61 protein-coding genes, 7 tRNA genes and 2 pseudogenes are annotated in these 56,233 nt (G+C 47.8%); 52 read left to right on the top strand and 18 right to left on the bottom strand.

What is annotated here, in order from left to right; translation table 11 throughout:
* The first annotated feature begins 173 nt into the window (after positions 1-173).
* The 9 genes from ACFFLE_RS08405 to rsmI are packed head-to-tail and all read left to right on the top strand — an operon-like array spanning position 174 to position 6,261.
* Positions 174-1,418: an Orn/Lys/Arg family decarboxylase gene (locus ACFFLE_RS08405; RefSeq protein WP_380570661.1), complete on the top strand. Its 1,245-nt coding sequence runs from the start codon at positions 174-176 to the stop codon at positions 1,416-1,418.
* On the top strand, positions 1,415-2,047 hold the full coding sequence (gene tmk, locus ACFFLE_RS08410) for a dTMP kinase (protein ID WP_380570662.1): 633 nt from the start codon (positions 1,415-1,417) through the stop codon (positions 2,045-2,047). The genes ACFFLE_RS08405 and tmk overlap by 4 nt, the downstream gene beginning before the upstream one ends.
* Complete coding sequence (gene darA, locus ACFFLE_RS08415) at positions 2,044-2,373, top strand: cyclic di-AMP receptor DarA (RefSeq protein WP_344703751.1); 330 nt, start codon at positions 2,044-2,046, stop codon at positions 2,371-2,373. Before tmk ends, darA begins: the two co-directional genes overlap by 4 nt.
* An 11-nt stretch (positions 2,374-2,384) precedes the next feature.
* The gene (locus tag ACFFLE_RS08420) at positions 2,385-3,299 is read left to right on the top strand and encodes a DNA polymerase III delta subunit-related protein (RefSeq protein WP_380570663.1); all 915 of its coding nucleotides are present in this window, start codon (positions 2,385-2,387) and stop codon (positions 3,297-3,299) included.
* A gap of 6 nt (positions 3,300-3,305) precedes the next feature.
* Positions 3,306-4,115 carry a PSP1 domain-containing protein gene (locus ACFFLE_RS08425; RefSeq protein ID WP_380570664.1) on the top strand — a complete coding sequence of 270 codons (810 nt, stop codon included), beginning with the start codon at positions 3,306-3,308 and terminating at the stop codon, positions 4,113-4,115.
* A complete protein-coding gene (locus tag ACFFLE_RS08430; RefSeq protein WP_344703745.1) occupies positions 4,115-4,429 on the top strand; it encodes an initiation-control protein YabA in 315 nt (104 codons plus the stop codon). The genes ACFFLE_RS08425 and ACFFLE_RS08430 overlap by 1 nt, the downstream gene beginning before the upstream one ends.
* 36 nt (positions 4,430-4,465) lie before the next feature.
* Positions 4,466-5,194 (top strand): tRNA1(Val) (adenine(37)-N6)-methyltransferase, encoded by a 729-nt coding sequence (locus tag ACFFLE_RS08435; protein WP_380570666.1) that lies wholly within the window; start codon positions 4,466-4,468, stop codon positions 5,192-5,194.
* Positions 5,187-5,435 (top strand): GIY-YIG nuclease family protein, encoded by a 249-nt coding sequence (locus ACFFLE_RS08440; protein WP_380570668.1) that lies wholly within the window; start codon positions 5,187-5,189, stop codon positions 5,433-5,435. Before ACFFLE_RS08435 ends, ACFFLE_RS08440 begins: the two co-directional genes overlap by 8 nt.
* A 1-nt stretch (position 5,436) precedes the next feature.
* Complete coding sequence (rsmI, locus tag ACFFLE_RS08445; RefSeq protein ID WP_380570669.1) at positions 5,437-6,261, top strand: 16S rRNA (cytidine(1402)-2'-O)-methyltransferase; 825 nt, start codon at positions 5,437-5,439, stop codon at positions 6,259-6,261.
* Positions 6,262-6,284: 23 nt separating this feature from the next.
* Here the strand turns inward: rsmI and abrB are convergent, their stop codons facing one another.
* A complete protein-coding gene (gene abrB / locus ACFFLE_RS08450; RefSeq protein WP_380570670.1) occupies positions 6,285-6,560 on the bottom strand; it encodes a transition state genes transcriptional regulator AbrB in 276 nt (91 codons plus the stop codon).
* A gap of 314 nt (positions 6,561-6,874) precedes the next feature.
* On the opposite strand from abrB, the gene metG reads away from it, so the two are divergent.
* From metG to ACFFLE_RS08475, 5 genes are all read left to right on the top strand, one after another.
* A complete protein-coding gene (gene metG, locus ACFFLE_RS08455) occupies positions 6,875-8,839 on the top strand; it encodes a methionine--tRNA ligase (RefSeq protein WP_380570672.1) in 1,965 nt (654 codons plus the stop codon).
* 15 nt (positions 8,840-8,854) lie between these two features.
* Complete coding sequence (locus tag ACFFLE_RS08460) at positions 8,855-9,619, top strand: TatD family hydrolase (protein ID WP_380570673.1); 765 nt, start codon at positions 8,855-8,857, stop codon at positions 9,617-9,619.
* A gap of 72 nt (positions 9,620-9,691) precedes the next feature.
* Positions 9,692-10,246 (top strand): ribonuclease M5, encoded by a 555-nt coding sequence (gene rnmV / locus ACFFLE_RS08465; protein ID WP_380570674.1) that lies wholly within the window; start codon positions 9,692-9,694, stop codon positions 10,244-10,246.
* A gap of 1 nt (position 10,247) precedes the next feature.
* A complete protein-coding gene (gene rsmA, locus ACFFLE_RS08470; RefSeq protein ID WP_380570675.1) occupies positions 10,248-11,144 on the top strand; it encodes a 16S rRNA (adenine(1518)-N(6)/adenine(1519)-N(6))-dimethyltransferase RsmA in 897 nt (298 codons plus the stop codon).
* Positions 11,145-11,218: 74 nt separating this feature from the next.
* The gene (locus tag ACFFLE_RS08475) at positions 11,219-11,482 is read left to right on the top strand and encodes a Veg family protein (RefSeq protein WP_344703728.1); all 264 of its coding nucleotides are present in this window, start codon (positions 11,219-11,221) and stop codon (positions 11,480-11,482) included.
* Between the two features lie 85 nt (positions 11,483-11,567).
* Here ACFFLE_RS08475 and ACFFLE_RS08480 read toward each other — a convergent pair whose 3' ends face one another.
* Positions 11,568-12,131, bottom strand: a complete 564-nt coding sequence (locus tag ACFFLE_RS08480) for an NADPH-dependent FMN reductase (protein ID WP_380570676.1) — start codon at positions 12,129-12,131, stop codon at positions 11,568-11,570.
* A 211-nt stretch (positions 12,132-12,342) separates the two neighbouring features.
* Between ACFFLE_RS08480 and ispE the strand changes: the two genes are divergently transcribed.
* The 30 genes and pseudogenes from ispE (at position 12,343) to ACFFLE_RS08630 (ending at position 35,629) form a co-directional block, all read left to right on the top strand.
* A complete protein-coding gene (ispE, locus tag ACFFLE_RS08485) occupies positions 12,343-13,188 on the top strand; it encodes a 4-(cytidine 5'-diphospho)-2-C-methyl-D-erythritol kinase (RefSeq protein WP_380570677.1) in 846 nt (281 codons plus the stop codon).
* 62 nt (positions 13,189-13,250) lie between these two features.
* Positions 13,251-14,099 carry a pur operon repressor gene (gene purR / locus ACFFLE_RS08490; RefSeq protein WP_380570678.1) on the top strand — a complete coding sequence of 283 codons (849 nt, stop codon included), beginning with the start codon at positions 13,251-13,253 and terminating at the stop codon, positions 14,097-14,099.
* Positions 14,100-14,122: 23 nt separating this feature from the next.
* The gene (locus ACFFLE_RS08495) at positions 14,123-14,500 is read left to right on the top strand and encodes a RidA family protein (RefSeq protein ID WP_380570679.1); all 378 of its coding nucleotides are present in this window, start codon (positions 14,123-14,125) and stop codon (positions 14,498-14,500) included.
* A 65-nt stretch (positions 14,501-14,565) separates the two neighbouring features.
* Positions 14,566-14,862, top strand: a pseudogene (spoVG, locus tag ACFFLE_RS08500) (septation regulator SpoVG); the annotation flags it as partial.
* Positions 14,863-15,082: 220 nt separating this feature from the next.
* On the top strand, positions 15,083-16,444 hold the full coding sequence (glmU, locus tag ACFFLE_RS08505) for a bifunctional UDP-N-acetylglucosamine diphosphorylase/glucosamine-1-phosphate N-acetyltransferase GlmU (RefSeq protein ID WP_380570680.1): 1,362 nt from the start codon (positions 15,083-15,085) through the stop codon (positions 16,442-16,444).
* A 13-nt stretch (positions 16,445-16,457) separates the two neighbouring features.
* Positions 16,458-17,432 carry a ribose-phosphate diphosphokinase gene (locus ACFFLE_RS08510; RefSeq protein WP_380570681.1) on the top strand — a complete coding sequence of 325 codons (975 nt, stop codon included), beginning with the start codon at positions 16,458-16,460 and terminating at the stop codon, positions 17,430-17,432.
* Positions 17,433-17,550: 118 nt separating this feature from the next.
* Positions 17,551-18,180: a 50S ribosomal protein L25/general stress protein Ctc gene (locus ACFFLE_RS08515; protein WP_380570683.1), complete on the top strand. Its 630-nt coding sequence runs from the start codon at positions 17,551-17,553 to the stop codon at positions 18,178-18,180.
* A 64-nt stretch (positions 18,181-18,244) separates the two neighbouring features.
* The gene (pth, locus tag ACFFLE_RS08520; protein WP_380570684.1) at positions 18,245-18,817 is read left to right on the top strand and encodes an aminoacyl-tRNA hydrolase; all 573 of its coding nucleotides are present in this window, start codon (positions 18,245-18,247) and stop codon (positions 18,815-18,817) included.
* Positions 18,810-22,280 carry a transcription-repair coupling factor gene (mfd, locus tag ACFFLE_RS08525; protein ID WP_380570685.1) on the top strand — a complete coding sequence of 1,157 codons (3,471 nt, stop codon included), beginning with the start codon at positions 18,810-18,812 and terminating at the stop codon, positions 22,278-22,280. The genes pth and mfd overlap by 8 nt, the downstream gene beginning before the upstream one ends.
* Positions 22,277-23,455, top strand: a complete 1,179-nt coding sequence (locus tag ACFFLE_RS08530; protein ID WP_380570686.1) for a MazG nucleotide pyrophosphohydrolase domain-containing protein — start codon at positions 22,277-22,279, stop codon at positions 23,453-23,455. The genes mfd and ACFFLE_RS08530 overlap by 4 nt, the downstream gene beginning before the upstream one ends.
* Entirely contained in the window at positions 23,445-23,720 is a 276-nt protein-coding gene (locus tag ACFFLE_RS08535) for an RNA-binding S4 domain-containing protein (RefSeq protein ID WP_380570687.1), read from the top strand. Before ACFFLE_RS08530 ends, ACFFLE_RS08535 begins: the two co-directional genes overlap by 11 nt.
* Before the next feature lie 62 nt (positions 23,721-23,782).
* On the top strand, positions 23,783-24,193 hold the full coding sequence (locus ACFFLE_RS08540) for an FtsB family cell division protein (RefSeq protein ID WP_380570688.1): 411 nt from the start codon (positions 23,783-23,785) through the stop codon (positions 24,191-24,193).
* Positions 24,194-24,278: 85 nt separating this feature from the next.
* Positions 24,279-24,653 (top strand): S1 domain-containing RNA-binding protein, encoded by a 375-nt coding sequence (locus ACFFLE_RS08545; protein WP_344703700.1) that lies wholly within the window; start codon positions 24,279-24,281, stop codon positions 24,651-24,653.
* 57 nt (positions 24,654-24,710) lie between these two features.
* The gene (gene tilS, locus ACFFLE_RS08550) at positions 24,711-25,964 is read left to right on the top strand and encodes a tRNA lysidine(34) synthetase TilS (RefSeq protein WP_380570689.1); all 1,254 of its coding nucleotides are present in this window, start codon (positions 24,711-24,713) and stop codon (positions 25,962-25,964) included.
* A complete protein-coding gene (gene hpt, locus ACFFLE_RS08555; protein ID WP_344703696.1) occupies positions 25,948-26,496 on the top strand; it encodes a hypoxanthine phosphoribosyltransferase in 549 nt (182 codons plus the stop codon). The genes tilS and hpt overlap by 17 nt, the downstream gene beginning before the upstream one ends.
* 74 nt (positions 26,497-26,570) lie before the next feature.
* Positions 26,571-28,634, top strand: a complete 2,064-nt coding sequence (ftsH, locus tag ACFFLE_RS08560) for an ATP-dependent zinc metalloprotease FtsH (protein WP_380570690.1) — start codon at positions 26,571-26,573, stop codon at positions 28,632-28,634.
* A 75-nt stretch (positions 28,635-28,709) separates the two neighbouring features.
* Entirely contained in the window at positions 28,710-29,579 is an 870-nt protein-coding gene (hslO, locus tag ACFFLE_RS08565) for an Hsp33 family molecular chaperone HslO (protein WP_380570691.1), read from the top strand.
* A 68-nt stretch (positions 29,580-29,647) separates the two neighbouring features.
* A complete protein-coding gene (gene cysK / locus ACFFLE_RS08570; protein WP_380570692.1) occupies positions 29,648-30,577 on the top strand; it encodes a cysteine synthase A in 930 nt (309 codons plus the stop codon).
* A 122-nt stretch (positions 30,578-30,699) separates the two neighbouring features.
* Positions 30,700-31,488 (top strand): dihydropteroate synthase, encoded by a 789-nt coding sequence (gene folP, locus ACFFLE_RS08575; RefSeq protein WP_380570693.1) that lies wholly within the window; start codon positions 30,700-30,702, stop codon positions 31,486-31,488.
* Positions 31,481-31,846, top strand: coding sequence for a dihydroneopterin aldolase (gene folB, locus ACFFLE_RS08580; protein WP_380570694.1), 366 nt, complete (start codon positions 31,481-31,483; stop codon positions 31,844-31,846). The genes folP and folB overlap by 8 nt, the downstream gene beginning before the upstream one ends.
* Positions 31,846-32,322: a 2-amino-4-hydroxy-6-hydroxymethyldihydropteridine diphosphokinase gene (gene folK, locus ACFFLE_RS08585; protein WP_344703685.1), complete on the top strand. Its 477-nt coding sequence runs from the start codon at positions 31,846-31,848 to the stop codon at positions 32,320-32,322. Before folB ends, folK begins: the two co-directional genes overlap by 1 nt.
* The gene (gene dusB / locus ACFFLE_RS08590) at positions 32,315-33,310 is read left to right on the top strand and encodes a tRNA dihydrouridine synthase DusB (RefSeq protein ID WP_380570695.1); all 996 of its coding nucleotides are present in this window, start codon (positions 32,315-32,317) and stop codon (positions 33,308-33,310) included. The genes folK and dusB overlap by 8 nt, the downstream gene beginning before the upstream one ends.
* Positions 33,311-33,322: 12 nt before the next feature.
* Positions 33,323-34,810, top strand: a complete 1,488-nt coding sequence (lysS, locus tag ACFFLE_RS08595) for a lysine--tRNA ligase (RefSeq protein WP_380570696.1) — start codon at positions 33,323-33,325, stop codon at positions 34,808-34,810.
* 123 nt (positions 34,811-34,933) lie between these two features.
* Positions 34,934-35,009 (top strand) — tRNA-Val (locus ACFFLE_RS08600).
* 16 nt (positions 35,010-35,025) lie between these two features.
* A tRNA-Thr gene (locus tag ACFFLE_RS08605) sits at positions 35,026-35,101 on the top strand.
* Positions 35,102-35,158: 57 nt separating this feature from the next.
* Positions 35,159-35,233, top strand: a tRNA-Gly gene (locus ACFFLE_RS08610).
* Positions 35,234-35,275: 42 nt separating this feature from the next.
* Positions 35,276-35,349 (top strand) — tRNA-Arg (locus ACFFLE_RS08615).
* Positions 35,350-35,360: 11 nt separating this feature from the next.
* Positions 35,361-35,434, top strand: a tRNA-Pro gene (locus ACFFLE_RS08620).
* 24 nt (positions 35,435-35,458) lie between these two features.
* Positions 35,459-35,531: transfer RNA gene (locus ACFFLE_RS08625), tRNA-Ala, on the top strand.
* A 24-nt stretch (positions 35,532-35,555) separates the two neighbouring features.
* Positions 35,556-35,629: transfer RNA gene (locus ACFFLE_RS08630), tRNA-Ile, on the top strand.
* A gap of 70 nt (positions 35,630-35,699) precedes the next feature.
* Here ACFFLE_RS08630 and pdxR read toward each other — a convergent pair.
* On the bottom strand, positions 35,700-37,034 hold the full coding sequence (pdxR, locus tag ACFFLE_RS08635; protein ID WP_380570697.1) for a MocR-like pyridoxine biosynthesis transcription factor PdxR: 1,335 nt from the start codon (positions 37,032-37,034) through the stop codon (positions 35,700-35,702).
* A 99-nt stretch (positions 37,035-37,133) separates the two neighbouring features.
* Between pdxR and pdxS the strand changes: the two genes are divergently transcribed.
* From pdxS to ACFFLE_RS08655, 4 genes and pseudogenes are all read left to right on the top strand, one after another.
* A complete protein-coding gene (pdxS, locus tag ACFFLE_RS08640; protein ID WP_380570698.1) occupies positions 37,134-38,018 on the top strand; it encodes a pyridoxal 5'-phosphate synthase lyase subunit PdxS in 885 nt (294 codons plus the stop codon).
* The gene (gene pdxT, locus ACFFLE_RS08645) at positions 38,018-38,599 is read left to right on the top strand and encodes a pyridoxal 5'-phosphate synthase glutaminase subunit PdxT (protein ID WP_380570699.1); all 582 of its coding nucleotides are present in this window, start codon (positions 38,018-38,020) and stop codon (positions 38,597-38,599) included. Before pdxS ends, pdxT begins: the two co-directional genes overlap by 1 nt.
* 284 nt (positions 38,600-38,883) lie before the next feature.
* Positions 38,884-39,081 (top strand): annotated as a pseudogene (locus ACFFLE_RS08650) (branched-chain amino acid transport system II carrier protein); the annotation flags it as partial.
* Positions 39,076-39,219, top strand: coding sequence for an IS3 family transposase (locus ACFFLE_RS08655; protein WP_380570840.1), 144 nt, complete (start codon positions 39,076-39,078; stop codon positions 39,217-39,219). The pseudogene ACFFLE_RS08650 and the gene ACFFLE_RS08655, both read left to right, overlap by 6 nt.
* A gap of 64 nt (positions 39,220-39,283) precedes the next feature.
* Here the strand turns inward: ACFFLE_RS08655 and ACFFLE_RS08660 are convergent, their stop codons facing one another.
* From ACFFLE_RS08660 to ACFFLE_RS08715, 12 genes are all read right to left on the bottom strand, one after another.
* Positions 39,284-40,291, bottom strand: coding sequence for an ABC transporter substrate-binding protein (locus ACFFLE_RS08660; protein ID WP_380570700.1), 1,008 nt, complete (start codon positions 40,289-40,291; stop codon positions 39,284-39,286).
* Positions 40,292-40,315: 24 nt separating this feature from the next.
* Positions 40,316-41,095, bottom strand: a complete 780-nt coding sequence (locus tag ACFFLE_RS08665) for an ABC transporter permease (RefSeq protein ID WP_380570701.1) — start codon at positions 41,093-41,095, stop codon at positions 40,316-40,318.
* A complete protein-coding gene (locus tag ACFFLE_RS08670) occupies positions 41,028-41,870 on the bottom strand; it encodes an ABC transporter ATP-binding protein (protein ID WP_380570703.1) in 843 nt (280 codons plus the stop codon). Before ACFFLE_RS08670 ends, ACFFLE_RS08665 begins: the two co-directional genes overlap by 68 nt.
* Before the next feature lie 145 nt (positions 41,871-42,015).
* A complete protein-coding gene (gene hisIE / locus ACFFLE_RS08675) occupies positions 42,016-42,639 on the bottom strand; it encodes a bifunctional phosphoribosyl-AMP cyclohydrolase/phosphoribosyl-ATP diphosphatase HisIE (RefSeq protein ID WP_380570704.1) in 624 nt (207 codons plus the stop codon).
* On the bottom strand, positions 42,636-43,400 hold the full coding sequence (hisF, locus tag ACFFLE_RS08680) for an imidazole glycerol phosphate synthase subunit HisF (protein ID WP_380570705.1): 765 nt from the start codon (positions 43,398-43,400) through the stop codon (positions 42,636-42,638). The genes hisIE and hisF overlap by 4 nt, the downstream gene beginning before the upstream one ends.
* Complete coding sequence (gene hisA / locus ACFFLE_RS08685) at positions 43,397-44,098, bottom strand: 1-(5-phosphoribosyl)-5-[(5-phosphoribosylamino)methylideneamino]imidazole-4-carboxamide isomerase (protein WP_380570706.1); 702 nt, start codon at positions 44,096-44,098, stop codon at positions 43,397-43,399. The genes hisF and hisA overlap by 4 nt, the downstream gene beginning before the upstream one ends.
* Positions 44,099-44,674 carry an imidazole glycerol phosphate synthase subunit HisH gene (gene hisH, locus ACFFLE_RS08690; RefSeq protein WP_380570707.1) on the bottom strand — a complete coding sequence of 192 codons (576 nt, stop codon included), beginning with the start codon at positions 44,672-44,674 and terminating at the stop codon, positions 44,099-44,101.
* Positions 44,671-45,249 (bottom strand): imidazoleglycerol-phosphate dehydratase HisB, encoded by a 579-nt coding sequence (hisB, locus tag ACFFLE_RS08695; RefSeq protein WP_344703667.1) that lies wholly within the window; start codon positions 45,247-45,249, stop codon positions 44,671-44,673. Before hisB ends, hisH begins: the two co-directional genes overlap by 4 nt.
* The gene (locus ACFFLE_RS08700) at positions 45,194-46,228 is read right to left on the bottom strand and encodes a pyridoxal phosphate-dependent aminotransferase (RefSeq protein WP_344703665.1); all 1,035 of its coding nucleotides are present in this window, start codon (positions 46,226-46,228) and stop codon (positions 45,194-45,196) included. Before ACFFLE_RS08700 ends, hisB begins: the two co-directional genes overlap by 56 nt.
* A gap of 4 nt (positions 46,229-46,232) precedes the next feature.
* Positions 46,233-47,465, bottom strand: coding sequence for a histidinol dehydrogenase (gene hisD / locus ACFFLE_RS08705; RefSeq protein WP_380570708.1), 1,233 nt, complete (start codon positions 47,463-47,465; stop codon positions 46,233-46,235).
* Entirely contained in the window at positions 47,462-48,067 is a 606-nt protein-coding gene (hisG, locus tag ACFFLE_RS08710; RefSeq protein ID WP_344703661.1) for an ATP phosphoribosyltransferase, read from the bottom strand. The genes hisD and hisG overlap by 4 nt, the downstream gene beginning before the upstream one ends.
* Complete coding sequence (locus ACFFLE_RS08715) at positions 48,064-48,867, bottom strand: ATP phosphoribosyltransferase regulatory subunit (RefSeq protein ID WP_380570709.1); 804 nt, start codon at positions 48,865-48,867, stop codon at positions 48,064-48,066. The genes hisG and ACFFLE_RS08715 overlap by 4 nt, the downstream gene beginning before the upstream one ends.
* 162 nt (positions 48,868-49,029) lie before the next feature.
* Here ACFFLE_RS08715 and ACFFLE_RS08720 point away from each other — a divergent pair, with 162 nt between their 5' ends.
* Positions 49,030-49,317: a YerC/YecD family TrpR-related protein gene (locus ACFFLE_RS08720; protein WP_344703657.1), complete on the top strand. Its 288-nt coding sequence runs from the start codon at positions 49,030-49,032 to the stop codon at positions 49,315-49,317.
* A gap of 92 nt (positions 49,318-49,409) precedes the next feature.
* Here ACFFLE_RS08720 and ACFFLE_RS08725 read toward each other — a convergent pair whose 3' ends face one another.
* Positions 49,410-50,372 carry an arsenic resistance protein gene (locus ACFFLE_RS08725; RefSeq protein ID WP_380570710.1) on the bottom strand — a complete coding sequence of 321 codons (963 nt, stop codon included), beginning with the start codon at positions 50,370-50,372 and terminating at the stop codon, positions 49,410-49,412.
* A gap of 328 nt (positions 50,373-50,700) precedes the next feature.
* Between ACFFLE_RS08725 and ACFFLE_RS08730 the strand changes: the two genes are divergently transcribed.
* Positions 50,701-51,078 (top strand): hypothetical protein, encoded by a 378-nt coding sequence (locus ACFFLE_RS08730; RefSeq protein ID WP_380570711.1) that lies wholly within the window; start codon positions 50,701-50,703, stop codon positions 51,076-51,078.
* Between the two features lie 83 nt (positions 51,079-51,161).
* Here ACFFLE_RS08730 and ACFFLE_RS08735 read toward each other — a convergent pair whose 3' ends face one another.
* Together ACFFLE_RS08735 and ACFFLE_RS08740 are read right to left on the bottom strand one after the other, a co-directional pair.
* Positions 51,162-51,971, bottom strand: a complete 810-nt coding sequence (locus ACFFLE_RS08735; RefSeq protein ID WP_380570712.1) for an ABC transporter permease subunit — start codon at positions 51,969-51,971, stop codon at positions 51,162-51,164.
* Positions 51,968-52,855 carry an ABC transporter ATP-binding protein gene (locus ACFFLE_RS08740; RefSeq protein WP_380570841.1) on the bottom strand — a complete coding sequence of 296 codons (888 nt, stop codon included), beginning with the start codon at positions 52,853-52,855 and terminating at the stop codon, positions 51,968-51,970. The genes ACFFLE_RS08735 and ACFFLE_RS08740 overlap by 4 nt, the downstream gene beginning before the upstream one ends.
* A gap of 192 nt (positions 52,856-53,047) precedes the next feature.
* On the opposite strand from ACFFLE_RS08740, the gene ACFFLE_RS08745 reads away from it, so the two are divergent.
* Both ACFFLE_RS08745 and ACFFLE_RS08750 read left to right on the top strand, forming a co-directional pair.
* Positions 53,048-54,700 (top strand): McrB family protein, encoded by a 1,653-nt coding sequence (locus ACFFLE_RS08745; RefSeq protein WP_380570713.1) that lies wholly within the window; start codon positions 53,048-53,050, stop codon positions 54,698-54,700.
* Between the two features lies 1 nt (position 54,701).
* Entirely contained in the window at positions 54,702-56,042 is a 1,341-nt protein-coding gene (locus ACFFLE_RS08750) for a 5-methylcytosine restriction system specificity protein McrC (protein WP_380570714.1), read from the top strand.
* The last annotated feature ends 191 nt before the right edge of the window (positions 56,043-56,233 follow it).

Below are 56,233 nucleotides of genomic sequence, written 5' to 3' on the forward strand. Positions count from 1 at the left end.
TGCCGAACACAGCAGTTAAGCTCTCCAGCGCCGATGGTAGTTGGACTGACGTCCCGTGAGAGTAGGACGCTGCCGGGCAGTATGTACATAATTACATTATGGATGCGATGAACCGCATTGAGACCTGTATAGGTCTCTTTTTTTTATACCTTTATATTGAAAGGATCGGTTTGATGGTACTGTATCGGACAATTACAAAACTATTAGAAGATGAAGCCATTTCTATGCATGTGCCAGGTCATAAAAACAATACGATTGGTCAGCTTGATGCCTTTGACTTCAGATATGACATGACAGAGATCAATGGACTCGATGATTTGCATGAAGCAGATGGAATCCTCCGTCAGCTTAATGAAAAGATTGGTGGAAAGTATCCAGGCTATATTTCTCAGATGATGGTAAATGGCACGACGAATGGTATTTTATCTGCGATATATGGGCTCAAACACTTAAATAAAAAGCATTTCATTGTGTTGGAAGGCGCCCACAAGTCAGTTCATCATGCACTGGAAATTGCTGAAGTCTCACATGAAGTCGTTTCAGAAGATGCTTTTTTCTCCCATAGCTTTATGGAGCGTGATGTTGCTGTCATCACTTACCCTACATATACCGGAGGATGTTTTGATATAGGCACACTTATAGGTCATGTGCATGCAGGGGATGGTGTGGTCATCACAGACGAGGCACACGGCGCCCATCTGGATATTACGGGAGCCTTTCCATCGTCCTCTATGAAGTATTCCACAGACATCGCAGTACAGTCCTACCATAAGATGCTCCCTGCCTTGACGATGTCATCGGTCATTTTCATGAAACCCGAGTTTTATGAAGCGATCCTTAAATATATAGATTACTTTGAAACGTCCAGCCCTTCCTATATGCTTATGCTTTCGATGGAACATGCCCATGATTTTTATATATCCTACTCAGATGAACAGTTCCACGAGAAGAGAGGACTGCTGATCAATAAGCTTCGCAGAACGAATTTAGAAGTAATGGAGATGGATGACCCTGCGAAACTGCTCATCAATCACATTGACCACTCACCCTATACCATTTACGGTGCCTTCGTCGGCGCTTCCATCTATCCAGAGATGGTCACAGATGAAGGGGTGCTTCTTTGTCTGCCACTCTTCCATGAAGGTGACCGTTATCCATTTGAGTGTCTTCTGACGCGCATCGAATCACTGGTAATCCAGGATGTGAAAAGTGATTCTTCACTGGATCTCTCCTTCTTGAGGGGCAAAGTATGCCAGAGGACCATGATTCCCTATCCCCCCGGCATTCCGATTGTTTTTGAGGGAGAAGTCATTACCAGTGGGCATCTAAAATCGATTACACATGCTTTAATGAATCATGTTAGAATAGAAGGTATAAAACAAAATATAGCGTACTATACGGGTAAGGAGAAGCAATGAGTCATTTCATTACGTTTGAAGGTCCGGAAGGCTCCGGTAAGACAACGTTGATTTCAGCAATCCATGCTCATTTGTCGAAGACGCATGAAGTGGTTACGACGCGTGAACCCGGGGGTATCGGCATCAGTGAAATGATCCGGGAAATACTTCTCTCCAAAGGCAATGATATGGATGAACGAACAGAAGCATTATTGTTTGCAGCTTCAAGGCGGCAACATCTTGTTGAAAAGATACTGCCGGCACTCGAAGATGGTAATATCGTATTATGTGATCGTTTCATCGACAGTTCAATCGCCTACCAAGGAGTTGCGCGTAATATAGGCTCTGATGCTGTTATGGAAATCAACCGTTTTGCGATAGAAGATCACATGCCTGATTTGACACTGTACCTCAAACTGGATCCCAAATCCGGTCTTGAGCGCATTAAACGCAACAAGCGTGACGACAACAGACTTGATGGCGAAGAATTGGATTTCCATGAAGCAGTGGTCATGGGGTATAATCAATTGAGAGAAGAATATCCCGAAAGAATCCGAATGATCGATGCAGCACAAAGCCCTGAAAAGGTTTTTGCAGACGCAATGGACATAATTGAACAATATCTGAATCAAGAGGTGAACCAATCATGAAAATGGTAATTGCAATCGTACAAGATCATGACAGCCAAAGGTTGGCTGATCGTCTAACTAAAAATGATTTTAGGAACACCAAGCTTGCGACTACAGGCGGCTTCCTGAGAGCTGGAAATACAACTTTCCTATGTGGTGTTGAAGATCAGCGCGTCGATGAATTGCTTCAGCTTATCGATAACACATGTGGAAACAGGGAGCAGACGGTCGCGCCCGTCACCCCTATGGGTGGAAATGCAGATTCCTATATTCCATACCCTGTAGAAGTGGAAGTCGGCGGTGCGACAGTATTCGTATTGCCTATTGAACAATTCGAAAGATTTTAAGTGAAGCAGTAATGACAGCTGAAAACTATACTGTTGAATACCAATTGGATAAAATCATAGAAAACGACAGACTCAGCCATACCTACATGTTTGAAGGCGATGCCATAGAAACCTTAAAACGTTACAGTGAATATTTTGCCCTCAATATACTCGGTGACACAGCCCGTAATGCCAGATTGATTTCTGAAGGGAATCATCCCGATTATTTTTATCTTGCGACTGCAGAGACAGCCATAAAAAAGGAAGCTGTAGAGGATCTTGTGCGCAGGATGAACCGCAAACCAACCGAGTCGGATTATAAGGTGTATGTGATAGAGGCATTTGAAAAGCTGACGCCGCAGGCTGAGAATAGTGTCCTTAAGTTTTTGGAGGACCCTCCAGCCAGAACTGTGGCCATCCTCCTGACGATAGATAAAAGCAGTATATTGCCGACTATCCATTCAAGGGCCCAGCATATCCATATTCGAGGGGAACGGGCTGACCGGATTGGAATGCTTGAGGATTTGAATGAGGCGGAACTTCAAACAGTGGATGTACTGGCTCTCAATGCCGAACATGTAAAAGAACTGGGGGAAGTGTTCTCCCGTTTACGCCAGACGGCGATGGATTTTTCGAGAAAATGGATTGGGGGGCATCCACTCGTATTGATTGAAATAAAATCAATGCTGGATATCTGCCAAAACAGAAAAGATCATGCGCTGTTGCTGCAGTTGATTGATGGATTCGTACGACAATGCATGCATGAAGTACTGGAGCTTGAAGATTTTAGGCCATACGGCAACAAAACGGGAAACACTGGGGTAGGACAGCGTGTAGAGCGTCTGGCGCGTATGCTGGAAGAGATACAGACTGCAAACCGTATGTTGTCGTCAAACGTGCATCCTATGCTTGTGTTTGAGAGTATGGTCATATGCTCGAAAGGTTGAATGATTATGATAGAACTCATTACTGCCACGCAGTTGGATTATTTTGAAAATATATATTTGGAAGTTAACGGAGAGTCGACGGAGCGCGATGATTATATCGTCGCTGAGACAAAGCGCGGTATGGAAATGTTGCGGGTGGTGAAGCCGAACTATCAAGTTCCTGAAAATGATATTGTGGAACCGGATGGCAAATTCATCCGGGCTGCGACTGATAAGGACATGGAAAAGTTCCATGAGAATCAATCCAGTGCAGAAGAAGCCCTTCAATTCTGTAGAAAAGCCATTTCTGAAGAGGAATTGGATATGCAGCTCGTCAATGCCAAGTATACACTGGAGCGCAAAAAACTCATATTTAATTTCACTTCGGATGAACGTGTGGATTTCCGTAACCTTGTCCGGGTTCTTGCGAACCGTTTCAAGACACGCATCGAACTCCGCCAGATCGGCGTAAGGGATGAAGCGAAGTATCTCGGGGGCATTGGTCCCTGTGGCCGTGCACATTGCTGTTCGACCTTCCTCGGGGATTTTGTGCCGGTCAGCATCCAGATGGCAAAGAACCAGGATCTCTCGCTCAGCCCCACCAAAATATCAGGCGCGTGCGGACGTCTGATGTGCTGCTTGAATTATGAGGATGAATATTATGAGAATGCACGTGAAGCATTACCGGATGTTGGTCAGATGATAGAGACGCCTGACGGTAGAGGTTTGGTGATCGGCATGAATATTCTGGACCTTGTGGTGAAGGTGAAATATAAAGATGACTATATACGTGAATTCCATTGCGACGAACTGGACGCAGTAGGCGGGGTGCAGTAATGGAACGCGAACGCCTTTTTATGCATATAAGCAAGATGGAAGCAGATATGGACCTCATGTATGAAGATCTTCAGACTTTGAAGGAGCTTTCTGTCCGACTCGTTGAGGAAAATGTCAGTCTTCAGATGGAAAAGGAAAATTATGAGCAGTTATTGGCGAAAGAAGCCTCAGAGAAAGGGGCATCCTTCAAGCAGAACACATTGAATAATCTGTATGAGGAAGGGTTCCACGTGTGCAGCGTCCATTTCGGTACGCATCGCCACGGGGAAGATTGCCTGTTTTGTCAGGGGTTTCTCCAACATCGAAACAACTAGGCGGCTTCGGCCGCTTTATTTATTGGAGGTGGACATATGTTGCAGGAAGGCGAAAGGGTGGATGAATTATTCCGGGAATCCATGCAGATCATCCAGAGTAGCGAGGTCTTTTCATTTTCAGTGGACGCGTTACTGCTGGCTGATTTTACGAGGTTTTTGAAACGGGATAAACGTATCATCGACCTGTGCTCAGGGAACGGCATCATACCGCTTCTTTTATCCCATCGCACAGCTTTACCGATAGATGGATTGGAGCTGCAGCCCCAACTCGTAGATATGGCCACAAGAAGCATCACCATGAACGGTAAGGCAGAACAGATCGACATCCGGATTGGTGATCTTAAAGAGGTCAGGTCACTCTACGAACATTCCTCCTATGACGTTATTACTGTGAATCCCCCTTATTTCACAAATGATCAGCCCCTTAAGGAAAAGGGGCCGCACAGCATCGCACGTCATGAGATACATATTGATCTTGAAGGAGTCATAAAAGCAGCGCGTTTCCTCATCAGGAACAAGGGTAGGCTTCATATGGTCCACCGGGCAGAAAGAAGCATGGAAGTCGCGCATGAACTGTCAAAGGCAGGATTTCGTGTGCGGCGTGTCCAATATGTCTATAATGATGGTTCTGCACGAACCGCCCTGTTCGTTCTGATTGAAGCGGTATTTAATAGCCATGCCTATGCAGATATCCTGCCACCTCTTTATATCTATGATGAGCAAGGTCGTTATACCGATGAAATGATGACGGTCTATTATGGCTGAGCATTTCGTTTACATCGTGGAATGTCGTGACGGTACATTGTACACAGGTTATGCAACAGATGTGTCCAGAAGGATCAAAACGCATAATGAAGGCAAGGGAGCCAAATATACACGGAATAGGCGCCCGGTCCATCTGCTCCACAAAGAAGTGTATGAAACGAAGAGTGAGGCCCTGAAACGGGAATATGCCATCAAAAAATTATCAAGAAACGAAAAATTGAAGCTGGTCAGGAGGGAATGACATGCATCTCTATATCACGGGAACACCACTTGGGAACCTTGATGATATGACTTTCCGTGCAGTCGATACGCTTAAGAAAGTCGATGTGATACTGTGCGAAGATACTCGCAACACCCGTAAGTTGACGAACCATTTTGAAATCGGAACACCGCTCAAGGCATATCATGACTTCAATAAAGAGAGTGTTGAGGATCAGATTATTGAAGAGATGAAGGATGGTCGCACTTTTGCCCTTGTCAGTGATGCTGGTATGCCCGTCATCTCGGACCCTGGCTTTGAGCTTATATCAAGAATGCAGGCGGAGGGGTTGGATTACGTCATCGTCCCTTCAGGAACTGCTTTTACGATGGCCCTGGTCGCAAGTGGCATCTCCTCGTATGAATTTACCTATTTTGGTTTCCTGCCGAAGTCGCGGAGTAAAAAGAAAAGCAAAATTCAGGAGATAATGACACGGCAATCGACTTCAGTCCTCTATGAATCACCGCACAAGATCAAAGATACGCTCGTGGAGATGAACGAGATAGACCCTGGGCGTGTAGTCAGCATATCCAGGGAAATCACTAAAAAATTTGAACAGCATGTCCGAGGACCGGTGGGAGTGCTCCTGGATAAGATGGAAAAGGAAATACCGCTGAAGGGAGAATTTGTCATTGTAGTGGAAGGCGCAGCTCCTGCGGAAGAGACCTTTGACATTCCCATAAAAGAACATGTGGAGGTGCTGGTGAAAGAAGGACTGACACCGAAACAGGCGATCAAGAAAGTGGCGGAAGTGAGAAGTTTGAAAAAACAGGATGTATATGATGAGTTTCATGATATAAAAAAATAAGCGGCCCAAGGCCGCTTATTTGATTAATTCATCTTCGATTGGATTTCTTTGATGAGCTGTTTTGCACCTTCTTGACTCAAGATGATGTGGCCGTCAGCCAGGCGCATATTCTGCTCGGAAACGTCTCCTGTTACTGCACATGTCATCTGTGGCTTATACTTCTTCAAGATGATCGTATCGTCATCTGTATATATTTCAAGTGCGTCTTTGACTTCGATATCAAGCACACGTCTGAGTTCTATAGGTATGACGACACGTCCGAGTTCATCTACTTTACGTACAATGCCAGTTGATTTCATAACTTTTTCCTCCATTTTCTCATTTCGCAACCGACTATTCATTCCACCTCATAATTATGAGAAAACATTACGGGGAAGAATTCAGTTGCAGACAACTTTATTTCAAGGAATGCATCTAGTCTATAAGGAATGCATCTAGTCTATTCGATTGCCACAATTCTGATTTAAAGTCAATAAACACATTTATTGGTTTTGTCTAATTCTTGATGATTATAGCATATCGACGCTGTGTAAGCCAATATAAAGTATCCATTTCATTGAAAAGAATCCTTGAATTAGTTATATTTAAAGAATGAACAAATAGGAGGAAGAGCATGGAAAAACCAACTTACTATATCACGACACCGATATATTACCCAAGCGGTAAATTACATATTGGTAATGCCTATACAACAATTGCATGTGATGTCACTGCGAGATATAAACGCATGCGCGGCTACGATGTCTATTATCTTACAGGTGCTGATGAACATGGCCAAAAAATTGAACAGAAAGCCGATGAAATGGGTATCTCGCCGCAGAAATATGTAGACGATATGGCAGATAGTATGAAAGCGCTCTGGTCCCTTCTTGAAATCACCCATGACCAGTTTATCCGTACGACGGACGAAGGTCACAAGATAGCCATCCAGAAGATATTCGATAGGCTGTATGAACAAGGTGACATCTATCTAGGGGAATACGAAGGGTGGTATTCCGTCCAAGATGAGGAGTTCTTTACGGAAACACAGCTGGAGGAAGTATATAAGGATGAAGCGGGCAACATGATCGGTGGCGTTGCGCCAAGCGGTCATGAAGTGGAACTTATAAAAGAGGAAAGCTATTTCTTCAGGATGAGCAAATATGCAGCGCGTCTTGAGAAATATTATGAAGATAATCCAGGCTTCATCCAACCTGAAGCGCGCAGGAATGAGATGCTGAATAACTTCATCCGACCAGGATTGGAAGATCTCGCGGTGTCACGTACGACATTCGACTGGGGTATCCCGGTGAAATCAAATCCTAAGCATGTCGTATACGTATGGATTGACGCGCTGTGCAACTATATCACTGCTTTAGGCTATACTTCTGATGACGAAGGGATGTTTGAAAGGTACTGGCCTGCGGACGTTCATATGATTGGTAAGGAAATCGTAAGATTCCATGCCATCTACTGGCCGATCATGCTGATGGCTCTCGACCTGCCCTTGCCTAAAAAAATTGTAGGGCACGGCTGGCTTGTGATGAAAGATGGCAAAATGTCCAAATCCAAAGGAAACGTCATCTATCCTGAAATGGTGGTCGAGCGCTATGGTCTTGATGCGCTCCGATATTACTTGATGCGTGAAGTTCCATTCGGCTCAGATGGTGTATTTACGCCGGAAGCGTTCGTCAACCGCACCAACTATGACTTGGCCAACGATCTCGGCAACCTGGTCAACCGCACCATTTCCATGATCAATAAATATTTTGATGGTGAATTGCCGGCATACGACGGTCATGGCGGCCCGCTGGACGAAAACCTTGAACAGACGGTGTATGATAACGTCAAGCTTTATGAAGAAGGCATGGAGGAAATGGAATTCAACAAGTCGCTCAGGGCAGTCTGGACCATCATCAGCCGTACAAACAAGTATATAGATGAAACCGCACCTTGGATACTTGCGAAAGACGATTCTGAAAGGGATGCACTCGGCAATGTCATGATCCATCTTGCAGAGAACATACGGATCATCGCCATCCTGCTGAAACCCTATCTGACGCATGGCCCGGAAGAAATCTTCAGGCAGATGAATATAACGGATCCGGAGCAGCAGACTTTCGATTCGATCATGGATTACGGCAGCATAAAAACTGCAGGCAGGATGGTCGAGAAGCCAAAGCCGATCTATCCGCGATTGGGTGTAGAAGAAGAGGTGGCGCATATTAAAGGATTGATGACGCCGAAGGAACCTGAAGAGCCGGCTTCAGAAGCGGCTGAAATTACGATAGATGACTTTGACAAAGTAGAAATGAAAGTCGCTACAGTCATCAACGCCGAAGGGGTCAAAAAAGCGGATAAGCTCCTTAAGATCCAAGTGGATCTTGGAGAAGAGAAGCGTCAGATTATTTCTGGCATAAGGGAATCTTATGAGCCTGAGGAAATCGTCGGCAAGAAAGTGCTCGTCGTGACAAACCTCAAACCGGTTAAGCTGAGGGGAGAACTGTCCGAGGGAATGATCCTGACAGCGGAAAAAGGCAATCACCTTACATTGATCTCTGTACCGAGTGGCATTGAAAACGGCAGCATAGTCAAGTAGACAGGAGGGTTATTTATGCTTATAGATACACACGTTCATCTGAACGCCGACCAATATGATGACGATCTGGAAGAAGTGTTGGAGCGGGCGGAATCTGCTGGCATCGAAAAGATGGTGGTGGTGGGTTTCGACCGCAAGACGATTGAACGGACCATGGAGTTGGTGGAGCGGTACGATAATGTCTATGGTGTGATAGGCTGGCATCCGGTTGACGCGATCGATTGTACTGAAGCGGATCTGGCATGGATCGAAAAGTTATCCGAACACGAGAAGATAGTCGGCATCGGTGAGACGGGCCTTGATTACCATTGGGACAAATCACCTCATGACGTCCAAAAGGAAGTATTCAAAAAACAGATCGCACTCGCAAAACGGGTGGGTCTGCCGATCATCATCCACAACCGCGAAGCCACAGAAGATTGTGTGGAGATCCTCAAATCTGAGGGAGCGCATGAAATCGGAGGCATTATGCATGCTTTCAGTGCCTCACCGGCAGTGGCAGATGAAATCATTGATATGAACTTCTATGTATCCTTAGGCGGACCTGTGACCTTTAAGAATGCACAGGAGCCTAAAGAGATTGCGAAGCATGTCCCGCTGGAGCGTCTATTGGTCGAAACGGACGCACCGTATCTTGCGCCGCATCCATACCGCGGCAAGCGTAATGAGCCTGCACACGTCAAATTGGTTGCGGAAAAGATTGCAGAACTTAGGGAGATTTCCTATGAAGAACTGGCTCAACAGACTACATTGAATGCCGAACGTCTTTTTGGCATATAGATAAAATCACCGCCCGGCGGTGATTTTATTTTTTGCAGTGCAGATATGATATTATGGAAAAGAGGTGCAGACATGGAGAAACCAGTCATAAAGGAAGTCATCATCGTGGAAGGCAAGGATGATACGAGGCGGTTGAATGAAGCTGTTTCCTGTGAAACGATCGAAACGAAAGGTTCGGCCATAGATGAGGTCGTACTGAAGGAAATAGAAGTGGCATTGAATACACGAGGGGCCATCATTTTTACAGACCCCGATTACCCCGGACAGAAAATCAGGAACACCATTCTAGAACGCTTCCCGGACATCAAAGAAGCATTTGTCTCCAGGTCCAAGGCAAAGGGCAGGAATGGTGGCATAGGCATTGAGCACGCTTCAAAAGAAAGCATCATCGAGAGCCTATCGAAGGTCTATACAAGCGTATCTGACTCTACGCCCCACATCACGATCAGTGATATGGTGGGCTGGGGGCTTTCCGGCAGTAAGGAAGCCGCTGTAAAGCGCACTCGCCTATGTGAAGAATTGAATATCGGTTATGCAAATGCTGGTCAGCTGAGGAAGAAATTAAACCGGTATGGCATCAAGCATGAGCAGATCGAAGATATATTAAAAGCAGTTGAAGGGGAATAAGATGAAGGATATCGCAACAGCGGGAAGAACGAAGCAGATACTGGACAAGCATGGATTTAAATTCAAGAAGAGTCTCGGTCAGAATTTCCTTGTGGATTTGAATGTAATCAGGGAAGTGCTCGATAAAGCATACATTTCAGATAAAACAGGAGTCATCGAAGTGGGGCCTGGAATCGGATCACTGACTGAGCAGTTGGCCAAAAGGGCGCAGAAAGTAGTGGCATTTGAAATAGACCAGCGGCTGATACCGGTGCTTGATGATACGCTATCGCCCTATTCCAATGTAAAGGTCATCAATGAAGATATATTGAAAGCGGATATCGAGGCCGTCATCCAAACAGAATTCGACGGGTGTGAAGAAGTCATTGTAGTGGCCAACCTGCCATACTATATTACAACACCGATACTGATGCACTTCCTTGAGCGGAATCTGTCGATTTCACGCTATTATGTCATGATGCAAAAAGAGGTGGGCGAGCGCATCAGTGCCCGTCCGAACAGTAAGGCGTATGGCTCGTTGTCGATCGCCATAGATTATTTCACAGAAGCCAAAGTCATCCGCAATGTGCCGAAGGGGGTCTTCATGCCACCCCCGAATGTCGATTCCATCATCGTAGAGATGACTGCCCGGGTACGTCCGAAAGTGGCCGTCGATGACGAGGGAGTGTTCTTTGCGTTGACACGTGGCGCGTTTGCACAAAGGAGAAAGACGATATTGAACAACTACTCGATGCTGTTTGAAGAGGGGAAAGAGAATAAAGGTAGAATCGAAGCCATGCTAAAACAGGCGGGTGTCGATCCAAAAAGGCGGGGTGAGAGCCTTGCCATCGAGGATTTTGCACGCATATATGAATCTTTGAAATCTTATCCTGAATTGAAATTGGCGCATAAAGCATAAAACTGTCGCAATTACTATGAAATTTTGACAAATTTATGTAAACTTGCTATAATGGGTCTAGTGAGGTGGGCCAAATGCCAAAAACTTTGATCGACATCAAAAAAATTCTTGATTGTCAATTGGGTAATCCAGTTTTACTCCGTGCAAATGGAGGGCGCAAGAAATTGATTGAGCGACGAGGTGTTCTTAGAGAAACGTACCCTTCTGTATTCGTCGTGGAGTTGGACCAGGAGGAGCACAGCTTTGAAACAGTGTCATATACATACACAGATGTATTGACATCCAATGTTGAAGTGACATTCTATAACGAAGAGAAAGAAGCATTTGTAATCCAGTAACTGAACGTAGTTGCCATCCCTGGTGGCAGCTTTATGCATGATGATAAAAATAACGGACAGCCGTCGGCTGTCCGTTATTTTTATTTTATCTGATCGTTTTTAGACCTTTTGACCAGTTTACCGTAGTAGTGATGACATTCTCCACTGTAGCATTATGGACCTCATTCGGTTTGAATGTCTTCATGCCTTCAAAGTCGGTGAACAGGCTGAAGGCCCCAAAAGGTGTTACAGTCGCAACATTAAGGTTGCCGAGTATTTGGCGCAGTGACAGGGAAGCTGCTACGCCAAGCGTCGAGCCATAACCGATGATGCCTGCGGCTTTGTGTCCCCACTCAGGCCCGATGTAGTCAATGGCGTTTTTGAGTGATGAAGTGATGCTCTTATTATATTCTGGAGTGACGAATATGAAGCCATCCAACTCGTCAATCTTTTTTGACCATGCATTGACGGTATCTTTAGAGTAGGATTTGTTCGCCATCGCCGGTGGCAGATCCTCATTGAACATCGGGAAATCATATTCCTTTATATCCACAATCTCGAATTCCGCTTCCAGCTCCATTTTTTCTGCAAAATCTCTGACCCATTCTGCTACCTGCATATTGACCCTGGCAGGACGTGTACTACCAGTTACGATACCTATTTTAACCATTACAATTGCCTCCATAATGAATTGTTATCTTTTTCCACAGTGTACTATTCAAAGATAACTGTCGTTTATAATAATATCTCAAATTCGTATTAATTCAACTTTTTTGTCTGTGCAGGGGAGTGTTGCGGTCTCATATATCATAAAGTCATATTTTATATATGTTTTTTATGATAAACTGATAAAAAAATGACCGTATGATGGAAGTGAAATTATGCATTTTGAAACGGCACCCGCCAAAATCAACTTGACCTTGGATACACTATACAAAAGAAAAGACGGCTACCACGAAGTGAACATGGTCATGACGACAGTCGATCTCAATGATCAGCTCGCGTTCGAGAAGCGTAATGACCGAAAGATCGTCATCCATACGGAACATCGGCACGTGCCGCAGGATAGGAGGAACTTGGCCTATCAGGCTGCTGAACTGATGTTTCGTGAGTATGGTGTTGAAGCAGGCGTTACAATAACAATCGATAAGAATATTCCCATCGCTGCCGGTCTTGCCGGAGGTTCTGCAGATGCTGCGGCAACGCTCAGGGGCATCAACGCCCTTTTTGGGCTTGGCGTAGATATCGACACCCTGGCCCAGTTAGCCAGCAAGCTGGGATCTGATATTCCGTTTTGCGTATACGGAGGGACAGCGTTGGCAACAGGCAGAGGTGAGGAGATAGAGCGCCTGCCGAAGCCACCAAAAGGTTGGGTCGTGCTTGCCAAGCCAAAGATGAAAGTGTCGACAAAAACAATCTACCAAGCATTGGAACCAGGGAAGAACCCACCAGTTTCAGCAGCTATGGCAGAAGCGATCGAAGCAGGGGACCACGAAAAGATGATGCGCCTGATGAAAAACGATCTGCAGGAAGTGACCGTAAAAAATTATCCCGAAGTCAGCAAGCTTATAGATACGATGCTGCGCAATGGTGCTGAAGGTGCCATGATGAGCGGCAGTGGCCCCACCGTTTTCGGACTGGTCCAGAAAGAACGCCAGGCGATCCACCTCTATAATGCGATTAAAGGATGCTGTAACGAAGTTTATAAAGTCAGATTGTTGGGATGATTGCTAAAAACCGAACTTTTATGTTAAAGTCACTATATTAAATACGGTTTAGGAGTCATTTTATGAAATTTAAACGCAGTGAACGGCTGGTCTTCATGACCCAGCATCTCACTTCACATCCGAATCAGTTGATTCCACTGACCTACTTTGTGGATAAGTTCAGTCAGGCTAAATCTTCCATCAGTGAAGACATCAAAATAGTCAAAGATGTCTTTGAAACAGAAGGCATCGGACTGGTTCAAACTACTGCAGGAGCCGGCGGAGGCGTGACATTCCGTCCAAAGATCGATCATGTACGCTCAGCGGAGATCGTTGCCCGCTTCATGGAAGTGCTTAAAACTAAAGATCGCCTCCTGCCTGGAGGATACCTTTACATGTCGGATATAATGGGGGATCCCCATATGATGTCCGACATAGGAAAACTGATCGCCACAATGTATGAAGGGGCGACCATCGATGCCGTCGTCACCGTCGCCACAAAAGGGATATCACTGGCAAACGCTGTGGCAAGGGAACTTAATGTATCGGTGGCGGTCATACGCAAAGACAATAAAGTGACGGAGGGGTCCACTGTTTCCGTCAACTATGTATCGGGATCGACGCGTAAAATAGAAACGATGGTCTTATCAAAGCGGACTTTGAAGGAAGGGGCGAAAGTCCTTGTAGTCGACGATTTCCTGAGGGCAGGCGGGTCTATCACAGGCGTCATCAACCTTATGGAGGAGTTTTCGGCCCAAGTCGTCGGTGTAAGCGTCCTCGTTGAAGCGAAGCAAGTGGAGAACCGCAGATTCAACGATTATACATCATTGCTCAAAGTATCTGAGATTGATGAATTCAACCAATCTTTTGTAGTGGAAGAAGGCAATTGTCTGGAGTATATTGAAAATGGCACCAAGGAACATCAGTCATAACAATAAAAGGAGTTTTGAAGTATATGGAACCAATCAATGCAAAGAAAGCACCGGAAGCACTCGGTCCCTATAGCCACGGCGTCAAAGTAGGCAACATGTTCTACTCATCGGGACAGATCCCGCTCAATTTGGAGGGGGAGGTGGTTTCCGAGGAAGTACAGGCCCAGACCAAGCAGGTTATGGACAATGTTGGGCATGTCCTCGAAGCCGCAGGCCTCGGTTATGATAATGTGGTCAAAGCAACTATTTTCATCAGCGACATGAATGACTTCCCACAAATCAACGAAGTTTACGGGCGCTATTTTACGGGTAAACTACCAGCAAGATCATGTGTAGAGGTCAGTCGTTTACCGAAGGATGTCAAAGTGGAAATAGAAGTCATTGCATCTGATGTGATTTAACAATATGGTTGACTGAAGCAGTACACATAAGATCCAACAATAATTATTATTGGGGGAAGCGGATAATGAAGATAACAGACGTAAGACTGCGTAAAGTAAACAACCAGGACACCCGGATGAAAGCACTTGTATCAATCACGTTTGAAAGTGCCTTTGTCGTCCATGACCTCAGAGTCATAGAAGGCAACAACGGCCTCTTCGTCGCAATGCCGAGCAAGCGTACACCGGATGGAGAGTTCCGTGATATCGCCCACCCGATCAATTCTGAAATGCGGCAGCATGTGCAGGAAGAAGTGATGCGGGTATATGAGGAAACGGAAGACCCTGAGCCTGCAGGGGGAGCATCCGACGAAACGCCAGAATCAATCGTAGACCCTTCTGAACAGGAGGCGATTCGGCGCGAAACGGACCCTGATGAGGTTGGGGAAGACCAGAAAAAAGAAGAAGAATAGCCTTAACCCGCAAAGTAGTCGCTTTGTGGGTTTTTTAGGTTGTGAAAGTATAGGGATGATGGCTGTTAAACCTTGAAACTGGACGGTTACTAAAATATAATTGGATATAGCTATAAAATGGGGGGACATTATGCAGACGAGAGCGATAATCTTGGCAGCTGGAAAAGGTACGCGGATGAAATCAGAGAAATCTAAAGTGCTGCATGAAGTGGGCGGAGTCCCTATGATCCAGCACGTCATCGACAACTTGAGGAAAGCAGGGATAGAAGAGATTCATGCTGTGCTGGGACATGAAGCACAAGCTGTGCGGAATCGTCTTGATGACGATATCAATACTACGATCCAAAAAGAACAGCTTGGAACTGCCCATGCAGTACAGCAGTTGCATGAAGCGCTTGGCGGAACCGACGGACAGACGATGGTCATATGCGGAGATACGCCGTTGATCAGCGAGACGACTATGCAGACATTCATGAAATATCACCTGGATTCAGGTGCAAAGGCGACGATTTTATCAACAAGGACCCAGATACCCTATGGTTATGGCAGAATCATACGGAAGGAGAATGGGTCGGTCAGAAGGATTGTGGAGCAGAAGGATGCAAATCCCGCCGAGCAGGAAATCAAGGAAGTGAGCTCAGGCACCTTCATTTTTGATAACAGACTGCTGTTTGAAGCATTGGAAAAAGTCGATAATGATAATGCACAAAATGAGTACTATCTGCCGGATGCCATAGCGATAATGCGCGACAGGGGTGCCCGTGTGGAAGCATATCTCACACCGGATTTCGAAGAGGTGCTCGGGATCAACGACAAGATGGCGTTGGCGAAGGCGGAAGAGGTGTTGCGCGAGCGGATAAACACGCAGCATATGCAAAACGGTGTCACCTTGATAGATCCGAAAACCACTTATATAGATGCAGAGGTGCAAATCGGCCCTGATACCATCATATACCCCGGGGCAGTGCTCAGGGGGCAGACCAGAGTTGGAAAAAATGTAGTCATTTCTTCAGGCTCTGAAATCAAAGACTCGTTCATCGACGACGAGGTGGAGGTCAAGCATTCAGTCGTGCTTGGTTCTAAAGTCGGTAAAGGCACAACTGTCGGCCCATTCGCCCAACTGCGCCCAGGCTCTGAACTCGGCAAAGCAGTCAAGGTCGGCAATTTTGTCGAAGTGAAAAAATCACGCCTTGCGGATGAGGCGAAAGTGTCGCACCTCAGCTATATAGGAGATGCTGAAATTGGTGCGAGGTCGAACATCGGCTGTGGTACAATTACAGTGAACTATGACGGCAAAAATAAATTCAAGACTGAAATCGGCGCGGACGCCTTCATCGGGTGCAACTCCAATCTGATGGCGCCGGTGAAGATCGGGGACCGCTCCTTCATAGCCGCGGGATCGACGATTACAGACGAAGTGCCGGAAGATAGCTTGGCCATTGCGCGTAACAGACAGACGACAAAAGAAGGATACTTAAAAAAAGACAATTAATTGGAGGATCAACATGTTAGCTTCTAGCAATCAATACAAAAACTCGAATCTGCGCCTCTTCTCCCTGAAGGCCAACGAACCACTTGCAAGAGAAATTGCAGACCATATCGGCATTCCCCTCGGCAAATGTCAGGTCAACAGGTTTTCGGATGAGGAAGTCCAAATTAATATAGAAGAGAGTGTCCGTGGCTGCGACGTCTTCGTAGTACAGTCCACAAGCCAACCGGTCAACGAACATCTGATGGAATTGCTTATCATGATTGATGCACTGAAGCGCGCCTCTGCAGCAACCATAAATATTGTAATGCCCTACTATGGTTACGCCCGTCAGGATAGAAAGAGCAGATCCCGTGAACCGATTACAGCAAAGCTTGTTGCAAACTTGATAGAAACAGCTGGGGCGGACCGCGTCATCTCACTCGACCTGCACGCACCGCAACTCCAAGGTTTCTTCGATATTCCGATAGATCACCTTATGGGTGTCCCGATCCTCAGTGATTATTTTGTAGAGCATAAAGATCTGGACTTTGAGGAAGTGGTTGTGGTCTCCCCAGATCACGGTGGCGTGACCCGCGCCCGCAAGATGGCAGATCGCCTGAAGACACCGATTGCCATCATCGATAAAAGACGGCCGAAACCGAATGTTGCAGAAGTGATGAACATTGTCGGAGAAATCGAAGGCCGGACAGCAATCATCATCGATGATATCATCGATACGGGCGGCACGATGAAATTGGCAGCTCAGGCGTTACTGGATAAAGGCGCCAAGGAAGTCTATGCATGTTGTACACACCCTGTATTGTCAGGCCCGGCGATTTCAAGGATCGAAGACTCTGTCATCAAGGAACTTGTGGTCACCAACTCCATTCAAATGCCTGAAGAGAAAAAGAGCAGCAAGATTGTTGAACTATCAGTCGGCGAGTTGATGGCTCAGGCAATTGTACGTGTCTATGAAGAGGAATCGGTAAGTATCCTGTTTGACAATTAACTGAATATCACAAGATTTTTTACAAACACCATGATAATATGCTATTATTATCCATGGCTATGTGTTAAATTAGGCAATGCTAAAACAACTGTCTGTAAATGAAAGGTGGAAATATACCATGGCAAAATTGGCCTCAAAGCATAGAGAAGGCAAAGCAAAACGTTCAGAAGTTACTGAACTGCGCAGAACGGGACAAATCCCGGCGGTCATCTATGGCTATCAAGTAGAGAATACTCCAGTTGCAGTCGACGAGAACGAATTCATAAAAGTAATACGTGAAGTTGGACGTAACGGTGTCATCGACCTTGATATCGAAGGAAACACAACTAAAGTGATGGTTACTGAATATCAATTCGATTCCCTGAAGAACCAGATCACGCACATCGACTTCATCGCAATCAACATGAAGTCTGAAGTTACGGTTGAAGTAACCGTTGAAATATTGGGTGAAGCAGCTGGAACTAAAGAAGGCGGCATCGTTGAGCAGCCGATATTCGAAGTTTCTGTAACAGCAACTCCGGACAACATTCCAGAATCCATCGAAGTCAATGTCGAAGAAATGGAAATCGGAGATACTCTCTACGTCTCAGATATCCGTGAAAAAGGCAACTTCACCATCGAAAACGAAGATGATGAAGCGCTCGTCACAGTGGTACCTCCTCAAAAAGAAGAGGAATCTGAAGAGGACGAAGAAGCAGCTGAAGGTGAAGAAACAGAAGAAGCTGCAGAAGAGAAAGACGAAGAATAATAATGTGAATGAACATGGCGGTGGATTTCCCATCGCCTTTTTTCACGTTGTATGAGGTGAGTATATGAAATGTGTCATCGGTCTTGGAAACCCCGGGAAAAAATATGATGGTACGCGTCACAACATTGGATTTATGGTCATCGATCATCTGGCGTATGACCTTGGCATAGAACTGTCGAACAAAAAGTTTAAATGCCACTTTGGTGTGGGTTACCATAAAGGTCAGAAAGTGATGCTGGTAAAGCCTCAAACTTTCATGAATCTAAGCGGTGAAGGTGTCAGACCCCTCCTTGACTATTATAATATCGAGACGGAGGATATCCTGGTGCTCTATGATGATCTGGATCTTCCTGTCGGCAGATTACGCCTGAGGCAAAAAGGGAGTGGCGGAGGCCATAATGGCATAAAATCGCTGAACCAACATCTTGGTACCGAAAAGTACAAAAGGATCAGGATTGGCATTGACAGGCCGGCTCCCGGCTCCTCGATTCCGAATTACGTATTGGACAAATTTCCGAAGGCTGAGCACAAACTGCTCGATAAAGTCATTCAGCGGTCTGGAGCGGCTTCAGCTGCATTTGTTACAGATCCCTTCCAGGAAATCATGACAGAATATAATGGTGATGTAGATGAATAAGAATATATCCCGGCGCATCCAGGAAGATGAACGCTTCTTGGAAGTGGCGAATCATCGGGATGCCCTCAACATGATGGTGACGGGCATCAACGATGACTTTAAGCCTGCCCTGTTGTACGAACTCGCGCAAGCCGAAAAGCGTCCGATTGTAATATTCGTTCAGAATAACCATCAGATGGAAAAACTGGCCAATCCCTTGATGGACATGATGGATAATGTCCATACGTTCCCGGTAGGCGATATCATGGTGGAAAACCATGCCAAACAAAGCCCTGAATTCATGAAGTCGCGCATGAGCAGCCTATTTGCTCTGGCCCACAATGAACCGGGCTTATTCGTCGTGCCTGTACACGGGCTCCTCAAGCCGGTCATGCCCAAAGATAAACTCCTCAGCTATGAAAAAACCATCAAAATCGGCAGTGTGATCGATTATGACCAGTTCATAGAAGACCTTGTAAGCCTCGGGTACAGGAGGATGAATCAGGCAGTCCATTTTGGTGAATTTGCGGTGCGCGGAGACATCATAGATGTCTATATGTCAGAGCAACTTGTAAGGATCGAGTTCTTCGACGATGAAGTTGATTCACTCCGCTCCATAGATCCTGAAACGCAGCGCTCCATCGAAAATATCGATGCAATCACGATGGAGCCCCATGCAGAGCATATCATCGAGCGGCAAGAGCGGGAACAGCTGCTCGAAAGGATCGAAAAGCTGTACCAGGAGACACGCGAGCAGCTCGACCAGGCAGGGAAAGAAGCACTTGATGAATATTATGATACCGTCACGCATCCAGATCAGACGTTCAATCATCTGGTCCAGTACAGCCATCTGTTGTTTGAACGGCCGATATCCATCATCGACTATATTACAGAGGATCACCGTGTAATCGTCGACGAAGTGAAGAATATGGCTTCAGCGTACGAGGCGGAATTCACATCGGTAAGCAGCTATTATGAGTCGATGATTGCCGCAGGGCGGATGTTCAAAGGTGGCGGGAACTTCCTTGAAGGCCAGTATGAACGCATGCTGTCGATAAAAGGTGCGACCTACTTCACTCTATTCACTAAAAGCATGCCCGTCGACATCGGACATATCGTGAAGATTTCGGTGCGTCCGACTGAAATCTATTACGGCCAGTATGATATTCTGGCGTCCAACCTGAACCGCATGCTCCAGGATGACTATATGGTAAACATCGTGCTCCGGGACGAAGATGAGATCATGAAGACACGCCAACTTCTTGAAGACTTGAAGATACCGAGCTATATCCGGGAGATTCCCGTGGACTCCGGGATCGTCCTTACGGAAGGGGCACTCCCTAAAGGCTTCATATTGCCGTTCATGAAGGTGGCGGTGCTCGGCTCACAGGAACTGTACAACAAGACCAGCCGAAAGAAGAAGCGCCAAAAGAAGCTTTCCAACGCCGAAAAGATCAAATCGTATCAGGAGTTGAATGTAGGCGATTACGTCGTTCACCTCCACCATGGTGTAGGCCGTTACCTTGGCATTGAAACGATGGAAGTATCCGGCATCCATAACGACTATATGAAACTCCAGTATAAAGGGACCGACCAGCTGTACATTCCGGTCGATCAGATGGATCTTGTCCAAAAATACGTGGCGAGTGACGATGGCCAACCTAAAATGCACAAGCTCGGCGGTACGGAATGGAAGAAGACGAAAGCGAAAGTTGAAGCTAACGTCAACGAGATAGCGGATGAGCTGATCAAGCTCTACCAGGAGCGCAGTCAGGCGAAGGGTTACGCATTTGCCGAGGACAATGATATGCAGATGTCCTTTGAGGAACGCTTTCCATATGAACCGACGCCCGACCAATATGCTTCAGTCAATGAAATCAAAAAAGATATGGAGGCCGAACAGCCGATGGATCGTCTGCTCTGTGGGGATGTCGGCTACGGCAAGACGGAAGTTGCGATCCGGGCCGCCTTTAAAGCCGTCCAGGATGGCAAGCAGGTGGCTTTTCTGGTTCCGACCACGATCCTTGCTGCGCAGCATTTCGAAAGCCTGATAGAGCGTATAGAGGACTTCCCGGTGAACGTGGCGATGATGAGCCGCTTCAGGACGCCGGCCCAGCTGAAAAAGACAAGGGAAGGGCTCAAAGAAGGCACCGTCGATATTGTGGTAGGCACACATAAGATACTGTCGAAAGATGTCCAATTCAAAGATCTTGGCCTGCTTGTCGTAGATGAGGAGCAGCGTTTTGGGGTAAAGCACAAGGAAAAGATCAAACAATTGAAGACGAATGTGGATGTGTTGACGCTGACGGCCACGCCGATTCCCCGCACGCTGCATATGAGTCTGTCGGGTGTCAGGGATCTGTCGGTCATCGAAACGCCTCCGGAGAACCGCTTCCCCGTCCAGACCTACGTCCTCGAGTACCAGGCGGACTTCGTCCGGGAGGCGATAGAACGGGAGATGGCCAGGGATGGCCAGGTCTTCTATCTGTATAACAGGGTCGATACGATCTATCAGAAGAAGGCGCATGTGGAAGCACTCGTACCTGATGCCGAGGTCGGTGTCATGCACGCCAAGATGAATGAGAAAGAGATAGAGGAGACCATGTTCGCCTTCGTCAACGGTGAATATGACGTCCTGGTGACGACGACGATCATTGAAACGGGCGTCGATGTACCGAATGCCAACACATTGATCATCGAAGATGCAGATCGCTTCGGCCTAAGCCAGCTCTACCAGCTGCGGGGCCGTGTCGGACGGAGCAACAGGATCAGCTATGCCTATCTCTTCCATCAGCCGGACAAAGTTCTGACTGAAGTGGCCGAAAAACGGCTGGAAGCGATCAAGGAATATACGGAACTCGGAAGCGGCTTCAAGATTGCCATGCGGGATTTGAATATACGGGGTGCCGGAAATCTGTTGGGTAAACACCAGTCCGGGTTCATAGACTCGGTAGGCTATGAACTCTACTCCGAGATGCTAGAGACGGCGGTCAAGGAAAAACAGGGAATGGAACCTGAATCAGAACCTGTGAACATCCCGATCGATGTGACATTGGATGCCTACATCCCGGCGACCTACATTCCGCATGAACAATCGAAAATAGACATATATAAACGCCTAAGGCGTGCTGAATCGATAGAAACGATCCGTGATGTCGAGGATGAGCTGCTCGATCGCTTCGGTGAATATCCGGTAGAGGTGGAGCGGCTCCTGCAGCTGGTACGCATCAAAGTCTACGCCCTTATGTTCGGCATCTATCAGGTGAAGGAGGACAAACGCCACTTCTATCTATATGTCTCCAAAAAATCGACAGAACAGATTGATGGGGAGAAACTATTTATGGATACCCAGGAATTCGGACGCATCATGAAAGTGGCCGTACAGAACGGTGAAATGAAGATTACGGTCCAAAGCCGGGATGTCGCCCAGCTGGTCAAGATCCTTGAAGTGATACAGGAAAGCAGAATGGAGGAAGTCCTATGAAAAGAATAGAAGTGATCGGTCTGGGCAGTTCGAATCTTGCCCAGATGCCGCTTGGCATCTGGCAGCGGCTGACGCAGGCAGAAAAGATCCATCTGCGCACTAAAGACCACCCGGCAGTGCAGGCACTGGAAGAAGCGGGCATGGTGCTGGTGGATTTTGATGAAGTATATGAACAGCATGACTCCTTTGAGGGGACGTACCGGCATATAGTGGATACGCTGCTTGAAGCGGCGACGGAGGCTGATGTATTGTATGCGGTCCCGGGACATCCGCTCTTTTATGAAACGACTACTGAACTGCTCATGCAGCACGCGGCGGCAAATGAAGTGGAGTTGAAGATAACCGGCGGGCAGAGCTTTATCGATGCAGTTGTCACGGCACTTGAAATACCTGTGAATGAAGGCTTCCAAGTCATAGATGGCATGAACATCACCACCAAGGACTTGAACCACCGGCAGCATACCCTGGTCACACAAGTGTATGACCAGCATAGCCTCGGGGAAGCGAAGCTCTCCCTCCTGGAATATTATCCGGCCGATACAGCAGTGCAGGTTGTAGATGCAGCAGGCAGCCCCGAGCAGAATATATATGACGCGCAACTCCACGAAATAGACCATGGCGGCATAAAAGGTAACCTGTTGTGCCTGTATATCCCGAAAGTGGATGACGAGCGTCTCGACATGCGTGACATCGACTATATGGTCGAGGTTTTTGATGTGCTCGTCGGGGAAGATGGATGTCCGTGGGACAAGGAGCAGACGCACGAGTCGCTCGAACGGCACCTTATAGAGGAAACATATGAAGTGATAGAAGCCATCGAAAACGGGGACGATGAAGCCATCGTGGAAGAATTTGGTGATATCCTGCTTCAGGTGGCCCTGCATAGCGCAATCGGCAGGAAAGACGGCTTCTTCGATTTCTATGATGTGCTGGAGAGCCTGACGGCAAAGATCATCAGACGCCACCCTCATGTCTTCGGGGAAGAAGTTGTGGAGACCCGTGAAGACCTCGACCGTGTCTGGGCTCGGGCGAAGCAGAAGGAAGGCAAGCGCGAAAAGATCAAACACGAGAAAGCATATGGGGGAATTGTCTTGGACTGGATGAAGGAAACGATTCATGAAGGTAAAGCCCTGGATGAGATTCTGAAGGAAGGAGGGTATAAAAATGAGGCTTGATAAATTCCTGAAAGTAGCCAGAGTCATCAAGCGCCGTACATTGGCCAAGGAAATCAGTGATGACGGCAGGGTGAAAGTGAATGACCGGGCGGCAAAAGCGGGGACTGTCCTATCCGTCGGCGACATCGTCGAAATTGAGTTTGGTCGTAAAATTGTAACTTTGAAGATCATGGAGCTCGGCGCTCATGCAAAGAAAGAAGATGCCGAGCGTATGTATGAAATAATAAAAGAACAGAAAATTGAAAGAGATTCTGATTTCCTCTAGCAAACGGCGTCCTTATGGTGTATTTTAAAGGTAGAGTACGGACAAATTAAGGGTGTGTTGCCGTGAGTAAAGTTGTTAAAGTGATCAACAATTACACAAAAAGGCGCGAGAAAGAGAAGAAAGTGGAACGGGCGCAGGACCGCGTCGTCAAAAAACGTACGATGGTCATCGGCAGTCTGCTGCTTCTTGTCGTGGGCGTGATGCTCCTTATCGCCTTCAATCAGAAAAATGAGAATCAACTGCTCCATGAGGAGCGGGTCCAGGCCCAGGTGGTTTTGGAAGAGCGCATTGAAGAATCAAAAGATCTGGAACAGCAGATCAAGCAATTGAATGATGATGATTATATAGCGCGGATCGCAAGAAGTGAGTTCTCCCTATCGGAAGAAGGGGAAATCATCTTCAACCTTCCTGATGTTAACGAACAGAATGGAACAAAAGAAGAGCCGGAAGAAAATAAAGAACATGAAGAATAATCATTGCATATTGTAATGATTATTTTTCTATTTAATGGTATGATGGTAAGAGATTAAATGCTAATTGGGAGGATCATATATCAAGATGTCAGTTGAAGTGGGCAGTAAAGTAAAAGGTAAGGTCACAGGTATCAAGAATTTCGGTGCGTTCGTACAATTACCGGGAGGCAAGACAGGACTTGTGCATATCAGTGAGGTTGCAGATCAGTATGTGGAAGATATCAACGAACACCTTAGTGTGGGCGAAGAAATAGAAGTGAAAGTCCTATCCGTTGGTGACGATGGTAAAATCAGCCTGTCCATCAAAAAGGCAAAAGAACAGAAACCTAAACCCAAGCCGCGCAAGGAATCATCTCCTGAGGATTTCGAGAAGAAGCTCTCAAGCTTCATGAAAGACAGCGAAGATCGCCTCTCGACAATCAAGAAGCAGACGGAGTCACGCCGAGGCGGCAAAAGATAGATATATAATCAGACGATTCCTGTAATCGTCTTATTTTATTTTAAGAAGGATGAGGCTATGGAACTCTTCATACCCTGGCATCAGGATGAAACGGTGGGACTCGCCATATCGGGTGGAGTCGATTCGATGGTGCTCTATCATCTGCTGCATACGCGCTATCTAGACAGGCAGGAGAAGCTTGTGCTTTTTCATGTCAACCATGGTCAGCGTGAGGCATCGTTGTATGAGGCGGAGTACATCCGTGATATGGCCATGCGCGATGGCCATCAATTTGAAATGATTACTCTGGATATTCCGGGATCGTCATTCAATCAAGAGGTGGCCAGGGCCGAACGTTACCGTTTCTTCGACAGAATGATGAAAAAGCACGGTGCTGGGATACTGGCTACTGCACATCATCTTGATGATCAGTATGAAACGGTGCTGCACAGCCTTTTGTCCGGGCGTCATCTTCCGGGTGCGATGGGGATTCCGGATGTCAGGCAGTCGGGCTCATATGAAATCGTCCGGCCGATGATCGGCATTTCCCGCAGAACGATTGAAGCCTATTGCGCCGAGCATGCGATTACATTCTTCGAAGATGAAACAAACAGCGCCAGCGACTATACACGGAACTACATCCGGCACCATATCATACCGCCGATCAAGGCGAGCAACCATCTTGATGCGAAACATCTTCTCCAGATCAAGGAGGACATGGGGGCGATCGACGCCATGCTTTCGGAAATGGCAGAGGATTTCCTTAGAGGGCAGGAGAGAGACCTCGATCGTGCCCGCTTCAATGGCCAGCGTGCCATTCTGAAGTTCTACATCCTGGTGAAATGGTTGAAGCAACATGATGCCACATTAAGAAGGCGCCATGCCGAAGAGATTATTGGGATCGCGGCATCAGATATATCGAACGCTTCGTTCGATATCGGTGATGTACGGCTCGTCATCGCATATGACAGGATGACGGTCACATCCGGAGAAGTGCCCAAAGAAGATACACTGGCGATCGATCGTGATGGCAGATACATGTTCAATGGCTACAGGATAACCGCCGCTCTTCACCCAGATTATTATCCACTTACCGTCAGGACAAGGCAGACAGGAGACCGGATGCACGTGCCGGGTACGGGGACAAAGAAACTATCCCGCATCTTCATCGATAAGAAGGTCCCTGCTGACGACAGGGAGGAGATGCCGGTCATCCTGGATCAGGATGATCAAATCATTGCACTGGGTGAAATTTATAATATAATGGATGACAAGGAAAAAGATAGTCGATTACTTATTGAGAAGGAGTTTACTGATGAGCCTAAGAAATGATATTAGCGAAATTGTATTATCTGAAGAAGAAATACAGGATATAGCAAGACGGCTCGGTAAGAAGATTACTGAAGATTATGAAGGAAAAACCCCGATACTAGTCGGACTGCTGAAAGGTTCGATTATGTTCATGGGTGATTTGGTCAAGTACATAGACACGCATCTCGAAATTGATTTCATGGATGTCTCGAGCTATGTGGGAACTGAATCTTCAGGGGAAGTCAAGATATTGAAGGATCTATCGACCTCTGTGGATGGGCGCCATATACTGGTGGTTGAAGACATCATTGAGACGGGGACGACGTTGAACTCCATAGTCGATCTGATCGAATACCGCAACGCAGCATCACTTGAGATTGTGACCCTGCTTGATAAGCCGGTAAACAGGAAACTTGAAGTGGATGTCAAATATGTGGGCACTGAAATTCCGGACGGCTTCGTTGTGGGATACGGACTTGATTTCGATGAGAAGTACCGCAACCTGCCTTATATCGGTCTTTTGAAACCGGAATTATACAAGTCGGTAAAATAAATCAAAAAAGTGGAAGATTGCTATGAAATTATGGTACTATTCCTTTTAGTTGTATTAGAAATGGAGGTTTACGGATGCCTAAGAATATAGGCCGTAACATCGTGCTGATATTGATTTTATCAGTTATAATGTTTGGTATATTTCAAAGTTTTAATGGTGATTCAGCTCTTGAAGAAGAGCTTCAATATGGAGAATTCCTCGAGGAGCTGGATGCAGGCAACATAGAATCGCTCACGCTCCAGCCCGAGCAGAACGTATATCTCGTCGAGGGGCGTCTGGCAGATCAGAATGAGCAGGAGTCTTTCACTTCGGTCATTCCATATAACAGCACGTCGGACCTCGATCAGATACTGGAAAGTGCAAAAGCGCAGGAAAGCTTGGACTTTACCATTGAACCTGCCGAAGAGCAGAGTCCTTGGACAAGCATGCTGTTCACTTTCATTCCGCTATTGCTTATCCTCTTCCTCTTCCTGTTCCTGATGAGTCAGGCACAAGGTGGCGGCGGTGGCGGCGGTGGCCGTGTGATGAATTTCGGCAAGAGTAAAGCGAAGCTCTATGACGAAAGCAAGAAGAAAGTCCATTTTGATGACGTCGCAGGGGCAGATGAAGAAAAGGCTGAACTTGTGGAAGTCGTCGACTTCTTGAAAGATCCACGCCGCTTTGACCGTATCGGTGCACGTATCCCTAAAGGGGTGCTGCTGGTTGGACCACCAGGTACCGGTAAGACATTGATCGCAAGAGCTGTAGCAGGGGAAGCGGGTGTACCGTTCTTCTCCATCAGTGGTTCCGACTTCGTCGAAATGTTCGTCGGTGTAGGTGCCTCCCGTGTACGTGACCTGTTTGAAAACGCCAAGAAGAACTCCCCATGCATCATCTTCATAGATGAGATCGATGCTGTCGGACGCCAGCGTGGTGCCGGTGTCGGTGGTGGACACGATGAGCGTGAACAGACATTGAACCAGCTGTTGGTGGAAATGGATGGCTTCGGTGAAAACGAAGGTATCATCCTGATTGCTGCAACGAACAGACCGGATATCCTGGACCCTGCACTACTTCGTCCAGGCCGTTTCGACAGACAGATTCCGGTTGGTCGTCCGGATGTCAAAGGCCGTGAAGCAGTACTGAAGGTACATGCTAAAGATAAGCCGCTAGATGAATCCGTCGACCTCGGTGCAATCGCAGCCAGAACGCCTGGATTCTCCGGCGCAGACCTCGAGAACCTTCTGAACGAGGCAGCTCTCGTGGCGGCAAGATCCGATAAACGCAAAATTGATATGCGGGACATCGATGAAGCGACAGATCGCGTCATCGCCGGACCTGCCAAGAAGAGCCGCGTCATCTCCGAGAAGGAACGCAATATAGTCGCCTATCATGAAGCGGGCCACACCGTCATCGGCATGGTGCTTGACGATGCCGATATGGTGCACAAAGTGACGATTGTACCGCGTGGCCAGGCTGGTGGTTATGCAGTGATGCTTCCTAAGGAAGATCGCTACTTCATGACCAAACCTGAACTCGAGGATAAGATTGTAGGGCTGCTCGGTGGCCGCGTATCCGAAGAAATCTCATTCGGTGAAGTATCCACAGGTGCCCATAACGACTTCCAGAGATCCACAGGCATTGCGCGCAGCATGGTTACGGAGTATGGTATGAGTGAAAAGCTCGGACCGCTTCAATTTGGAGATTCGAACGGCCAAGTATTCCTTGGTAAAGATATGCAGTCAGATCCGAACTACTCTGATGATATCGCGTATGAAATCGACCAGGAAATGCAGCGTATCGTCAAGACACAGTACGAGCGCTGCCGTCAGATATTGACGGAACACCAGGAACAGCTCAACCTGATCGCGGAGACGCTCCTTACTGAAGAGACGCTCGACCGTGAACAGATTGAAGGACTCTTCTATCATGGTGAGCTCCCTGTTCGTGTCTATGACGAAGATCAGGAAGATAAAGAAGAAAAACCAGGTTCATCTTATAAAGAGGTGAAGGAGAACTTGCACCACTCGTCAGAAGATGAGGAAGAAGTGGTGGAGCAGGAAGAAACTTCACAATACGATGGGCCAGACGATGACAAAGGTTATCGCAATGGACAAGATGCATCTGTCGATGATCGAAATGATCGTAGACAGAACTAGATGGCAGAATAACTGAAGAAATTGATGCCAAAGTCGCCTGAGGGCGACTTTTGGTGATTTATAGGAGGAAATTGGATGGACCACTTGGTCAGAGGAATTGGAATGAATGATGAAATACGTATTTTTTCAGTGGATACTACAGAAACGGTAAATGAAGCAGTAAGCAGACACGGGGCATTGCCGACGGCAGCTGCCGCTCTTGGACGCTCCATGACTGCAGGATTGATGATGGGATCAATGCTTAAAAATGAAGAGAAGGTCACACTGACGCTGCAAGGTGGCGGGCCGGTCGGCGCCATAGTGGTCGACAGCAATGCCAAAGGAACCGTGCGCGGCTATCTCAGCAATCCTGAAGTGCATTTTCCACTTAATGATAAAGGTAAGCTTGATGTCAGTCGTGCAGTGGGCACAGATGGCTATTTAAGTGTGGCGAAAGATATCGGTTTGAAGGAACACTTTACGGGCTCGACGGAAATCGTATCCGGAGAGATTGGAGAAGATTTTTCCTATTACTTCTACGCAAGTGAGCAGGTGCCTTCCATCGTAGCGCTTGGGGTGTTGGTCAATCCCGACAACTCAATCAAGGCATCGGGCGGATTCATCATTCAGGTGATGCCGGGTGCAAGCGATGAGACCATCCGCTACTTGGATCAGCGTGCGAAAGAGATGACCCCTGTGTCCAAGCTGATTGATGCTGGATTATCCCCTGTAGAAATCATAGATGAAGCGATAGGCGCAGAGAACTGGAGGGTGCTTGACGAATCACCGGTGAAATTTGAATGTAACTGTTCAAAAGAACGTTTCCTCAATGCCATCGCTTCACTTGACCCAAAAGAGATCATCACGATGATACAGGAAGATGGCGGAGCGGAAGCGGATTGTCATTTCTGCCGCAACAAAGTATGGATTGAGAAGGAAGAACTGCAGGCGCTCCTGACCCATTAAAATTGATTGGATACAGATAAAATGTTATATTATCCATAGTCAACAACTAGGAATAGGGGAGTGTTTATATGGGCAGACTTTATAACAATATTTCTGAAGTGATCGGCAATACACCGCTTGTAAAGCTGAATCGACTGACCGATGACGGCATGGCGGACATCTATGTCAAGCTCGAATTCATGAATCCGGGCAGTTCCGTCAAAGACAGAATTGCACTGTCGATGATCGAGCGTGCTGAAGAAGAAGGCGTGCTGACTGAGGACACGCCCATCATTGAACCTACCAGCGGCAACACTGGTATCGGACTTGCGATGGTCGCCGCAAGTAAAGGGTATAAGACGGTTCTCGTCATGCCTGACACAATGAGTAAAGAACGCCGTAACCTCTTGAAGGCATACGGTGCAGAACTCATCCTCACACCAGGCGCTGAAGGCATGAAGGGTGCCATCAAGAAGGCAGAAGAGCTTGCCGATAAGCATAGCTATTTCATGCCGCAACAGTTTGAGAACATGGCCAATCCAGAAATACACGCAAAGACGACAGGCCGCGAACTTGTGGATCAGTCCGAAGGACTTGATGTCGGTGCATTCGTAGCCGGAATCGGAACAGGAGGCACGATATCAGGTGCCGGTAAAGTTCTGAAAGAGAAATATCCGGATATCGGCATCTATGCGGTCGAGCCGGAAGATTCTGCAGTGTTGAGCGGCGGTGACCCTGGCCCGCACAAACTGCAGGGCCTGGGCGCAGGATTCATCCCAGGTACGCTGAATACAGAAATCTATGACGAAGTGCTGCAGATCGGTAACGACGAGGCGATGGATTGGGCGCGCAAGCTTGCCGCTGAAGAAGGCATACTGGGCGGCATCTCGTCAGGTGCAGCCATCAAGGCGAGCCTTGACGTGGCGAAGAAGCTCGGCGAAGGCAAGGCAGTCATCACAGTATTGCCGTCAAACGGGGAGCGTTACCTTTCCACCCCACTATTCAACTTTGAAGATTAGAGGAATTGAAGAAATACCATGTCCGACATAGGATATGGTATTTTATTTTGTCTTTGGGAGGATTATATTTCATGCTTGAGTTATGATATACTACACCTAATATTGTGGAAAAGGGTGAGTGTATGGAGCGCCTTCAAATCATGGGCATATTGAATGTGACGCCGGATTCCTTCAGTGATGGCGGCCAGTATAATTCAGTGGAGGATGCTGTCGCCCGTGCTGAAAAGATGGTTTCAGAAGGTGCCGACATCATCGATGTCGGGGGCTATTCGACCCGTCCCGGGCACAGCACAATCAGTATAGAAGAAGAAATCGAAAGGGTCGTCCCTGTCATTGAAGCGATTCGCGGAATAGGTGCGGATATAGCGGTCGACACATTCAGGAGCGAAGTTGCAAAGAGCGCCCTGGAGGCTGGTGCGACGATGATCAATGACCAGTGGCGGGGCCAATACGATGAAAAGATATTCGATGTCGTGAGCGACTACGACGTCCCGATTTTTCTGATGCACAATAATACCCATGGAACGTACGGAGATGTGGTACGGGATATGATCGGGGAGCTCGAGACTTCCATTAAGATGGCCAAATCCCGTGGCGTCAAGGCGGACAAAATCTGGATTGACCCCGGTATCGGGTTTGCGAAGACGCGTGAAGAGGAGCTTGAAGTCATGCGGCGCCTAGAGGAGCTGGTGGCAACAGGTTATCCTGTACTTTTGGCCACAAGCCGTAAACGCATGATCAAGGAATTGATGACTGAAGAATTGCCGGCTGCCGAACGTGACGAAGCCACTGCCGCAACGACGATCTATGGTATCGATAAAGGAGTCAGGGCGGTGCGCGTCCATAATGTCCGGCTTAATCGGAAGATTGCTGACGCCTACATCAAGCTCAAGGAGGATCTCGATGGATAACATTAAGATAAATGGCATTAAAACATATGCGTATCACGGGGTATTTGATGCGGAGCGTCAGCTGGGACAATTCTTCATCACAGATGTCACCATGCACCTCGATCTGACAGCCGCCTCCACGACGGATGATCTCGATCTGACGGTCAATTACGGCGAAGCCTATAAGTTGATAGAAGATGTGATTGCAGGGGAACCTGTCAACCTTATAGAATATTTGGCGGGAAAGGTGTCGCAGACCTTGTTTGACCGATATGATAAAATAGTAGGAGTAGAAGTGACGATAACTAAAGTGAACCCTCCAATTGAAGGGCACTACGAAAACGTCAGCATCACTCTGAATAGAAAGCGGGAAAATTAATGGCGGTTGTATATTTAGGATTGGGAAGCAATATTGGAAAACGCAGCGATAACCTGGAGATGGCCATCCAAAAACTTGATGAGCAGCCAGAAGTGGAAGTCGTAAAACGTTCTTCGATAATCGAAACCCTGCCATACGGAAAGACGGATCAGCCTGACTTTTTGAATATGTGTCTGATGATCAAAACCCGTGTCTCACCACTTGAGCTTCTGGAGCTGATCCACATCATCGAACATGATATGGGGCGTGTCAGGGAAGAAGTCTGGGGGCCCAGGACAATTGATATCGACATACTGCTCTACGAAGATCTGGAGCTTGAACTGGATGAGTTGACCATTCCGCACGTTGAGTTGCATAAGCGTGACTTTGTCCTTAACCCACTCTCAGAAATCGCCGCAGATGTCGTCCACCCCACTTTCGGCAAGACGATCGGCACCTTGAAGAAAGAGCTTGAAGCAGGTGGGCACAATGTTTAAAATCGGTGATGTTGAGATAAATAACAGGGTCGTCCTTGCCCCTATGGCTGGGGTGTGCAATGTGGCCTTCAGATTGACTGTGAAAGAATTCGGGGCCGGCCTTGTATGTGCGGAAATGATCAGTGATAAGGCTCTTCTGTTCGGCAATGAAAAGACTAAGCGCATGCTGTATATCGATGAAAATGAACATCCGATGTCACTCCAGATATTCGGCGGTGAGAAGGAGACGCTCGTCGAAGCGGCGAAATATGTGGATGAGAACACCTCAGCTGACATCATTGACATCAATATGGGGTGCCCGGTATCCAAAATCATCCGGTGTGAGGCCGGTGCGCGTTGGCTACTGGATCCCGAGAAGATATATGACATGGTCAATGCTGTCGTTCAGAATGTCTCCAAGCCGGTGACCGTCAAAATGAGGATCGGATGGGATAGCGCGCATATTTATGCAGTGGAGAACGCAAGAATGGCCGAAAAAGCAGGCGCCGCTGCGATCACGATGCACGGACGTACCCGCGAGCAGATGTACGAAGGGCAAGCGGATTGGGAAATCATCCGCCAGGTCAAGGCGGCGGTGGACATTCCTGTCATCGGCAACGGCGATGTCACGTCGCCGGAGCTGGCCCAGAAGATGCTCGATGAAACAGGGGTCGACGCAGTCATGATCGGCCGTGAGGCGCTTGGTAACCCGTGGATGATCTACCGCACGGTGCATTACTTGGAAACAGGTGAACTCATCGGGGAGCCCGATCTGAAAGAGAAGATGGATGTACTTAAACTGCATATGGACCGTCTGATCGACCTTAAAGGTGAGAAGGTGGCACTTATGGAGATGCGCAAACATGCTTCTTGGTATATGAAGAATATAAAGGGCAATGGCCGGATAAGGAAAGGGATCAACCAATCTGAAACGAGATCCCAGCTTGTTGAAGTGCTCGATGAATTCGTAGCGGAACATCAAGCAAACAATACAGAATTAATAGTATAGGAGAGAGAAACTGTGAGTGAAGAAATAAACGACCAGATAAATGTCAGAAGAGAAAAAATGCAGCAGCTTATCGATCTTGGCATGGATCCTTTCGGTTCGAAATACGAACGTACAGCATATTCAAGTGATCTGAAGGAAGAATGGGATGCATTCTCTAAAGAAGAGCTTGCTGAAAAGGAAGACCAATCTGAGACGATGATCGCAGGCCGCCTGATGACCAAGCGTGGTAAAGGTAAAGCCGGATTTGCGCATATCCAGGACATCAACGGCCAGATCCAGATCTATGTCAGGAAGGATCAGGTGGGTGAAGCCGATTTTGAAATATGGCAGCAGGCGGACCTTGGAGATATCGTCGGGGTCAAAGGTGTGATGTTCAAGACCAACACGGGAGAACTATCCGTCAAGGCACAGGAGTTTACGCTGCTGACTAAGGCACTGCGCCCATTGCCTGACAAGTACCATGGCCTAAAAGATGTTGAAGAGCGTTACCGCAGACGCTACCTCGATCTGATTACGAGTGAAGACTCAAAAGAGACGTTCATTAAACGCAGTAAAATCATCCAGGAGATGCGCAACTATCTGAACCAGCGCAATTTCCTTGAAGTCGAGACACCGATGATGCATACGATTGCAGGCGGGGCACAGGCACGGCCTTTCGTGACACACCACAATGCCCTTGATATGGAGCTGTTCATGCGTATCGCAATAGAACTGCATCTGAAGCGCCTGATTGTCGGAGGTCTCGAAAAAGTCTACGAAATCGGCCGTGTGTTCAGGAATGAAGGCATTTCAACGCGCCACAACCCGGAATTCACGATGATTGAATTGTATGAAGCATATGCAGATTTCAACGATATCATGGACCTTACGGAAGAGATGGTCGCCCATATCGCCAAAAACATCAATGACACGACAGTCGTCGAATATGGCGGTGAAGAAATCGATCTGACACCAAGGTGGAAACGGGTGCATATGGTCGAGGCGGTCAAAGAGAAGACGGGCGTCGACTTCTACAGCGTAGAATCTGATGAGGAAGCCCACGCACTCGCCAAAGAGCATGGTATCGAAGTACGTGATAATATGCAGTATGGTCACATATTGAACGAGTTCTTTGAACAGAAAGTGGAAGAGACGCTCATTCAGCCGACATTCGTCTATGGCCATCCAGTTGAGATTTCACCACTGGCTAAACAAAACGCCGACGATCCAAGGTTTACAGACCGCTTCGAGCTGTTCATCGTCGGGCGCGAGCACGCCAATGCATTCACGGAACTCAACGACCCGCTCGATCAGAGAAGGCGCTTTGAAGCTCAAGTTGCCGAGAAAGAAGCGGGTAACGACGAAGCGCATGACATGGATGAAGACTTCCTGGAATCGCTTGAATACGGCATGCCGCCTACAGGCGGGCTCGGTATCGGCATAGACCGCCTGGTGATGCTGCTGACCGATTCTGCATCCATCCGGGATGTGCTGCTGTTCCCTTATATGAGGCAGAAATAGTAATGGAATGTACTCCAGAAAATTCTGGAGTGTATTTTTATTCCATTTAAAATGTAAAGAAGGTTGACTTTATGGTGCCAAATGGAGTATGATGGAAAAGGTTGATGGTGAAATGATCATCCAGGAGAATTAGCTCAGCTGGGAGAGCATCTGCCTTACAAGCAGAGGGTCGGCGGTTCGAACCCGTCATTCTCCACCATTTAAGTCCATACTCAGCCGCTCTAGCTCAATTGGCAGAGCAACTGACTTGTAATCAGTAGGTTGGGGGTTCGATTCCTCTGGGCGGCACCATTTTACTCTTGACGTACCAGGAATTAATTGATAAAGTAATATCTGTTAAACTTATTTGCGGAAGTAGTTCAGTGGTAGAACACCACCTTGCCAAGGTGGGGGTCGCGGGTTCGAATCCCGTCTTCCGCTCCATTTTTTATTAAGCGGTTATGCCGTTTTATTTTTTTTGCTTATGCGCCCGTAGCTCAATTGGATAGAGCGCTTGACTACGGATCAAGAGGTTAGGGGTTCGACTCCTCTCGGGCGCGCTCAATAACCACGGGAAGTAGCTCAGCTTGGTAGAGCACTTGGTTTGGGACCAAGGGGTCGCAGGTTCGAATCCTGTCTTCCCGACTCTTATTTTCATATTTACATCATGGGGGCTTAGCTCAGCTGGGAGAGCGCCTGCTTTGCACGCAGGAGGTCAGCGGTTCGATCCCGCTAGTCTCCACTTTCATTTTCAATTACATAACAGGGGCCTATAGCTCAGCTGGTTAGAGCGCACGCCTGATAAGCGTGAGGTCGGTGGTTCGAGTCCACTTAGGCCCACTCAAAAGACATGGAAATATCCATGTCTTTTTATTTTGCACCAATTGGGCTGATTTGCGGTCGTTACGCCTCAAACCCCTGCTTCCTCGAGGAAACGATCCAGTATGTCGATTATCTCCCGGGTGTCCTTTTCCCCGATGCCCACGATGATGGTGTCTCCGAGGTCCCTTTCATAGGAATAGACGTTGCCATGGACCAGTCCATGATTGTCTGCCGCTTCTTCAAGATCCATCCCGGGGATCCTGATGATGAAGTGCATGCCTGTATGTTCCCCGTGTATTTCAACATCATGATGCGCTGCAATCCATGCGGTGATGGACTCCATCTTCTTCCGGTAGACTTTCCGCATCCTGTTGATGTGACGGGTCAGGTAGCCCTGTTCCATGAAGCGGGCGACGATGTGCTGCATCTGCCGGGGGACATTGCACGAGAGCTCCTTCTCATAATAAAGCTCTGCAAGTGAGGCCGGCAGCACCATGCAGGAGAGCCGAAGGGAGGGATAGAGGGATTTCGAAAATGTACTCATGTATATGGTGCGGTCGTTCTGGTCGAGCCCCTGGAGGGAAGGCAAAGGGCGTCCCGTATACCTGAACTCACTGTCGTAGTCGTCTTCGATGATGAAGTGGTCATTGCTGCTCGCATGGTTCAGCAGCTGGATGCGCTTCTGGAGGGACATGACGGCTCCGCTCGGGAACTGATGGGAGGGTGTGACGTGGACCACCGGATGGGCGAGGTCCGCCACCTGATTGATATCTATGCCATCTTCAAGCACCCGGGCCGTGTCCATGCCACTGTCGAGCCGATCGAGCACTTTTCTAATGACCGGGTAGCCGGGATCTTCAATCGTCATCTTGGGATACTTCAGCAGATACAGTACCTGTTCGAGCAGGAATTCCGTCGAAGGACCGATGAAAACCTGGTCTGTGGAACATGTGACCCCCCGGTTGATGTTCAGGTAATGCCTGATCTGCTCCTTCAGCACAGTTTCCCCACTTTCCTCCCCTTTATTCAGCAGTTCGTCATCTGAATAGACTTCCCGGGCGATCTGCTTCAGGACATCGCTCTGGACGAGTGTCGTATCGATGGTGCCAAGGGGGAGGGTGTAGGTTTTCTTTTCGGGTCGTCTGATTTCCGGTGCGGTGGCCGATGCCACCTGCTTCAGCTGTTCAATCGCGGATACATAGAATCCGCTCTTCTCCCTGCTGTAGATCAGGTCTTCATCCAGCAGCAGGTTATAGGCATGTTCGATCGTCGTCTGGCTGATAGAAAGATCCGCCTTCAGCTGCCTTTTGCTTGGAAGCTTCTCATCGTTTGCGAGTTCTCCCTTCAGTATCTGCTCCTTCAGTGCACTGTATAGTTGTTCGAAGAGTGGTGTCTCCGACTGCCTGTCCAAATTGATCAGCATCATCTGACCTCCTAAAATTATTCTGAACTGATACTTCTAAGTATTCAGATTTAATTTTATACTATTCCAATATAATATCAATAGAAGGAGTCGTTATAGATGCAGCAGACAGGTACTGAAAAAGTTAAAAGAGGAATGGCGGAAATGCAGAAGGGCGGCGTCATCATGGATGTCGTCAACGCAGAACAGGCGAAGGTCGCCGAGGCGGCAGGAGCCGTGGCAGTCATGGCACTGGAGCGTGTGCCATCCGATATCCGTGCAGCAGGCGGTGTGGCAAGGGCATGTGACCCGAGGATCGTCGAAGAGGTGATGAACGCCGTCTCCATCCCGGTCATGGCGAAATGCAGGATCGGCCACATCACGGAAGCCCGTGTACTGGAAGCGATGGGCGTCGACTACATCGACGAATCCGAAGTGCTCACGCCAGCAGATGAAGTCTTCCACCTGAAGAAGGATGATTATAAAGTGCCGTTCGTATGCGGCTGCCGGAACATCGGTGAAGCGGCAAGGCGCATAGGAGAAGGTGCAGCCATGCTCAGAACGAAAGGGGAGCCGGGTACAGGCAACATCGTGGAAGCGGTGAGGCATATGCGCATGGTCAACCAGCAGGTCCGCCAGATTACTGTAATGAGCGATGACGAGCTTATGACCGAGGCGAAGAACCACGGTGCACCATATGACATCTTGAAGGAGATAAAGGAACTGGGCAAACTGCCGGTCGTCAATTTTGCAGCCGGAGGCGTGGCGACACCACAGGATGCGGCACTGATGATGGAACTTGGTGCAGACGGCGTATTCGTCGGTTCCGGTGTATTCAAATCAGACAATCCTGAGAAGTTCGCCAAAGCGATCGTGGAAGCAACCACCCACTATCAGGACTACGAACTGATCGGCAAGCTTGCTAAGGAACTCGGTACAGCGATGAAAGGCCTCGACATCAACCAGCTCTCCCTCGAAGACAGGATGCAGGAGCGCGGCTGGTAATGAGGATCGGTGTACTTGCCCTGCAGGGGGCTGTGAGGGAACACCTGCAGATGGTTGAGGCATGTGGCCAGGAAGCGGTCGCCATCAAGCGTGTCGAAGAACTCACGGACATTGACGGCCTCATCCTTCCCGGAGGTGAGTCTACAGCCATACGGCGTCTCATGGACCGCTACGGCTTCACAGAAGCATTGAGGGAAAGCGACTTGCCGATGTTCGGGACCTGTGCCGGTGTCATCCTGCTCGCTGAAAGGATCATCGGTCAGGAGGGCGGACATCTCGGCAAACTCGAAATCACCGTCGAACGCAATTCATTCGGCAGGCAGGTGGACAGCTTCGAGGCCGAACTTGATATTGAAGGCATCGGGGAAAAGGCGCTTGCCGTCTTCATCCGGGCGCCCCATATCGATGCTGTCGGTGAAGGCGTGCAGGTGCTGTCGAAGGTGGGGGAGAAGATCGTCGCAGTGCGTTCCGACCGCCATCTCGGCATCTCTTTCCACCCTGAACTGACGGATTCGCTCGTCTTTCATCGCTACTTCATCGAAATGGTGCAGGAAAATATGACAAAAGAAGTATTGGCATAAAATTAAGGTGCAGAGCTCAAAATGAGTTCTGCACTTTTTTGATTTGAAATTAATCAATTCCCTTTATCCATCATATTGACAATATTTATAAAAGTCATATAATTGGTGAGGTGTTTTCATATCATCTTTATAACAGATGACTCCCGTATGGGGAGGGAGCCTGTAATATTATCCATAGTGAACGGATTTCTAAACTGATGGGGATCAGGGGAATTATCGAGAGGAGTGCCGCGGCATGACTGCCGTCCTTAAAATGGTGCTTTTTTTATTCTAGGAGTGTTCTGATGAATCGTTTAACATTAATTTCCGGCCTGATGCTTTTTTCATTGTTCTTCGGGGCGGGCAAACTGATATTCCCTCCAATGCTAGGACACCAGGCAGGTGTGGACATGTGGCCGGCGATGGCCGGTTTCATCGTCACTGGTGTATTGCTGCCGCTTCTGGCTGTTATTGTCGTGGCCTATTTCGATGAAGGGGTGGACCATAAAGCCTGCCCGTCCTTTGAAGCATTGAAGCATGCGGTTGGAAATTATATCAATAAGTATAATAATGAAAGATACCAATGGGGGTTAAAAAGAATGACCCCGGTACAATACCGAGGTCATCTACTCGCAGCATAACGCTTTTTTTAAACTGTCTAAATTATGGGTTACAGTTCAATGCTCCCCCTTCCTTTTTTGATTTCTATTCTTCTTCCAGGACCGCATCCAGATACTCCCTGTTCACGAGCCCTTCGACATCATCGGATGGAATATAACCGGCTTCCATGCTGATGGTCGCCATCTCCTGGATCACATCTTCGTTGATTTCATAGGCCGGGTTCAGACGATTGCTGGCTTCGAGTGTTTCATCGAAGTCGAGGGCATTACCCGTGATCTCTTCTATGTGGTCGACGAAGATCTGCACCGCCTCTTCATTGTTGTTTTCAATGAAATCGATGGCTTCCAGGTGTGCCCTCAAGTAGTCCTGTGTGAGCTCCGGATTGTTTTCTGTAAACGTGTTGTTTGCTGTAACGACCGTTGTCGTCAAGTCGGTCCCCCATGCAAACTCTTCTTCATCAAGCAGGATGGATGCATCAGCCTGGTTTTCAAGGAATACACCCCAAGGCTCCTGGGTGGCTGCTGCATCGACATCACCCTGAAGGAAGAGTGTGGAAGTGTCGGCGGGTGCCTGTGGCACGAGGCTCACTGTGCCGCCTGCGTCTTCAATGTTCAGACCGACTTCCTGAAGCTCCTTGCGGAGCATGATGTCCTGAGTGGAGCCGATGGTCGGTACTGCGATCCGCTTGCCGTCCAGGTCTTCAACACTTTCGATTCCCGAGTCTTCTGCTGTTGCGAGTACGGCGCCTCCATTGACCGCGCCTGCAATGATTTCATGTCCTGCGTTGCGCTGGAATGTCGTCGTGGCAGGTGTCGGACCGACGGTTCCAATGTCGAATTCTTCGGTCGACAGAGCCTCCATGAAGGCACTGCCATTCGGGAATGTCATCGTATCGATGGTTATGTCCTCTCCGAAGGCTTCTTCAAAGTAACCATTCTCCAATGCGACGATGGTTGCGATATGCGTAAAGTTCGGGAAGTACGCAATGCGGACTTCCTCTGCCGTGTCTTCGGCACTGCTGTTTTCTTCGCCGCCGCATCCTGCGATGATGAGGAGCAGCAAGGCAGTGAGTACAGGTAGAAATTTTTTCATATTGGAATTCCCTCCATGCTGATTTTAGGTACCGATACCCCAGCGTCTTGAGACGGACCGTTCCATTCTCAGGAAGACCTGGTTATCGATGATGGTGCCGATGATGCCGATGACGATCATGATGGACAGTACGAGGTCCATTGCCTGGATTGACCGTCCGAGGTCCAGCAGGTGGCCGAGCCCGCCAGCCGCACCGAGCAGTTCACCGGCCATGATGGCTCGCCATGCGAATGCCCATGCAACACGCAGCCCCGATATGATGTGGGGGATGGAAGCGGGTATGATGACGGTCCGCAGCAGATGGGTGCCTGAGGCCCCGAGCGTTCGTGCAGCATCGATGTAGATGCTCGGGACATTTTTGAATCCGGCGCTCGAATTGACAGTCATCGTCCATGTCGCCCCGATGGCAACGATGAACAGGATGGCGACATTGCCGAGTCCGAACCATACGATGGCGAGTGGAAACCACACGATGCTCGGGATGGACTGGAGTGCCGTTACGAAGAATCCGAGTGTATCATCGACCCATTTGTAGCGCGCGATGAGGAATCCGAATGTAAGTCCGAGTATGACAGCAATGAAGAATCCGATCAGAAGCCTCCCAAGGGTGATGCCGGTGGCTTCTAAAATCTGTCCGGAAAGTATACCCGTGATGAGTGTCTTTATTACAGTCACCCCGCCTGAATCATTGGGGATGATCAGGGGAGGAAACATGAATGTCGGGAAAAGCTGCAGTTTAGATATGACTTCCCATATCGCTATGATCATGATCACGAACGTTATCCGTCTTAAAACGGTAGTCATCGCCGAACTCCTCCTTCAGTACTTTATTCATCTCTTCTTCCAGTTCGGCCATGACACGCTTCTCCATGTCGACGATGACACTGTCTGAAGGGTTGCGTGGCCGGGAGGCCTGTACTGTGAATGATTTCTTGATGGTGCCCGGCCGTGTACTCATCAGGAGGACGCGGTCGGATAATGTCAGGGCTTCCCTGATATTGTGGGTGATGAATAGAATCGTCTTGCCCGTCTTCTGCCAAATGTCCTGGAGTTCCTGATGCAGGACGAGGCGTGTCTGTTCATCCAGTGCCGCGAATGGCTCATCCATCAGCAGGACGTCCGGGTCCATGACGAGCGCCCGTGCAATAGCCACACGCTGCTTCATGCCTCCGGACAGTTCATGCGGATAGGCGCCGGTGAAATTGCCGAGGTGGACCATGCGCAGGCCATCCATCGCCTTCTCCTCAGCCTCTGACTTGCTCATCTTCTTGATCTTCAATCCATATGTGACGTTCTCAAGCACTGTCATCCATGGAAAGAGTCCGCCTTCCTGGAAGACTACGACCCGATCGGTGCCCGGGCCGGTTATCGGTGTATCATTGACCCTCAGCTCCCCTGAAGAAGGGTGGCTCAACCCGGCGATCAGCTTCAGTATCGTCGATTTGCCGCACCCTGAAGGTCCGAGGAGGGAGACGAATTCCCCTGCTTCAATACTGAAATCGATGTCCTGAAGCACAGGGAGAGTTTCATTCTTTCCTTTGGTGAAGGACTTGTTCACGTTCTTCAAATCCACTTTCATTGCATATCAACCCTCTGTATTATTCTGACGTTAATTATATGAATTATATATGAGGAATACTTCAATTACAAGTTCCCAAGTAGGAATTAAATCATCAATTTCTGAAAACATAAAAATCCCCTTGAAAACTTCAAGGGGACGGCAACTACCATTCTTCTATTTCTCCACGGACCTTGTAGGAAAGGTTCTCTCCGTGGCGCGCTTCGAGCCGGGCTTCCACATCTCCAAGGGAGACGCCCTGGTGCTTGAGCAGCACGAGGGTATGGTAGAGGAGGTCGCTCGTTTCATCGATGAGCTCCTCCCGATCACCATTCTTTGCCGCGATGACGACTTCAGTCATCTCCTCGCCGCATTTCTTCAGGATCTTGTCGATGCCTTCATCGGTGAGGTATTTCGTGTAGGAGCCTCCCTCAGGATTCTCCACTTTGTGGTCGACGATCTTTTCAAGCGTCTGCAGATTGAAATGATCGTCGCCGAAGCAGCTCTGTGTGCCGAGGTGGCAAGTCGGGCCCTTCGGTTCGACCTGGATGAGAAGGGCATCCGAATCGCAGTCCAGTGCCATGCTTTTGACGACCTGGATATTGCCGCTCGATTCCCCCTTTTTCCAGAGGCGTTCCTTTGAACGGGAGTAGAACCATACCATTCCTTCCTCGAGAGTCTTCTGGTATGCAGTTTCATCCATAAAGCCATTCATCAGGACCTGTCCGGTACGTATATCCTGCAAAATGGCGGATAGGAGGCCGCCCCCTTTTTCGAAATCCGGTTTCATGTGATCCTCACCTCTATATCGCTAGCTTTCAATTTTTGTTTCAGATCTTCTATTTCAACTTCTTCATTATGGAAGATGGAAGCGGCCAACCCTGCAGAAACATCCGTTTCATTGAAGAGTTCGACGAAATGTTCCGCCTTGCCGGCGCCCCCGCTCGCAATGATCGGAATCTCGACTGATTCATTGGCTTTAGTCAGAAAATCGATGTCGAAACCTTCCTTTACTCCGTCATGGTCGATGCTCGTGATCAGCAGCTCCCCGGCGCCGAGGGATTCACATTGCGCAATCCACTTGAATGCGGGAATCTCAGTCTTTACGGATCCCCCGTGGGTATGGACGAAATAATCCCCGGCTTCAGCATCGTATTTCACATCGACGGCGACACAGATGCACTGGCTGCCGAACATCCGGCTGGCTTCTTCTATCAGCTGTGGATTTTTGATCGCCGCAGAGTTGATGCTGACTTTGTCGGCCCCTGCATTCAGAAGATCGCGTATATCTGAAACGGATGAAATGCCGCCGCCTATAGTAAGGGGGATGAAGAGTGTTTCAGCTGTATTCCTGATGACATCAAGCATCAGATCATGGCCCTTCTGGGTCTTTGAAATATCGAGGAAGACGAGCTCATCAGCCCCGGCTTCATTGTAGCGGGTGGCGAGCTCGACCGGGTCCCCGATATCTCTTAACCCGACGAAGTTTATCCCTTTGACGACCCGCCCCTCTGTCACATCAAGACAGGGTATGATACGTTTTTTGATCATGTGATATCCCTCCAGAAGTCATCATTGTGGCTTGCCTTGCCGACGATGGCGTCATGGATGCCCATCGCTTTAAGCGCATCGAGGTCTTCCTTGTTCCGGATGCCGCCGCTTGCGATGACGGTGTGGTGCGTCAAGTCGTTGATGCGCCCCGTATTTTCAAGATTCGGGCCCTGCCCCATGCCGTCTTTGGCGATATCTGTATAGATGATGCCCGCGAGTGCCAGATCTTCAATTTTTTCTAGGTAATCATCGATCGTGATGCCGCTGTTTTCGGTCCAGCCATTTACATAGATGTCGTTCTGTCTGGCATCGATGCCAACGAAAATCCTGTCCGGGAACTTCTCCACTGCCGACCTGAGCCATTCCATATCCATGATGGCCCGGGTGCCGAGGATGAAATGATCGATGCCGATTGCGTCATAGTGCTCAATCGTGTCAATGCTTCTGAGTCCGCCACCAATCTGGATCGGCAGGTGGGTCTCTCGTTTCAACTTCTGGACGAGCGTCGTTTCCGTGGCGTCCTGCTTCAAAGCACCCATCAGATCGACGATATGGATGCGTGAAACTTGCTTGAAGCCGCTGTAGAATTTAACGGCTTCTTCAGGTGTGCGTGCCATCGCAGACTTTTTGCCGTAATCTCCTTGTGTGAGGCGGACATTCTGTCCATCGATGATGTCGATTGCCGGGATGATGTTCATCTATATGCCTCCTTCAATGGCCTGTTTGAGGATTTCGAGGCCTGCGCGGCCTGACTTTTCCGGATGGAACTGGATGCCGGTGATATGCCCTTTTTTGACGACTGCCGGAATGTCGATGCCGTATTCGGATGTTGCAATGACGGTATCGGTCCGGGTGGCGATATAACTGTGGATGAAATAGAGGTCCTTGCCATCCAAGACTTGGCTGTGGCTTGAGAGCGTATTCCAGCCAAGGTGCGGCACCGGATGCGCTGTCTCCATACGCACGATATCGCCGGGCAACAGGCCCAGCCCCTTGACGTTCCCTTCGGTACTGTGTTCGAAAAGGAGCTGCATGCCGAGGCATATCCCGATCAGTGGCTTATTTTCAGCCAGTTTAAGGAGTGTCGGCTTAAGGCCAGAAGTCTCGATGTGTGTCATGGCATGACCGAAATGGCCGACGCCGGGCAGCAGAATGGTGTCACATTCCTTCAGCACTTCGTAGTCGCTTGAAAAGAGGCTCGGGTAGTCCAACTTATCAAGGGCGTTTTTGACGTTTTGTATATTGCCGAGTGAATAGTCGATGATGCCGATCATTCGATGACACCCTTTGATGAAGGGACGCCCATGCTGCTCGGCTGCAGTGCGGCGGCAAGGCTTCTGGCGAATGCCTTGAAGATGGCCTCGATTTCATGGTGGGTATTGCCGCCCTTCAATAGGTCGATATGGAGTGTCATGCGGCTGTTCATGCTGACGGCATTAAAGAATTCCATCACAAGCTCAGTGTCGAAGTTTCCGACTGTCGACTTTGAAAACTCCGCCTGGAAATTGAGGTGCGGGCGGCCGGAGAGGTCGAGTATCACGCGGGCCAGCGATTCATCCATCGGAATATACGTGGTGCCGTAACGCTGATAGGATGCCTTCGCCGTATACAATTCGCGGATGAGCTGCCCCAATATGATGCCGACATCTTCCACAGTGTGGTGTGCATCAACTTCCAGGTCACCCTGTGCTGAAATCTCCATATGAAGGCCCGAATGGAATGAGAGGAGGGTCAGCATATGGTCGAAGAAGCCGGAGCCTGTTTTGATGGAAGAGGCGCCGGGTGACTTTTCCTCATCGAGTGCTATTGAGATTGCCGTTTCTTTTGTCGTGCGTTCCTTGCTGATCATGTCGATTGCTCCATTCTTTGATTAGTTGGTTGAACCGGTCATAGTCTTCATGCTTTATGATGGAGTATCTGACCGCCTCATCGAGTGGTGCCGTGTCGTACATCCGTGGCTGATAGCCGCGCGTCTTCATGAAATGGCCGAGGTCGCGTGCATGCTCACCGTATGTGAAGATGAAGTTTGTGGAGGACTCGAGCACGGCCACTTCATCGGAAATATTGCCGAGGGCAGCCGCGAGCTGTCTTTTTGACTCCAACTGGTACTCGATGAATGCCTCGAGTGCCTCACGATCTTCGAAAATGCGGCTGGCGATGTTCAAAGACAGCGCGTTGACGGGATACGGGTGGTTGATCCGTGTAATCCTCCTGAATGCTTCCCCTTCGCCGATGGCGATGCCGATGCGCAGTCCGGCCACTCCGAACATTTTGCTCAATGTGCGGATGATCAGTACATGCTGGCCGGTCGGGCGCACATATGGCGAGGCGAATTCATAATAGGCTTCATCAAGTATGAGGTAACCACCATGTGACGCCATCGCGTCCGACAGCCGCTGCAGGTCGTCCGGGCTGAACATCTGCCCGGTCGGATTGTGCGGCACCGATATGAGGAAGAGGGAAGGCCGTTTCGCCTCCACTTCCCCTATGACTGCCGAGAAATCGAAAAGGAAGTCGTCATCGCACGGGATGGTGTGGACAGGTACATCTATTTGACGGGCGTATTCGTGATACATGACAAAATCAGGTTCGAGCGTCATGACGCCGCCTTGGCCAAGTGTCATGATCGCCTTCTGGATCCATTCGTCAGAGCCGTTTGCGACTTCGACGGTATCGCTGCCGATATCATAATAATCGGCGTAGAGGCGCTTGAAGCGGCCTATCTCGACGCTCGGATATTCATTTAAAGCAGTTTCTCCTACAGCTTCCATCAGGGCTTCATGGCTGAGCGGTGGCAGGGGGCTCGTGTTGCGGTCCATATGAATCATATCGTCACTCCATTCGGATATCCAAAGATTGGTGATGGGCGTTGAGGCCTTCGCGCTGTGCTATGATTTTTGCCGGTGGTGCAATTGTTCCGTAAGTGTCTTTTTCGATGGAGATGACAGCATGGCTCGTCAGGAAATCATTGATGTTCAAGCCATGGCTGAAGCGGCCTGTGCCATCCGTCGGAAGTACATGGGAAGGCCCTGCCGCATAGTCGCCGATCGCTTCAGGTGAATAGTAGCCATTGAAGACGGCGCCGGCATACTTGATGTTCGATATGATCATCTCAGCATCTTTATGCTGGATTGAAACGTGCTCTGGGGCCACATCATTGATCAGGCTGATTAGGGACTCGCGTGAATCGACGATGCGGTAGTGGTTGTGGGCGATGGATTGGTGGATGATGCTGCTGCGTGACTGCTGATCCATCAGCGCGTCCATCCGTTCTGCAATCCGATCGATGACCGCCGGGTCCTCACTGAGGAGGAATGTCCGTGCGTTGGCATCGTGCTCCGCCTGGGCGAAAATATCATACACGATGGCATCGATATGCACAGCATCGTCCACATAGATCAGTATTTCACTCGGTCCGGCGATCATGTCGATGCCGACTTGGCCGAACAGCAGGCGTTTGGCGAGTGCGACATAGTAATTGCCGGGTCCTACGATCTTGTCGACTTTTGGAATCGATTCGGTACCGTAGGCGAGTGCTGCAATCGCTTGGGCGCCGCCTGCCGTATAGACATTTTCTACCCCACATGCGTAAAGTGCGGCGAACGTGATGTTGGTCGACTCGAAAGTCGGGGTGACGGCATGGATCTCCTGAACGCCCGCTGCAATCGCGGGCACGACTGTCATCAGTACGCTTGAGGGATAAAGGGCAGTGCCGCCCGGGATGTAGACCCCGACCTTTTCAAGCGGGTGATAGACATACTGGAATTCTCCCTCTGCTTTATCTTCATATTTGATGCTGAGCTGATACTGCTCAATCCGCCGACGGATTGTTTCGAACGCCTCTTTTTCCTCATATGACAATGCATCATAACTTTCCTCGAGCCTTTCTTTAGGCACTTTGAAGGACTCCGGTGATTGTCCGTCGAACTGTTCGGTATAGCTTAGTAGCGCTGCATCCCCTTCTGTACGGACGCGTTCGATGATCTCCATGACCCCTTTGTAGCCTTCGAATCCGGCCGTCTCCTGTTCTTTTTTGAAGTTGGCCTTAAACGCCGCTGCATTCATTCAATCACTCCAATCTCAGTCAGGAAGCCATATATTTCATCTTCCTTTGTATAGAAAGTCCGTTTGTTCGCAATCAGGCGCGCATGGATATCCATGATTTTTTCATATTCGACCAGGCCGTTATCTTTCAAGGTGCTGCCTGTCTGGACGATATCGACGATGCCGTCCGACAAGCCAAGGAGCGGCGCGAGTTCCACCGAGCCATTCAAGTGGATCAGGGAAATATCCTGCTTCTTGTTTTTGAAGTGCTCTTTTGCGATATTCGTATATTTCGTTGCGATCACTCCGAAACTTTCCTGGCCGGGCAGAGCTGCTACAGAGAAATGGCAGTCCCCAAACGGCAGCTGCGACACATTCAATATGTTGAACGGATTCTCGGTGATGATGTCCGAGCCGACGATGCCGAGGTCCGCGACACCGCTCTCTACATAAGTCGGCACATCCGGTCCCTTGGCGAAGATGAATTTGACATTGTTCACTATCGTGTAGAGTGAACGCGTCTCATCTTCGAGTGCAGTGCTGTAGTCGGCGAGGTCATTTTCACTCATATATTTCAGGAAGTCTTTGAAAAGGCGCCCTTTCGTCAGTGCCACAGTTATCATAATAACCCTCCATCGGATAGGTTTACAGCAATGCCGAAAGCACTGCTGTTGTATTCCCCGCCGCTTAGGAGCGGGTGGTCATGATCCAGGAATGCCTGGAAATAGAATCCGTTGTAGTAGGACTGGGGAGAGCGGAACGACAGGTCCAGCATGAATTTCATTCCATACTTCTCCAATGTCTGCCTGAGTCTCGCGATAAAGCGCATGATGTCATGTTCTGCAAACTCTTCAGTGACCAGATCAATCTGATCGCTGACTTTTGCAGACAGGAGTGCATAGAGTGGATGCTCCACTCCAAGACGTTTCCTCAGCTCGGATAGGTTCTTCTCATGCACAAGATGGCGTATGTCTCCGTCCAGTCCATATTTACTGAGGTAGAGGTCGAGCAGCGCATCATCGTTGACCACGATGGATTGGAACGACTGCGCATATCTATCGGTGATGAAGGACAGGTGCATATCGATGCTTTCCAGAATTTCATCATTGGCAGGGCGGTACAGTTCCACTCCTGCCTGATACACTGTCGTGTAATCTCGTACGACCGGACCGAAGTAGCCGAAGAAGCGCTGGTCAAGATGGTAGTTTTCGCTATAGTTCAGCAATGAACGCGTCCAATCGCTCCGTATGGAGAACAGCTGCTCATTGCGTTCGAGGATGATGGCCGAGGGATGATGGTGTTTATCTTCAATGGTGAAAGGCTCGACCATGTTCATATCCACCAGCCTATAATTTTCGGCGTCTAATAATCGGGTGTAATCCAGGGCAAATTCCAATCGTCGTGTGACCAGATCATTTTCCATGCAAAATCTCCTTTAATGCTTTAGCGTAATAAAGAATAATCAATAAGTCTGATAATAACAAAATATATGGATGGTGACAAGAGATTCGGGTACATTTTGTTCATCACTTTAAAATGCTAAAGTGTTTTGATATGATGAACATATTCAAATGGAGGGAAATATATGCAGATAGACAAGTTGAGGGGCCAGGAACTCGATGATCTGTTCGAAGGGATATTAAAGCTTGAAACGGTGGAGGAGTGCCATCAATTTTTTGATGACCTATGCACGACAAACGAAATGATTTCCCTTAAGCAGCGTTTCCAGGTGGCGAAGATGATAAAGGAAGGACAGACATACTCCAAAGTGCAGGATAAGACAGGTGCCTCCAGCGCTACAGTATCACGGGTTAAGCGGTGCCTGGATTACGGCAGTGACGGGTATCATACGATCATCGACCGGATGGATTGAGGCGACAAAGTGTTGAAATGATAAAAAGGCCTTGCTGTACTCAGCAAGGCCTTTTTTATGATGCCATCCCCTAAACGGACACCTCGTCATAATCATACTCTGCCAACACGATTTATGCGTAATAGAAGCAGCACTTTGGAGACAATCATCAGGACGGGCAATTCGATGAGCGGTCCGATGACCAGAGCCAATGCAATCAACGGCTGATCGGGAAAAGCTGTGACGGTAATCGCCAAGGCGACGGGGGAATTCCGTGCGATGATGGTAAGGCTCAAACTTGCCGTATCTTCGTAGGAGAACTTCATGCGTCTCCCCACCACTTGCGCAAGCATGAAATTGATGAAGAAGAAAAGCAGAATCGGGATGAGCAATATGTAGATGATTTCAAGGTTATCGAGCAGATGGTTCCCCTGTGACGCGAACATGGCCATGATCGCCAAAGAGAGGAAGATCATTTGCGCATTTGTAAAAAATGGAATCAGCCTGTCACTAAGCAAGTGTGCTTTCTTCCTCAAGGCATAGCGGGTCAGATGGGCGAGGACGAAGGGCAGGACCAATACCACCACCATACTCTGTCCGATGATCGATAATGGAACAGGCTGGATGGCGCCTGCAAAAATATACAGATAGACGGGCAGAAGCAGCATCTGGAGGATAAGGTTGACCGGCAGGATGGTCGTGGAGAGGGCAGTATTGCCTTTGGCGATGGCAGTGAACATCAGATACCAGTCCGTACATGGCGTGACCATCAGCATGATGAAGCCAATCCATAGGGTAGGATGATCGGCGAGAAACAGTGCACCGAGACCCCATGCCAAAATAGGCGACCATATGAAGTTGATGATGGCACCCGTGCCTAAAAACCTCATATTTTTAAAAGCGTGTTTCAACCGGGCCAAAGGAATCACCAGAAATAACCCGTAAAGCATAAAAAACAGGAAGGGTACAATGAAGTGTCCAGCATACGCTTCAACCACAGTGAATTGCCCGAGCAGCAGTCCGATGACTATGGCGGAGAAGATGGAGATCGTCTGATATTTTTCCAGCATGTTCATGGGAACACCCCTTCACTATCCATCAGATGAGCAAGTAGGCGATGATGGATACAAAAATATCACTAGGAATAGTTTACGCATGATCCTCACCTCATTCAAATGATTATTATATGCTGTGTAGTGTACGCTGAAAGATGCGGTTTGGATCACCAATGCAAGTGGCGCAGCTACACTATCTAGGTGGTTATATATAGCCCACAACGCATGGGTCGAAAATGTGATGAGTCGTAGAATCAGATTACCTGCTTTAGTTTAATATCTGATTATTCAGACATTTAATTGACATATTTTGTATGAATGTTATATTTGAAGTTAAGGAGGTCATTAAATGGGACAAACTTGGATTAAACTGTCCGTAGTCTATCTGGTCATCGGCATTTCAGTCGGGTTATTCATGTCATGGACGCTTCAATTGAATTGGGCTGCAGGACATGCCCACGTCAACGTCGTGGGATGGTTGTCGACCCTTGGGATCGGCGCAGTCCTGTCCATCTATCCACACCTCGCTAAGAACGGTCTCGGTATTGCCACGTTCTGGCTGTATCATATCGGTGTACCGTTATTTCTGTTCAGTACATTTTTTGTCCAGGTGAACCCTGGTGTCGCCCATATCTTTACGTTTACCGGCGGGCCGATGTTCCTGCTGGCCATCATTCTATTCGGAATCAATCTGTTTTTGAACCTGAATGTACCGAAAGAGGAATAAGCGCTTGCATTGAAATCAGTGTCTAATTGGCAGAAGCAGCGGTGCACAAACAGATGCGATAATATCTGCCGCTATATGAAATTCTATAGCGGCAGGTTCCTCTTTTTGAATATAAGGAGTGTCAGGACGCATGCGATTACACCGATTGATCCGAGAATTATCGAGGACATGAGAATATCCGCCTCGTCATTCGCAATCCGGCCAGGTTCATAGAGTGAGAATGGAGTGAAGTTGCGGATCCAATCGATATCCGTCACTATCTTTCCAATCATATCCATGCCGTAGAAGAGGAATGTGATGCCGCCTGCCAACGCAAAGGCATTCCTTTCGTCATTGAATAGCGCTGAAATGAGGAGTGAATAGCCGCCCACCGCAAAGAAAAGCAGGAATCCGACAAAGTTGATGTAGAAGAACTGGTCGAATGCGATGTTGCTTTCTATATCCACCAAAAACTCCGCGGCAATATATCCGCCAGCGAACGTCATCAGATGGATGAGGACGAGTCCACTCACGAAGACCAAAATCTGCGTCGCGATGATCTGGGTGCGGGATACGCGTGTTGATAACAGGTAGGCCATCGAACCGCGGTCGACGAGCCTCGCGATCAGCTGGATGGCGCTCATCACACTGAATATGCCCAAAATAATCAGGTAGAAAAGCCCATAATATTCTGCTGAGATGAACTGGCCATAACTGCTCAACGACTCCAATCCTAGCGCCCGGAGCAGTGGTTCGGGGAAGAGTTCGATCATCTTGTCGAATTCTTCCATATTATCGTTGAGCAAGGGGAACATTAAGGTCATGAGCGTGACATATATGGCGGACCCTAAACCGAAGCCGAGAAACATCTTCAAGTTGATCCTCATCATCTGTGTATAGAAGGACATATTCATGACTGCACCTCTTCCTTGCTGTAGTAATCCATGAAGATCTCTTCCAGACTCTGGTCATCTGCACTGATGTTTTTAACGTGGTATCCCGACAGAGTATTGATGAATACATCATAATTCCCCTGCAATTCTATCTTCACTGTAAGCTCGTCCACTTTTTCGGTCTTCATTTCAGATTCGAGGAGGGACGCCACTTCTTTCTTATCCGTCAACGTCACATTGAACGCCTTCCGCTGCATGGATTGCAGCTCATGTATGTTTTCGGTGGCGACTATCCTGCCATTCCGTATAATGGCCGCCCGATCGCACGTGCGTTCGATCTCAGCGAAGCTGTGTGAAGACATCAGAAATGTTTTACCACGTGCCTTTTCTTCCATGACCAGATCGATGAACAGGTTCTGCATTAAAGGATCCAGTCCTGACGTCGGTTCGTCCAGAATATAGATGTCCGGGTCATGCATGAACGTCGCCACAATCCCGACCTTCTGTTTCGTCCCCTTCGACATTTTACGGATGGACTCCTTCGGATCGAATTGGAGTTTATCAATAAGATCGGCACGGCGCGCCTTATCATGCACACCTTGGAGTCCTGCCATCATATTCAGGAATTGATGCCCCGTCATCCCATCCAAAAAAGCAATTTCACCCGGCAGGTAGCCGAGATGACTGCGTGCTGAGGATTGTTGATGCCATGCATCCAGCCCTTTGATCTTAGCGTAACCTTTTTGCGCCTTCATATATCCCATCAGATGCCGGATTGTCGTGGACTTTCCGCTGCCATTCGGCCCGAGAAAGCCAAAAACCTCACCGTCCTCAACATCGAAAGTCACATCGAAAATACCCTTTCCATTGGAAAACTCCTGAGTCAGATCTTTTATTTCTATCATCATGCTCACCCCTTGATTGATGGAATCGAAAATCATCTGTTGTGTTAATTTTACACCACCGCTTGAGCAGAGTCATTAATTATAGGGGAGGGGTCGATGATCTTGAAATATAGGAGTAATAAACCACATTTATATCTCCTTGAATTTGGAAAGTGATATTATTAAAGAAAAGACTAAGTGAGGAAGATTAATATGTTAAGAGAGGTAGAACTTTCAGAGAAGGACATCCAAGCTTTTATAGAATATGTAGACAGTTTTTTGGAAATATGCAAGAACTCTCTGGGACGGAAATCGAAAGATAAACGCGGCAGAACTCTTGATAATTATGTTGTTGGAGGTACTAAGAAGCCCATAATCGTTTCAAGGGACAAGTATAAAGTTCAACGATCTTTTGCTCATGGCAATAACTCATTGAATGCCTATCCATACGTCAATATATGGTGGCTCAGCCTGTTTTACGATTGGCAGGGTCAACAATGGGGACGGAAAGCCTTCTTCCTTTCCACAAAGCAGGAGTACTCAAAGTTGGATAAGACCTTACCCGAACCTAATGGAAGAGGCCTTCACTCTTACTATAAAAAGTGGTATGTCGCTGAAGACGGTTTGAGACTAGAAAATCAAAAAGATTATGAAGACATGCTTAAAAATATGATTATGCTGTATAACGATTTTACTCAAGAATCTGGTGCTGAGAGTAGTACACGGGAACTAAAGGAGAGATTATTGAGTTCAAAAAATATCATTCTTCATGGACCGCCGGGGACTGGTAAATCTTATATGGCAATGGAATTAGCCAAACAGATAACGGGGGACAATGAAGATCAGGTGGAATTTGTCCAATTCCATCCGAGTTATGATTATACAGACTTTGTGGAAGGCTTAAGGACAAAACATTATGGCAACAATGAGATTGGATTTGAAATAATGCCGGGCACTTTCATGAAGTTCTGTGATAAGGCAAGGTGTAATCAATCAGCGATGGATAACTTTGATGAGGCTTGGGAAATGTTACTCGAGGAAGCGAGAGAGAAAGAAGAACTATCTATACCATCTCTAACAGAAAGAAATATGATTAAGTTCCAATTATCGGCTAAAGATACGCTTCGATTTACGGACATAAAGGCAGGCACTTTAACTAAGCAGAATTTATATAATGTCTATAGAGGAGAGCAGGGACGTCCTTCTAATGCATATGATAATTATATGAGGGCAGTGCTTGAGTATATGAAAGAAAACCACGAGCTTCAAGGTTATGGAGAAGAGAGTGAAAAGAAATATGTTTTTATAATCGATGAAATTAATAGAGGGGAGATATCTAAAATATTTGGGGAACTCTTCTTCTCTCTTGATCCCGGGTACAGAGGAGAAAAAGGAGCCGTTATGACCCAATATCATACATTGCATTCTGGAGCAGAATATCCATTCCATGAAAAGTTCTATGTGCCTGAAAATGTCTATATAATCGGAACCATGAACGATATAGACAGAAGCGTGGAAAGTTTCGACTTTGCTATGCGCAGGCGATTCAGATTTATAGAGATCGAAGCAAAAGATAGTCTGAGCATGCTGAAGCAATTGGATGAGAGCCGGGTCACAGTAGATGATGTAGAAGAGCGACTGACAAGTGTAAATGAGAAGATAGAAGACATTCCAGGGTTGGATAAGGCTTACCATGTAGGGCCAAGTTATTTCTTGAAGCTGAAAGATGTAGATTATGACTTCGAAGTGCTATGGGATGAGTTCATACATCCATTGCTTAAAGAGTATTTGAGAAATCATATGGATGCAGAAGAACATTTGAATCAGCTCAAGGAGGCCTACTACCTCGGTAAAGAGGAGGAGTAGTATGGAGCGCCAACATATAATCTTAAAAGATAACTCCCAAATGAAGCTCAAGGATGAATTTACTGAAAACAGTGTTATTCGATATCTACAGAACAAGACTATGGGGGAGTTAACAAAATCTGGCATGCTTATTTTCCCAAACAATGAAGAACAACATATTGATGACGATCGAAAAGTAATAGAAACAACTCAAGAGAAGTTGAAGTCATCCAATTTGCTGGGGTTCTTTGGTAACAGTGGGGATGCCCTCAGTATCGTCAGTAGATTTGATGATAGTAGGAATAACTATTTTCTGCAGTACATGCTAAGCAAAGTATATGGAATTACACCATTAAATTTTTCGACCGGCATGAAATCGAACACGGGTTTCTTAGATTTCATGGTGCTTCTCTTCCCTTCAATTTTAAATAAAGCATTGGCGAAGGGAATCTATAAAGAGTATCAGGTGAAGCGGCATAATAATTCTGCCTTAAAAGGTAAAATTGAAGTTGCACGTCACATCAAAACTAACGTTCCGTTTACTGGCAACATATCTTACACAAATAGAGAATATAGTTATGATAATCCGGTTATTCAACTTATCCATCACACTATACAGTTTATAAAACACCATAGACGTTACCATCGGATTCTGACAGCGTCACATTCTACATACGAAAATATAAGAATGATTGAAAGTGTCGCAACATCGATTAATGGCTCTATGGAAAAACTGATTGAACTCAACAGGCGTAATGTAGTCAAACATGTCTACTACAAGGAGTATGAACAGTTACAGAAACTATGCATTGCCATCCTCGAAAGTCAGAACATCCTTTTCACAAGTGACAGCAAAGAAAAATTTTATGGGCTCGTATTGGATGGAGCATGGTTATTTGAAGAATATGTGAACACTATATTAGGTGATTTGTTCTATCACCCAAGTAATACAGATGGGACAGGAGCAAATTATCTGTTCTCAGGCGGTGCTGGAAAAATCTATCCTGATTTCATATCACGTGATGAGGGAAGAATTATCGCTGATGCAAAATATAAGCCAAGCCATAACATATCCGGTCCCGACTACCACCAGATTTTATCCTATATGTATCGGTTTGACTCGATTGAGGGTTATTATATCTATCCACACTCAATAATGGAAAATGCCAGGGAGCCGAAGCGGTCTATGGAACTTTTGGAAGGCGTAAACTTTGGAGCCAAAAAGGGGAGTGGGAAGCGAAAGCAAAGTGTGACAGTAACGAAATTGGGGATAAGGGTGCCTATGGAGGTAGAGAGCTACGAAGAGTTCAAAAATATGATGGCAGAAAGTGAACAGAAATTGAGGGGAGATATTAATATATGAGCAGGTCGAGCAAAGTCCCAGAATTCCTATACAGCAAATGAAGTGAAGATTTTTTCATTTCTTGATAAGACTTATTGGGCTCTACGATAAGAAGTCAAAGCGAATTGGATGGAGGGGATGAAGGATTACTATGATTGTGAGGAAATGACTTTCCTTTTCTTGATCCTCATGATGTTGTGTGGTATAATATA

The organism is Salinicoccus siamensis, from assembly GCF_042429615.1.
Lineage (GTDB): Bacteria > Bacillota > Bacilli > Staphylococcales > Salinicoccaceae > Salinicoccus > Salinicoccus siamensis.

Bases quoted from the DNA above. Each gene is read 5' to 3' on its own strand.
- abrB (WP_380570670.1), bottom strand. From the start codon at position 6,560: ATGAAATCAACTGGCATTGTACGTAAAGTAGATGAACTCGGACGTGTC.
- ACFFLE_RS08475 (WP_344703728.1), top strand. From the start codon at position 11,219: ATGCCAAAAACTTTGATCGACATCAAAAAAATTCTTGATTGTCAATTG.
- pth (WP_380570684.1), top strand. From the start codon at position 18,245: ATGAAATGTGTCATCGGTCTTGGAAACCCCGGGAAAAAATATGATGGT.
- ACFFLE_RS08435 (WP_380570666.1), top strand. From the start codon at position 4,466: ATGTTGCAGGAAGGCGAAAGGGTGGATGAATTATTCCGGGAATCCATG.
- ACFFLE_RS08665 (WP_380570701.1), bottom strand. From the start codon at position 41,095: ATGACTACCGTTTTAAGACGGATAACGTTCGTGATCATGATCATAGCG.
- hpt (WP_344703696.1), top strand. From the start codon at position 25,948: ATGAGCCTAAGAAATGATATTAGCGAAATTGTATTATCTGAAGAAGAA.
- ACFFLE_RS08460 (WP_380570673.1), top strand. From the start codon at position 8,855: ATGCTTATAGATACACACGTTCATCTGAACGCCGACCAATATGATGAC.
- metG (WP_380570672.1), top strand. From the start codon at position 6,875: ATGGAAAAACCAACTTACTATATCACGACACCGATATATTACCCAAGC.
- ACFFLE_RS08745 (WP_380570713.1), top strand. From the start codon at position 53,048: ATGTTAAGAGAGGTAGAACTTTCAGAGAAGGACATCCAAGCTTTTATA.
- hisD (WP_380570708.1), bottom strand. From the start codon at position 47,465: ATGAATGCAGCGGCGTTTAAGGCCAACTTCAAAAAAGAACAGGAGACG.
- hisB (WP_344703667.1), bottom strand. From the start codon at position 45,249: ATGATCAGCAAGGAACGCACGACAAAAGAAACGGCAATCTCAATAGCA.
- ACFFLE_RS08740 (WP_380570841.1), bottom strand. From the start codon at position 52,855: ATGATAGAAATAAAAGATCTGACTCAGGAGTTTTCCAATGGAAAGGGT.
- ACFFLE_RS08700 (WP_344703665.1), bottom strand. From the start codon at position 46,228: ATGATTCATATGGACCGCAACACGAGCCCCCTGCCACCGCTCAGCCAT.
- ACFFLE_RS08530 (WP_380570686.1), top strand. From the start codon at position 22,277: ATGAAAAGAATAGAAGTGATCGGTCTGGGCAGTTCGAATCTTGCCCAG.
- folP (WP_380570693.1), top strand. From the start codon at position 30,700: ATGGAGCGCCTTCAAATCATGGGCATATTGAATGTGACGCCGGATTCC.
- hisF (WP_380570705.1), bottom strand. From the start codon at position 43,400: ATGATCAAAAAACGTATCATACCCTGTCTTGATGTGACAGAGGGGCGG.
- tilS (WP_380570689.1), top strand. From the start codon at position 24,711: ATGGAACTCTTCATACCCTGGCATCAGGATGAAACGGTGGGACTCGCC.
- ACFFLE_RS08735 (WP_380570712.1), bottom strand. From the start codon at position 51,971: ATGAATATGTCCTTCTATACACAGATGATGAGGATCAACTTGAAGATG.
- folB (WP_380570694.1), top strand. From the start codon at position 31,481: ATGGATAACATTAAGATAAATGGCATTAAAACATATGCGTATCACGGG.
- rsmA (WP_380570675.1), top strand. From the start codon at position 10,248: ATGAAGGATATCGCAACAGCGGGAAGAACGAAGCAGATACTGGACAAG.
- darA (WP_344703751.1), top strand. From the start codon at position 2,044: ATGAAAATGGTAATTGCAATCGTACAAGATCATGACAGCCAAAGGTTG.
- ACFFLE_RS08660 (WP_380570700.1), bottom strand. From the start codon at position 40,291: ATGAAAAAATTTCTACCTGTACTCACTGCCTTGCTGCTCCTCATCATC.
- hisA (WP_380570706.1), bottom strand. From the start codon at position 44,098: ATGAACATCATCCCGGCAATCGACATCATCGATGGACAGAATGTCCGC.
- rnmV (WP_380570674.1), top strand. From the start codon at position 9,692: ATGGAGAAACCAGTCATAAAGGAAGTCATCATCGTGGAAGGCAAGGAT.
- ispE (WP_380570677.1), top strand. From the start codon at position 12,343: ATGCATTTTGAAACGGCACCCGCCAAAATCAACTTGACCTTGGATACA.
- ACFFLE_RS08535 (WP_380570687.1), top strand. From the start codon at position 23,445: ATGAGGCTTGATAAATTCCTGAAAGTAGCCAGAGTCATCAAGCGCCGT.
- ACFFLE_RS08495 (WP_380570679.1), top strand. From the start codon at position 14,123: ATGGAACCAATCAATGCAAAGAAAGCACCGGAAGCACTCGGTCCCTAT.
- ACFFLE_RS08425 (WP_380570664.1), top strand. From the start codon at position 3,306: ATGATAGAACTCATTACTGCCACGCAGTTGGATTATTTTGAAAATATA.
- ftsH (WP_380570690.1), top strand. From the start codon at position 26,571: ATGCCTAAGAATATAGGCCGTAACATCGTGCTGATATTGATTTTATCA.
- ACFFLE_RS08510 (WP_380570681.1), top strand. From the start codon at position 16,458: ATGTTAGCTTCTAGCAATCAATACAAAAACTCGAATCTGCGCCTCTTC.
- pdxT (WP_380570699.1), top strand. From the start codon at position 38,018: ATGAGGATCGGTGTACTTGCCCTGCAGGGGGCTGTGAGGGAACACCTG.
- tmk (WP_380570662.1), top strand. From the start codon at position 1,415: ATGAGTCATTTCATTACGTTTGAAGGTCCGGAAGGCTCCGGTAAGACA.
- ACFFLE_RS08730 (WP_380570711.1), top strand. From the start codon at position 50,701: ATGGGACAAACTTGGATTAAACTGTCCGTAGTCTATCTGGTCATCGGC.
- ACFFLE_RS08405 (WP_380570661.1), top strand. From the start codon at position 174: ATGGTACTGTATCGGACAATTACAAAACTATTAGAAGATGAAGCCATT.
- ACFFLE_RS08545 (WP_344703700.1), top strand. From the start codon at position 24,279: ATGTCAGTTGAAGTGGGCAGTAAAGTAAAAGGTAAGGTCACAGGTATC.
- hisG (WP_344703661.1), bottom strand. From the start codon at position 48,067: ATGATAACTGTGGCACTGACGAAAGGGCGCCTTTTCAAAGACTTCCTG.
- hisH (WP_380570707.1), bottom strand. From the start codon at position 44,674: ATGATCGGCATCATCGACTATTCACTCGGCAATATACAAAACGTCAAA.
- ACFFLE_RS08715 (WP_380570709.1), bottom strand. From the start codon at position 48,867: ATGGAAAATGATCTGGTCACACGACGATTGGAATTTGCCCTGGATTAC.
- ACFFLE_RS08440 (WP_380570668.1), top strand. From the start codon at position 5,187: ATGGCTGAGCATTTCGTTTACATCGTGGAATGTCGTGACGGTACATTG.
- dusB (WP_380570695.1), top strand. From the start codon at position 32,315: ATGTTTAAAATCGGTGATGTTGAGATAAATAACAGGGTCGTCCTTGCC.
- ACFFLE_RS08480 (WP_380570676.1), bottom strand. From the start codon at position 12,131: ATGGTTAAAATAGGTATCGTAACTGGTAGTACACGTCCTGCCAGGGTC.
- pdxS (WP_380570698.1), top strand. From the start codon at position 37,134: ATGCAGCAGACAGGTACTGAAAAAGTTAAAAGAGGAATGGCGGAAATG.
- mfd (WP_380570685.1), top strand. From the start codon at position 18,810: ATGAATAAGAATATATCCCGGCGCATCCAGGAAGATGAACGCTTCTTG.
- cysK (WP_380570692.1), top strand. From the start codon at position 29,648: ATGGGCAGACTTTATAACAATATTTCTGAAGTGATCGGCAATACACCG.
- rsmI (WP_380570669.1), top strand. From the start codon at position 5,437: ATGCATCTCTATATCACGGGAACACCACTTGGGAACCTTGATGATATG.
- ACFFLE_RS08430 (WP_344703745.1), top strand. From the start codon at position 4,115: ATGGAACGCGAACGCCTTTTTATGCATATAAGCAAGATGGAAGCAGAT.
- hisIE (WP_380570704.1), bottom strand. From the start codon at position 42,639: ATGAAACCGGATTTCGAAAAAGGGGGCGGCCTCCTATCCGCCATTTTG.
- hslO (WP_380570691.1), top strand. From the start codon at position 28,710: ATGGACCACTTGGTCAGAGGAATTGGAATGAATGATGAAATACGTATT.
- folK (WP_344703685.1), top strand. From the start codon at position 31,846: ATGGCGGTTGTATATTTAGGATTGGGAAGCAATATTGGAAAACGCAGC.
- pdxR (WP_380570697.1), bottom strand. From the start codon at position 37,034: ATGCTGATCAATTTGGACAGGCAGTCGGAGACACCACTCTTCGAACAA.
- ACFFLE_RS08670 (WP_380570703.1), bottom strand. From the start codon at position 41,870: ATGAAAGTGGATTTGAAGAACGTGAACAAGTCCTTCACCAAAGGAAAG.
- ACFFLE_RS08515 (WP_380570683.1), top strand. From the start codon at position 17,551: ATGGCAAAATTGGCCTCAAAGCATAGAGAAGGCAAAGCAAAACGTTCA.
- glmU (WP_380570680.1), top strand. From the start codon at position 15,083: ATGCAGACGAGAGCGATAATCTTGGCAGCTGGAAAAGGTACGCGGATG.
- ACFFLE_RS08720 (WP_344703657.1), top strand. From the start codon at position 49,030: ATGCAGATAGACAAGTTGAGGGGCCAGGAACTCGATGATCTGTTCGAA.
- ACFFLE_RS08420 (WP_380570663.1), top strand. From the start codon at position 2,385: ATGACAGCTGAAAACTATACTGTTGAATACCAATTGGATAAAATCATA.
- purR (WP_380570678.1), top strand. From the start codon at position 13,251: ATGAAATTTAAACGCAGTGAACGGCTGGTCTTCATGACCCAGCATCTC.
- ACFFLE_RS08750 (WP_380570714.1), top strand. From the start codon at position 54,702: ATGGAGCGCCAACATATAATCTTAAAAGATAACTCCCAAATGAAGCTC.
- ACFFLE_RS08725 (WP_380570710.1), bottom strand. From the start codon at position 50,372: ATGAACATGCTGGAAAAATATCAGACGATCTCCATCTTCTCCGCCATA.